Genomic DNA, 42,032 nt, shown 5'->3' with positions numbered 1-42,032 from the left:
CCGCCTTGGCGGTGCGGAACACGTCGGCGTTCTCCAGGTACGCCGAGACGATCTTGGCGCCCTTCGGCTGCGTCTGCCGGGTCGGCGTGGTCCGCCGCGACCGGTGGGCGGAAAGGCGGGGCGCGGCGGCGAGGACGGCCTGGGCGCAGCGGTTCGCGGCGTCCCGGTGGCGGTAGGCCGCCTGTGCCACCGCCCGGCAGGCCATCTGCCGTTCGAACTCACACATGCCCGCCTCGCGGCCGAGCGCCACGGCCCACTGCCGTTCGGGCTCCCGGAGGCCCTGGCTCAGGTGCGCCGCCGATGCCCCGTCGAGCCCGCGCCAGATGTCGTCACCCTGGAAGGACACGGGCACCACCTGACAGAACCGCTGCAACAGCGCTTGGTAGCGCTCGTGCGCCTGGGTGCCCTGCCGCAGGGCGAGCCGGGACGCCGTCTGGACCTGATCCAACTCCTGGGCGTAGCCGGACAGGGCGGCCGCGCAGGCGTCGTAGGCCGTGGTCAGTGTGGCGGCGTCGTCGGGAAGGTCGGCGAGCATGACGTCGAGGACGTCGGCGTAGTCACCCCACAGCCGGAGGCGGGCCCGGTCGGCGGCCACCCCACGCAGCCGCTGGCCGGCCTTGCGGGACTGGTCGGCCTGCTGCCGCAGTCGGTCGGCCAGCGCACGGACCTGTTCCGGTGACCCGGGCGTCGGATCGGTCCGCTGGTCGACGACCAGCCAGTTCTCCATCCGCGGCGATCAGCCGAGCCCGCCGGCGAGGCGGTTGTCCAGGTCCTGGTATTCCCGGACCACCTCGTTGAGGAACGTCGACATGCCCTCCAGGCCGTCGATCATGTTCTGCGCGCCGGTGGACCACTGCTGGTACGAGTCCTGGAACCGCCCGGAGGCGAGCTGCGTCCGGAATTCGCTGCCCACGAGTTGGTCGATCATGGACTTGAGCGCCTGGAGCCGTTGGGTCATCTCCACCTGCCCGGACCTGAGCTGCGACGCCGCCCGCTGCAGCCCGTCGTAGCCGACATTCACATCCGTCATGTGTCGCTCCTTCTGCTGGTGTGGCCGGGTGTCGCGTGGCGGTTCAGCACCTCGTCGAGCGAGAACTGCCCGTCGGCGACCCGGTCGAGCCACCGCGCCAGTTGCCGTAGCGACTCGTCCAGGTCGCGGTGGGACCGTGCCGTGGCATCGGCGAAGCGCTGCAACGAATCCGCCAGCGCGTCGGATCCGGCGAACCCCGGGGCGTCGGGTCGTTGCCAGGTGGCCGCCGCCTCGGACCGGACGGCGTCCAGGCCCCTGGACAGCTGACGCATCCCCTCCGGATCCAGGCTGAAGCGTTCCGCCATCGGTCCTGCCGCCTCCTGACATCCGTCGCCGACCGGCTGTCACCCGGCACCGCCCGATGGCGCCGGATCGGCTGGTGACGCCGGTGCTCCGGCCGTGCTCGGGGCATTGCCGCCAGGGCCGTCCCGGTACTGTCCACAGTGACTCTACGGGCTGCCGGCAAGGAGTGGGTGTGCAGGATTCCCGGTCGTCTCAGCGGCTGGTGGCGGGGCGGTACCGGCTCGCCGAGGTGCTCGGCCGCGGGGGGATGGGAGTGGTCTGGCGCGCGACCGACGAGCTGATCGGCCGGGCGGTCGCGGTCAAGGAGATACGTGCCGACCCGGCCCTGCCGGCCGAGGAGCGCGCGCTGTTCGGGCAGCGGGCACTGCGCGAGGCGCGGACGGCGGGGCGGATCAGTCACCCGGCCGTGGCCGCCGTCCACGACGTGGTGCCCGCCAACACCGACGACGAGGCGGTCTACATCGTGTCGGAGCTGGTGGAGGCGCCGAGTCTCGCCGACGTCCTGGAGCATGCCGGGGCGCTGCCGCCGGCCCGGGTGACCACGATGGCCGTGCGGATCCTCGACGCGCTGGCGGCGGCGCACTCGTCCGGTGTGATCCACCGGGACATCAAGCCCGGCAACATCATGGTGCTGGACGGCGACGACGTGAAGCTCGTCGACTTCGGCATCGCCCAGGCCGACGAGGACAGTCGGCTGACCCGCAACGGCGTGATGGGCTCCACCGGCTACCTCGCGCCGGAGCTGTTCCACGGTGCCGAGCCGACCCCCGCGACGGACCTGTGGTCGGTCGGCGTGACTGTGGTGCAGGCGGTCAACGGCGAGGCTCCGTTCGACCGCGCCTCCACCGCGGCGACGATCCGCGCGGTCCTCCACGACGACCTGCCGGCCGTACGCTGTGACCCGCCGCTGGCCACCGTGATCGTCGGGCTGCTCGCCCGAGACCCGGATCGACGGATGACGCTGGAGCAGGCCCGCGCGCTGCTCGCCGGCGCCGATGCCGGCGCTGACGCCGCGTCCGGCCCGCCGGCCGGCAGCGGAACCAGCGGGCCCATGGCCGGGGCCGCCGACTGGGAGCAGCAGCCCACCACCCTGCACGGGAAGACCGCCCCCGGGGCAGAGCCACGCGGGCCGGTCCGGCTCGCGCCGCCCGACCCGGACGCCGCCTTCCAGGTGTCGCCGCCGCAGTCGATCCGCCGCGCCAACCTGCTGGCTCTCGTGGTCCTGCTGGCGCTTTCCGGATGGGCAAGCTGGATCCTGCTGCACGAAACGCTGGGCCTGCCACTGATCACCGTCATCGTGGCGGTGGCGGCCGTGTGGGCCGTCGGAGCGAGCAGTGTGCACTTCCCGTGGCAGGGCCGGCTGAAGATCACCGAGGAGGCGCTGGTACTCCAGGGCACAGCGGCCCCGACGGCGCAGGGGCGATCCGATGTCGTTTTGGGCTGGGGTGACGTGAGCGAGCTGATCGTGGCTCCCGCCACGGCAGGGTCCGTGGATCGAACGAGGATCACCGTCGGCTTCGCCACCAAAGCCGCGGCCGCCCCGCTCTCCGTGCCGCCGTTCAAGGGCTACCTGCGGCAGCGGGTCAACGACGGTCCGATCTGGGTCGTGGGTGACGTCGTCGCCGACCCCGAGGAGATGGCGGAGACGGTCGAGGCCGCCGTCCCGGACCACGTCACCGTCGCGGACGAGACGGGCGGCGCCGCAGGCGGGGCCGCGGCGACCAACGGTCACGTCGGCCCGCGCCGGGGTGGCCTGGTCCTGTGGATCCTGCTCGTCCTGGGCCTGATCGGCGGGACCTACTACTACCGTGACCAGACCGCGGACCTGGTCACTCTCACCGAGGACGCGACGTCGGTGGTGGCGTACGGGCCGGACGGCACTCTGCTCGGCAGCGCCGCCGAGGACACGATCACCGTGTGGAACGTGGCCACCGGGCATGCCGTCGCCATCCTGTCCGGCCACACCAACGAGGTCACCTCCTTGACCTTCAGCCCGAACGGGAAGTTGCTGCTCAGCGGCGACGACGGTGGGGCCGTCAAGCTGTGGGACGTCAGCACCCAGCGCAACACGGCCACCCTCGCCGTCGACGACAGCGAGTTCCGGATCGTCTCGGCGCGTTTCAGCCCCGACGGCACCGCGTTCGCCGTCGCCGACTACGCCGGGAACGTCGCGCTGTGGCGGCAGGCCAACCTGGGCAGGCCCGTTCCGGTCGATGCCGAGGGCATCGACGTCGGCGTCATCCGGTTCAGCGCTGACAGCCGGATCCTGCTCGGCGTCGACGAGGAGAGAGGCGTCCGGCGTTTCTGGCAGACGACCAACGGGGCCAGCGTCCGCCCTGCCGGCACCTTCGGTCTCATGGCGACCGTCCGGCCCGACAACTCCGTCCTCATCCGGGATGCGGGCTCCGACCGGATCCTGACCACCCTGCGCGGCAACACCTACAGCGTCACCGCCACCGCCTTCGGCCCCGGGGACCTGTTCGCCACGGGCACCTGGGACGACATCCGGGTGTGGCGGACGACGACCGGCCGCCCGGTACGGGTCCTGGGGACCAACCTCTTCCAGTTCAGCGGTCCCGACTGCGATTCGCTGGCGCTGAGCCCGGACGGCAAGACCCTAGCGTGCGGCAGCGACGACGGGCTCCGGCTGTGGATGTTCGGGGCGGAGCGGTGACGATGATCCTCCGGGTGACGGTCCGGGATGCCGGAACGGGGCTCTGCCGGGACGTCGAGGTGATCGCGGAGCCGGGCACGAACGTGGGTTCCCTGCTGTCGGCGCTGCCGGTGCCCGTCGACGGCCGGCCGTGCTTCGTCGGGGCGGTCCGGCTGGACGCCCGCTCGACGGTGGCCGACAGTCCACTGGTGCCGGGTGCGGTCATCAGCGTGGGCGGGCCCGGTCCTGCCGGTCGCCCCGTCGGCTCCGGTGCCGGCGGCGTGCTGGAGGTGGTGGGCGGCCCGGACGCCGGCCTCGCCGTGGCGCTGCCCCCGGGCCGGCACTCGCTCGCCCGGAGTTCCCGGGCCTCCGTGTCGCTGCGCGATTCCGACGTGTCCCGGCGCGGCCACGCTGAGGTGGTCGTCCACGCCGACGGCAGCGCCGAGGTCGCCGACAGCGGTTCCAGCAACGGCACCTTCGTCGACGGCGTGCGGATCACCGGGCGGACGAGGCTGACCCCGCGCGCCGTGCTGCGGGTCGGAGCCGACGAGCTGCGATGGAGCCCCGCCAGGGCTGGCGCCCTGCGGGTGGTGCGCGCCCCGGACGGGCGACTGGACTTCGACCGGGCCTTCGACCCGGCCCCGGTCGTGCCGAGCGTCGAGGTGACCCTGCCGGTCCACCAGCCCGCGGTGCGGGGTTCCGCCACGATGGCCCTGCTCGGCGCGGGGGTGGCCGTGGTGGCGGCGCTCGTCACGCAGCAACCGATGCTGTGGCTGGGCGCCGCCGCGGCCGTCATCGGGTACCTGGTGATGAGCTCGTCGGAGGAGAAGCAGGGCCAGGAGCGGGAGAAGGCCTTCACCGACGCGAAGCAGGCCGTCCAGGACAAGATCACGTCCCAGGTGCGGGAGGAGCAGAAGATCCGTCACCTGCTCGCCCCCGGGCCGACCCGGATCGTCGAGACGGCCACGGGGGAGCGTTCCGACCTGTGGACGCGGCGATCGGATTCGCCGCACGGCCTGACCCTGCGCGTCGGCACCGCCGACCAGCCGGCCTCCGTGACGGTACGCGGGGAGCCCTGGCCCGGCTTCGAGCCCCCGACGGTGCGGGCCGTGCCGGTGACCGTCGACCTGCGGGCCACCGGTGTGCTCGGCGTCGTCGGAGCCGACCAGCCCGTGGCCGACATGCTGCGGTGGCTGCTGATCCAACTGGCCACCCTGCGCGGTCCCGACGACCTGCGCCTGGTCGTGGTCACCGCACGGGACTCCGACGGGCTGGGCTGGACGCGGTGGTTGCCGCACGTCGACGCCGGCGCGGGGGAGGCCGTGCCGTGCTGGATCGGCAACACCGCGCAGACGCGTGCCGCCCGGGTGCGGGAGCTGGGCCGCCTCGTCGCCGCCCGACGCGGTGACCGGGTCGCCGCGCCCCGCGGTCAGCTCGGCACGGAGGTGGTCGTGGTCCTGGACGGCGCTCTCGCCCTGCGCGAGCTGCCCGGCATGGACGTGGTCCTGCGCGACGGGCCGGCGGTCGGCGTGTACGTGATCTGCGCCGACCGGCACAGCATGAACGAGTGCCGGGGCCTGTGCGAGGTGGGCGAACGCTCGGTCAAACTCACCCGCAGTCCGGACGACGCGCCCGTCACCGGCCGCCCGGACGCCCTCGACGACGCGACAGCCGAACGGCTGGCCCGCTCGTTGGCGCCGATGCGTGACCGCGCCACCCTCGCCGCCGCGCAGCACGCCGTCCCGGGCCGGGTCCGCCTGCTCGACCTGCTGGGCCTGGGCGTGCCGACGGGCGACGACGTGCTCGCGCTCTGGGGTGACGGTCGAGGGCCACGCACCCGGGTGGTGCTCGGCGCGGACGCCGGCGGGCCGGTGCACGTCGACCTGGCTGAGCAGGGCCCGCACACGATCCTCGGTGGCGCTACCGGCGCCGGCAAGAGTGTCCTGCTGCAGACCCTGGTCACGGCCCTGCTGCTGGCCAACCGGCCGGACGAACTCAACATGGTGCTGGTGGACTTCAAGGGCGGCAGCGCCTTCCTGCCCTTCGAGCGCTGTCCCCACGTGGTCGCGCTCATCCGTTCCACCGGGGAGACCGTCGCCGACGTCTTCGACGACGCGGCCGCGGCGCGGGTGCTGGCGTCGATACGCGCGGAGGTGAGCCGGCGCGAGTCCCTGCTGGCCTGCTACGAGGGGGAGATCGACCGGTACTGGGAGAAACGTCGCGCGCAGGCGCAACTGCCGCCGTTGCCCCGGCTCGTCATGATCTTCGACGAGTTCGCGCGGGTGCTCGACGCCGCTCCGGACTTCGTCCGGGAACTGGTGAACGTCGCCGCCAAGGGACGGTCCCTGGGCATGCATCTCGTGCTGGCCACCCAATCGTTGCAGGGCAAACTGTCGCCGGAACTGAAGAACAACGTCTCGCTGCGGATCAGCCTGCGCCAGAACGAGGCCGCCGACAGCACGGAGGTGCTCGGCGTGCCGGACGCCGCCGCGATCCCCGGTGCACTCCGTGGACGCGCGATGATCTTCTGCACCACGGCCGAGACCCGGGTGCCGCAGGAGTTCCAGTCCGGCTACCTCGGCGACCCACCGCGCTCCGGCGTCGTCGCGGCCTCCGTCCGTGCCCTCGAACGGGCCGACCTGGGCATGCCGCGCGCCGTCGAGAGCACCCGCCCCGGGGACGCCGCGACCGACCAGGACCTGGCGATCGCCGCCGTCGAGGAGGCCACCCGCACAGCGGGGCTGTCCGCTCCGTTCCGGCCGCTGCTGCCCCCGCTGCCCGCGACCATGACCCTCGACGACCTGCCCCGCCGGCAGACCGCCGCCCCGCCGGCCACCGCCGTACCGCTCGGCCTGGCGGACGAACCCGGGCTGCAGGCGCAGCCGGCGGAGTTCCTCGACCTCGCCGCCGCCGACCGGCTGATGGTCGCCGGTGGTCCGCAGTCGGGCCGCACGACGTTCGCCCGGACCCTGGTAACGAGCCTCGTCACCCGATTCGCACCCGACCGGGCGCACCTCTACCTCATCGAGCGCCGACCTGGCGGGCTCGCCGACTACGCCGACCTGCCGCACTGCGGCGGGGTGTTCACCCCGGCGGATGCCGACCGGATCCGCCGCCTGATCACCTGGCTTGACCAGGAGACCAGGCGGCGCGCGGCCCACCGGCCGGGCCCGGGCGACAGCCCACGCCCCCACGTCGTGGTCGTCGTCGACGGCTGGGAGCACTTCGAGGACCACGGCGACCCCGACTTCGTGGAGACCCCGCTGCTCGCCACGCTCCGCGGCGTCGTCACCGCGGGCGCCCCCCTCGGTGTGCACGTCATCCCCCTCGGCGGCCAGGACATGCTCAACCACAAGCTGCCGAGCCTGTACAACCGGCGGCTGCTCCTGCCGTTCCCGAAGGAGGACACCCGGCGCGCGCAGCTGAGCTCCGCGATGGCCAGTCCACCCCCGCTGCCCGGGCGCGCCGTCGACGCCGGCAGCGGCCGACACGTCCAGGTCTGTCAGCCCACGCCGTCCGCCGCGCAACTCGTGGCCGAAGCCGGCGCTGCCGCCCGGGACGTCGACCCGGCCCGGCTGCCCCGACGGTTCCCCGCGCTGCCCACCCGGATCACCGTCGACGAGTTGGCCCCGCCCGACGCACCCCCGAGCGCCACCTGGATTCCCCTCGGCGTCGGCGGGGCCGACAACATCACCGTCGGCGTCGACCTCTTCGAGGCCGGGCCCCACCTGCTCATGGTCTCGGGGCCGCCGGGGGCCGGTCGCACCACCGCCGCCGCCACCGTGGCCCACGGCCTTCGCCGACGGGGTGTGGGCGTGCTCGCGGTCGCGTCGTCCCGGTCGCCGCTATCGCGACTGGTTCCGGACGATCCGCGGGTACGAGTGCTCACCGGAACGGCCATCGCGGACACCGACCTGCGGGCCGCCGCCGCGGCCTTCGCCGACACCCCCTTCGCCGTGATCGTCGACGACGCCGACCAGGTCTCGGTGCTCCCGACCGAGCAGGGGTTCGCCAGCGCGCCCACCCTGCTGGAGGAGATCGCCCAGCCGGCTGCCCGCGGCGGTCGCGCACTCGTCCTGACCGGCGACGCCGCACCCGTGCTCACCGGCTTTCCCAGCCCCCTCGCCCGGCTGATCAACACGGTCATGAACATGGGCACCCGCCTGCTGCTCACCCCCGAGAACCGTGCGACGGCGCTCGCGCACAACGTGGCTCTCGAACCGGACCAGTACTTCACCGATCCACCCGGGCGGGGCTACCTGTCGACCGGTCGGTCGCCGGCTCTGCTGCACCTTGCCGTGCCCGAGGCGGACCAGGCCCGGTAGCGGCAGCCGGCAGCGCCACGACCTCGGTCGCCCGGTCCGCGCCACCCGGCCCGTGACGAACAGGGCGGGGGTGGACGGGCTGCCGCCCGCCACCCCCGCCCTGTTCAGCGGGTCACGCCGCGCGGCACGAGGCGAGCACGCCGACCACGCCGACGCCCGGTTCGCGCAGCGGCAGCCGGGTCGACGCCGCCGGGCACCGCGGCACGGTGAGGTCGTGGACACCCCGCCCGAACGTCGCCGCGGTGAGCTGCCGGGTCGGCTCGTGGTAGCGCAGGTACATCACGGCCGCCGCCGGCAGTTCCCCGCCGAGGGAGGCCCACTCGCCGCCGTTCCACGCCGACACGAACACCCCGACGTCGGTACCGACCAGCAGCAGGCCGTCGGCGGTCGGCACCACGGAGTTGACCGGCGCGTCGGGCAGCCCCCTGCCGATGTCCGTCCAGGTGCGGCCGCCGTCGCGCGTCATCATGACGTGCGCGCGGTCGCTGCCGGAGCGGAACGCGGAGAACGTGGCGTAGGCGATGTTGGCGTCCGTGGGGTGCGCCGCCACCCGGGTCACCCACGTGCCGGGCAGTTGCGCGGGGTCGACCTGGGTCCAGGTGCCCCCGAGGTCGTCGGTCCACCACAGCCTGCCGTCGTCCGTGCCGACGTAGAGCTTGTTGCCGTCGGTGGGGGCCGCCGCGATCGTGGTGATCGTGCCCCACGGGTAGCCCGACGGGTCGTTCGGCCCGCCGCCGGTGAGGTCCGGGCTGATCGCCGTCCAGGTGCGGCCGTTGTCCGTCGACCGGTTGACGACGTTGCCCGCGTAGTACATGACGTCCGGGTCGCTCGGGTCGAACTGCAGCGGGGTGAGCCAGTTGCGGCGGTCCGAGGTCGTCTGGCCGGGGCCGATGGACTGGCGCGGCGCGGCGCCGGCGTTCTCCGAGCGGTAGCAGGAGCCGTACTGGCTGCAGCCGAAGACGATGTTCGGGTTCTCCGGGTGGATGATCACCTGGAGGCCGTCGCCGCAGCCGATAGCGTTCCACGGGCCGCCCACGCCGTTGTAGCCACGGTTGCAGCCGTTGTCCTGGGCGCCGCCGACCTTCAGCGCCGGGTCGGTCTGCGCGACGTCCACGGTGTAGAACTGGGTGTACGGCTCGTACGTGGACTTGACCCAGCCGCTCACCCCGTTGTTGTCGGAGCGGTAGAAGCCGCCGTCGTTGCCGAGGTAGGCCCGGCCCGGCACCTTGGGATCCCAGCGCAGCACGTGCTGGTCGGCGTGCATGCCGCCGACGTTGCCGAAGCTCTGCCCGCCGTCGGTGGAGCGGCGCAGGTTGACCCCGGTGAGGAACACGTGGTCGGAGTCGGCCGGGTCGACGAACAGCTTGCCGAACCACCAGCTGAAGGTGGACTGGGACGCCTGGTTGGCGTTGACCGGGGTCTGCGTCCAGGTGTCGCCGCCGTCGTCGGAGCGGTAGAAGGCGCGGAACGGGCCGAGGGCGGTGCCGACGTACGCGTACAGCCGGTCCGGGTCGCTCGGGGCGAGGGCGAGACCCCAGCGGCCCTGGTCGGCGTCGGTCGGCAGCCCGGTGGTCATCCGCTCCCACGTCCGTCCGCCGTCGTCCGAGCGCCACAGGCTGGAGCCGGGCCCACCGTAGGTGCGCTGGTGCGGCTCGCGCAGGTGGTCCCACATCGCCGCGTACACCCGGTTCGGGTTCTCGGGGTCGACGACGACCTCGGTGGCGCCGGTGGTGGCATTCGGTGGGGCGAGGGCCTGCCGCCAGGTGTCGCCGCCGTCCTCGGAGAGGTAGACGCCCCGCTCGCCGCCCGGCACGAACAGGTTGCCGGCGGCCGCGGCGAAGATCCGGTCCTGGTTTTCGGGGTCGATGGCGAACCGGGCGATGGCGTGGCTGTTCTCCAGGCCGACGCGCTGCCACGTCCGGCCCCGGTCCCGCGACCGGTAGATGCCGTCGCCGCCGAAGGTGATCGAGCCGCCGCCCGGCTGCGCCTCGCCCGTGCCGGCGAAGAGCACACCGTCGGTGGTCATCGCGACCGCGCCCATGCTCTGCGTCCCGCCGTCGGGCCAGGCCGGCTCGAAGGTGGCGCCCGCGTCGGCGGAGCGCCAGATGCCGCCGGAGGCGGCGGCGATGAAGATCTGGTCGGCGACCTGCGGATCGACGGCGATGTCGACCACCCGGCCGCCGATGTTGCTCGGGCCGAAGAAGCGCCACTGCTCCCCGGCGAGGTCGCGGTAGGCGCTGCGGGTGCGGGCGGCGAGCTGGTTCGCCTCGCCGCGGGCCTTCGCGTACTTGGCGGCGGACAGGTCTGTGCTGCCGTCGCTGAGCCGCTGGGCGGTCATCCACTCGGCGGGCAGCTCCATCGGCCCGGTGGGGCTGCTGGTGGCCAGCGACTCCTCGCCGCGGGCCGACGGTATCGAGGTCGTCAACGCGGCCGCCGTCAGCAGCGCCAGGGCTGCTGCCACCGGCAGGACGCGTCTACCTCGGACGAGGGTGGGACTCATGCGGATCTCCCGTCCGTGTGCGGGTGCGACCGAGATCCGGTCGTGCGTCGCACGGTAGACAGCACGGTGACCGGCGTCACCCGGCAACTGTTGGGATTCCGGTCGTCGGGTTAGGACACCTGTCGAGCGCCGTCACTAGCCGCGCTGGAACTCCGGCAGTCCCGCGTCCTCCGAGTCCGGTCCCACCACCGCGGTCAGCGTGGTGCCGTCGGCGCAGAGCGCGCCGGCCCGCAGGTACATCCGCCGCTGCTGCGCCCGGGTCAGCACCTCGGCCTCGAAGACCTCGTCCTCGACGCGCAGCAGCTCGACGTCGGTGCGGCCCTCGTAGTGGGCGCGTACGTCCAGCGGGGTCATCCGGACGGTGGCCTCGACCGTCGTCAGGGCCCCCTGCTCCACCACCGAGGTGACGCGCGCGCCGTCGGGCAGCACCAGGCCGGTGACCCGGGCGTCGACCTCCGGCTCGGTGTCCAGCGGCACCCGGTCGCAACTGGGCAGGTTCGCCAGCATCCCGGGGCCCCGCCCCGTCGCCTGCGGGGCGTCCGTCCCGCCGCAGGCGACGAGCAGCGGGACCGTGGCGGCGACCGCGAACACCCGGAGTCTCACCGCAGCAGGATGCCACCTCATCGCAGCACCCGCCAGCGGCGCACCATCAGCAGCAGGGCGGTGATGATGACCGCCGTGAGCGCCATCAGCGCCGTCGAGATGAGCGCGCCGTAGGCGAAGCCGGAGAACTCGAAGGCCTGGTCGAAGATGTAGACGGGCAGGTAGAGCGTGGCGTTGGCGGGCCGGCCGTCGGTGAGCACGTACGCCGGGACGAAGTTCACCTGGAGGGTCAGGATCGTGTCCCGGACCGCCAGCAGCACCAGCACGGGAGCCAGCAGCGGCAGCGTGAGCCGGCGTAGCTGGCCGAACGGGCCGCAGCCCTCCAGCGCCGCCGCCTCGTAGAGCCGGCCGTCGAGCATCCGGCGGGCGGCGAGGACGACGACGAAGCCCTCGCCGATCGGGAACGCCAGCATCAGCACGACCGCCACCCGGGCGGTGGTCGGGTCCGACAGCCAGGTGAAGCCGGGATGGCCGAACAGCCCGAGCAGCTGGTTGAGCGGGCCGTAGAGCGGGTTGAGCACCCACAGGAACAGGACGGCCAGCGCGACGTCGGGGACGACCGTCGGCAGGTAGACCGCGACCCGGAACCACCGCCCGCCCGGCCGGGGCGCGGCGAGCAGCAGCCCGAGCCCCACCGCGGCGAGCATTCGGACCGGCACGGCCAGCGCCACGTGCGTCAGGGAGGCCCGCACGCTGTCGAGCAGGAAACCGTCGGCCAGCATCCGGCGTACGTTGGCCAGGCCCACGAACTGCGGGTCCCGGGTCAGCCCGGTGTGGTCGGTGAACGCGTACCCGACGTTGAGCAGCGCGGGCAGGGCGACCAGCAGCGCGACCGCCACGGCGTACGGGGCGAGGAACGCCCAGGCGGTGAGCTGCCGGCCGGCCCGGACCGCCTTCACCGGCGCCGCCCGGTGGCGGTGTCGAAGCGGTGGACACGCTCCGGGTCGGGGCGCAGCCGCACCGGGTCGCCCGACCGTACGCCCGGCCGCGGGCCGGTCCGCACGACGAGGCGGGTGCCGTCGGGGCACCGGGTCAGCAGGACGGCCTCGCTGCCGAGCGCCTCCACCGCCTCGACGGTCGCCTCGACCGGGCCCTCGGCGTCGAGTGCCAGGTCCTCCGGCCGTACGCCGAGGGTCACGCCGGGCTGGCCGCCCAGCGTGCCGCCGCCGGGCACCAGGTTCATCGGCGGGCTGCCGAGGAAGCCGGCCACGAAGGTGTCGGCGGGCTCGTCGTAGACCTGCTGCGGCGGCCCGACCTGCCGGATCCGGCCGCCGTCGAGGACGACCACCCGGTCGCCGAGGGTCATCGCCTCGGCCTGGTCGTGCGTGACGTGGACGGTCGTGGTGCCGAGTTCACGGTGCAGGGCGAGCAGGTCGGCGCGGGTGGCGAAGCGCAGCGGCGCGTCCAGGCTGGCCAGCGGCTCGTCGAGCAGGTAGACGCTGGGCTCGCGCAGCAGGGCGCGGGCCAGGGCGACGCGCTGGCGCTGCCCGCCGGACATCTCGTCGGGGTGCCGGTCGAGCAGGTCGGCGATCCCCAGCCGCTCGGCGGCGGCGTGGGCCCGCCGGTCGGCCTCGGCGCGGGGGACCCGGCGCACCCGCAGGCCGAACGTCAGGTTGCCCAGCGTGGTGAGGTGTGGGTAGAGGGCGTAGTCCTGGAAGACCATCGCCACGGCCCGCCGGTGCGGCGGCACCCGGGCCACGTCCTGGCCGTCCACGAGGACCCGGCCGCGGTCGGGGGCGTCCAGTCCGGCGATCAGCCGCAGGACGGTGGACTTCCCGGAGCCCGACGGCCCGACCAGGGTGATCATCTCGCCGGCCCGCACGTCCAGGTCGATCCCGTCGACGGCGGTCGTCCGCCCGTACGCCTTGGTCAGCGACTCCAGCCGGATCGCCCCGCGTCCGGTCACCCGCCCGCTCCCGTCGGCAGGGCGAACAACGGCCGGCTCTGCTCCTCCAGCCGGCGCAGCCCCTCCTCGCGCCCGACCCGGCCGTAGAACACCTCCGCCAGCAGCGTGCCCGCCTCGCGTTCCACCCGGGACCAGGTTGCGGTGCGTGGGGTGGCGCGCAGGTGGGGCGCGGCGTCGAGGTAGACCCGCGACGACTTCGGCGGCGCGGCCGGGTCGAGGAACGCCGGGGAGTTGGCGACGTCGAGCCGGGACGGCACGGTGCGGCCGGACTCGGCGAGGATCCGCTGGCCACCCGGGCCCATCGCGAACTCGATGAACCGCCAGGCGTCGCCGTGGTCGGGCAGGCCGGCGCCCATGCAGTAGGCGTCGCTGTGCAGGATCGACGCGGGCACGCCGCCCGGCGCGACCGGCAGCGGCGCCACGTCCCAGGTGAAGCCGTCGATGGTGCGCAGCGTGGGCACGGCCACCCGGCTGTTGAGGTACATGCCCAGGGTGCCGCGCAGGAACCGGGCCTCGCTCGACTCGCTCTGCTCCTCGGCGTCCGGCGGCACGACGTGGTGCGTGAGTTGCAGGTCGAGGAACCAGTCGACGGCCCTGCGGGTGGCCGGGTCCCGGGTGAGGGTCAGGGTGGTGGGGCGGGCCGGGTCGTCGACGAGTTCACCGCGGTTGGACCAGACGAACGGCGCGAGCCGGGGCACGGACGGCTCCACGCCCACCCCGTAGCGGCCGTCGCGGGTCAGCGCGCGGGCGGCGGCCAGGAAGTCGTCCCAGGTCCAGCCGGCCTTCGGCAGCGGCACGCCGGCGGCGGCGAACAGGTCGGCGTTGTAGTAGACGACCAGCGAGGAGAGGTTCTGCGGCAGGCAGGTCAGGGCCTTGCCGTCGAAGCGGAAGGCGTCCAGCGCCTGGGGGCTGAAGTCGCTCTCCTTGAGCACGGTGCTGCGCTCCAGGTAGGACTGCGCCGGCTCGATCGCTCCCTGCGCGGCGAACTGTCCGTAGCGGCGGTAGTTGAGCAGGAACACGTCCGGCGGCTTGCCCCCGGCGAACGAGGTGGTCAGCCGGGCCATCAGCTCGTCCTGGCTGGCGACGGGGGAGAGGTTGACGTCGACGTCTCGGTTGGCCTCCTCGAACGCGGCCACCATCGTGCGGTAGCCGGCGACCTCCTCGGCGTCGCCGAACAGCACGACGGTGATGCCCGACGCGTCGTCGGCGCGGTCCCCGCCGCCGCAGCCCGCGGCGTAGCCAGCCAGCAGGGCGGCCATGACCAGGCCGATCCACCGTCGTGCCCGGGTGTTCGTCACCGGCGTCCTCCAGATCTCAGTGCGGCCAGGGGGTCGTCGTGCAGCAGGATCCGCTGGGCCAGCAGGAACACCAGCACGCACGGGACGGTCGCGACCACGCAGCCGGCCATCAGCAGCGGCCAGTCCGTGGGGTTCAACAGCCGCAGGAACTGCAGGCCGAGCGGATAGGTGTACCGGTCGCCGCTGTGCAGGTACAACAGCGGGTCGATGAAGTTGGCCCAGTGGAACGTGAAGGCCAGCACGGCCACCGCGAGGGTCGCCGGGCGTACCTGGGGCATCGCGACGCGGCGCCAGACCGTCAGCCACCCGGCGCCCTCCAGGCGGGCCGCCTGGAGTTGGGTCTCCGGCACCCCGCCGAAGCTCCAGGCGTAGAGCAGCACCAGGAACGGGCTGCCGGCCAGCACCGCCGGGGCCAGCAGCGGGACGTACGTGTCGACCACGCCGGCCAGGCGGAACAGCTCGAAGCGGGTCGCCCACACGGCCGTCGCCGGGACGAGCAGCACCGCCAGCAGGCCGAGGACCACCCGCCGACGGGCCGTCGGCGCGAGCAGCCGCAGCCCGAAACCGGTCAGCGACGCCACGGCGACGGTCAACGGCACGGCGAGCGCGACGACCAGCGCCGAGTTCGCCAGGTAGCGGAACAGCGGGATCAGCTCGGGCAGCCGGGCGTAGGCGGCCACCGTCGGCTCGGGCGGGAGGAGTTCGAGGGTACGCGGCGGGGGCAGGCCGGCGGGGCGCAGCGAGCCGACCACCATGAACCACAGCGGGGCGGCGAACAGCGCCGCGAACAGGGCCGGTACCACGAAACGCCCGATGATCCGCGGGATCGTGGCGCGACCCGACAACCGCACGTCGCCGAACCTATGGCCGGCGCGCCGTCCGGTCATCGGGCACCTGTTGGAATCGCGTGCCGCCGCCTCCTACGCCTGTCGTACGCCGATGGCGGGCGGCGGGGACGGGGTGCCTGCGACAGACGTAGGAGCCGGGGGCGCGCGCCTGCCACACGTGTCCGATGACCCGCCGCGTGTCCATTCGTACGCTTCGATCAAGCTGATGGCCCGCCGACCTCCTGGTCCTCCCGCCGGAGCGCGGCGGACCGACGGCGGATGCCGGAACGGGAGGAGCGCGATGCGAACCACGAGAACCTGGTGGCGGGCGGCGGTGGTGGTCGTGGCGACCGTGGCCGTCGGCCTGCCGGCGGCCACCGCGACGGCGCGGCCCGCCGCGGAGAGCCTCGGGCCGGTCGTCGAGGGCGGGGTCACCCAGCCGGTGTTCGGCTACGGCGACGCGATCCGCGAGCGGGTCTTCGTCACCTCCGACGTCGACACCGACGCCGACGGCGCGCGCGACGTCGTCGCGATGGACATCATCCGGCCCCGGGCCGGCGACGGGCTGCGCGTGCCGGTGGTGATGGACGCCAGCCCCTACTACTCGACGGTGTGCCGGGGCAACGAGGGGGAGTGCAAGGCCGACCTCGACGGCGACGGCCTCAACGACCGCTGGCCGCTGTACTACGACAACTACTTCGTCCCGCGCGGGTACGCGGTGGTGCTGCTGGACATGATCGGCACCAACAACTCGACCGGCTGCCCGGTCACCGGCGGCCGCGCCGACAACGTCAGCGCGCCGACGGCGATCGACTGGCTCAACGGCCGCCGCCCCGGCCGGGACGCCGCCGGCCGCGCCGTCGTCGCCGACTGGCACAACGGCCGGACCGGCATGATCGGCAAGTCGTACGACGGCACGCTGGCCAACGCGGCCGCGGCCAGCGGGGTGGACGGACTGGCCACCATCGTGCCGATCTCGGCCATCTCCAGCTGGTACGACTACTCGCGCAGCAACGGCCTGGTCACCCGGGCCAACAACTACTCGGGCAGCCTCGCCAACACCGTCACCGACCCCGACCGCAGGGCGCACTGCGCGCCGGTGCGGGACCGGCTCGGCGACGGTGTCGACGACGTCACGGGCGACTACAACGACTTCTGGGCCGAGCGGGACTACGTGCCGCACGCCGGCCAGCTGCGCGCCAGCGTCTTCGTCGTGCACGGCCTCAACGACAACAACGTCCGGCCGGACCACTTCAGCACCTGGTGGAACGCCCTGGCGGCGCACGACGTCCCCCGCAAGCTCTGGCTGACCGGCACCGGCCACGTCGACCCGTTCGACTTCCGCCGCGCCAGGTGGGTGGACACGCTGCACCGGTGGTTCGACTACTGGCTGTACGGCATCGACAACGGCATCATGGCCGAGCCCGCGGTCGACGTCGAACGCGCACCGGACGTCTGGGAGTCCCACCCCACCTGGCCGCTGCCGGGCGCCCAGCCGACCCAGGTGTTCCTGCGGCCCGGCGTCGACGGGGCGGCCGGGGGCCTGTCGGTGAATCCGCACCCCGGCAACGCCTCGGCGACGTTCCAGGACACCCCCTCGATGAGCCAGACCAACGCCATCCGGCACCCGTCGGATCCGCTGGCGAACACGGAGAACCGGCTGGTGTTCCTGTCCGCGCCGCTGCGGGCGCCGCTGCACGTCTCCGGCTCGCCCGTGGTGAAGATCAACGCGTCGGTCGACGGCACGGACACCAGCTTCGCCGGCCTGCTCGTCGACTACGGGACGCGGCCGAGGTTCAGCACCTCCGGCGACGGCATCCGTACGCTGGCCGGGCAGGACTGCTGGGGTGGCGAGGCCACCTGGGGCGGGCACGCCGAGGATGCCTGTTACCGGCAGACGGAGAAGACCGTGGCCAGCAACCCGCAGGAACTGGTCACCAAGGGCATCCTCGACGGCCTCAACCTGACCTCGCTGACCGCGTCGACACCGTTGGTGCCCGGCGTCAAGACGGCGGTCGACGTGCGGCTGCTCCCCGAGGACTACGTCTTCGACGCCGGTCACCAGATCGGCGTGGTCCTGCTCGGCTCGTACTCGGGCTACAGCAGCCGGGCGAAGCAGAACCGGGCCGACATCACCGTGCACTTCGACCGCAGCCGGATCGAGTTGCCGGTCGTCGGCGGCCGGCCGGCGGCGGTGCGGGCCGGCCTGTAGGAGGCCCGGGGACGGGACGCGCGGTGCGCCGGGCGTCCCGTCCCGCCCGTCGCCACCGGTCCGCGTCCCAACGGGCCGCTCGCCACCCGGCCGCAGCCCTCCGCCCGGCCTTGGCGCGGCCTCGGCCTTCCGGCCGGTCTCAGCCCGGCCTCAGCCCTCCGGCCGGTAGTGGCCGGTGAGTCGGCCCAGCTTCAACGCCAGGTGCAGGCAGAGTCGCTCGTTGCCGTCCTTCAGGTCGGTCTCGGCGAGTTCCTCGATCCGCTGCAGGCGGTAGTAGAGGGTGGTGCGGTGCAGCCGCAGCTGCTCGGCGGTGGCGTGGGCGTTGCCGGCCAGGTCCAGATAGCGTTCCAGGGTGTCCAACAACACCGGGTTCGCCTGCTCGCGGAGCAGCCGCTCCAGCCCCGGGTGCACGTCGGCGATGTCGAGGTGCCGGTCGTCCAGGCGCGACAGCACCCGGTAGATGCCCAGGCCGGACCAGGAGACCACGCGGCCCAGGGCGGGCAACCGGACGCCCACCCGGGCGGACTGCAGCGCCTCCGCGTACGACCCGACGGCGTCGGCCAGGCCCGAGCGCGCCTGCCCGACGCCGACGACGGTGCGCTCGACCGAGGCGAGCCCACGGATCGCCTGCTGGAGGTTGTCGTCCAGGAGTTTGGCGGCGACCTCGGGGGAGGGGCGGCCGGCCCCCCGGTCGCCGCAGAGCAGCAGCGCGCCGTGGTCGTCGCGCACCACGTGCAGGGCCTCCCGGGTGCCGATCCAGCGCCGGGTGCTGACCAGCGCCTGTTCCAGCGCGAAGCGGGCCGTCTCGTCGGGCGCCTGGCCGCCGGGCGTGACGAGCTGCGCGACGAGGGCGGTCGCCGGCCCGTCCCCGACGATGAGCCCGGCCTCCCGCAGCGCCCGTACCGACCGGTCACGGGTCGTCTCGCTGTCGGACAGCAGCGTGCGCGCCGCCTCCGTCTCGCGTCGGGAGGCCAGCTCCCCGAGCAGGTTCTCCCGGTAGAGCGCCAGCGACAGCTCGCTCACCAGCCCGGTGGCCTCGATGTCCGCGCCGGTCATGGTGCCGTCCGGGTCGATGAACCACACGAAGCCCAGGAGCAGGTCGTGGTGCCGGATGGGCACGCAGACCCGGGGCAGGAGGTCGAGTTCCTTCGACGGCGGCGTACGCACCGGCTCCCGGGCCTCCAGGATGCCGACGTCGCGGAACCAGGCCATCACCTCGGGCGTGGTCTGCCGGCGCAGGATCGACGCCTTGCGGACGTCGTCCATCAACCCGGTGTGTTCGCTGTAGACGACCAGGCGCTGACGCCGGTCCTCGATCAACGCCGGACGCCCGACGTGGGCGGCGAGGGCGTCGACGATGCGCTGCAGCTCACCTTGCATGTGACCCTCCGGTCGCCCGACCTGCGCCACCGCTGCCGCGCACGGCCGTGCGGCCTGTCCGTGATGTCTCCGTGCCGCCTCGAATCGTTTCCTCCCCGACCGGACTCGATCATGATCTGATCAGCTCGTCAATGGATGAGCGCGGTCGGTGGTCCTTCTCGTTACAACGGCCGCTGTGCGGCGTCGCGCCGGCGGCGTCCCGTGACGCGGCCGGAGGCCGCAGGATGCCGTGACGAGCGGATCGGCATCGGGAGTGCGTTGCCCGGCGGGGCCACCCCGGCCCGCTGTGGACGGAGATCCGGCGTCCCGCACCCCCGTCTCACCGAGGCGGCCGGACGCCCACGTCGATCACCGCGTGCAGGTGGTGCCCCCGGTTCGCGGACCGGGCCGCCGCGTCCGCCGCGTCCGGCCGGCCGCCGAGCAGGACCGCCCGTCGGGGGCCTGCGCCCCGCACGGCCGACCGGGCGCAGGTGCGGGGTGCCAGGAGTCGCGATATCCGCGTACGAACGCCAGCGCGTCGGCCACCGACGTGGTGACAGCCTCCACCCCCTGCCCCACCAGCGCGTGCAGCGGCGCGAACGGCGGACGCGGCCGGCCGGGCGGAGCGTCGGCGACGAAGACCGCGCGCAGTCGACCCCCGGTGCGGTTCCACGCCGACACCTGGACCACCTCCCGCTGCACGTCCCCCACCAGGAACGGCCCCTCGGACGACACGGTGCAGTCCCAGTCGGCCTCGTCGATCGCGCCGACCACTGCTCGGAACAGGCCGGGAAGTCGGGCGGCGGAGTCAGGGGGCGGGTCAGGCAACAACGGGATCACCCCATCCTCGGATAGCGCAGTGGTCGAGGGACGCCACGGAACCAGGGCGCATCCCCGTCTTGTTGTCGTCACGGCACCGCGATTCGAAACATCCTTTCGATATGACGAATCCCACAAAGAAAGGCGCGGCTGGCCCTTGCGCTCGGCGGATCCCCTTCATCATGCCCGCTCCGGAGGTCCAGCCCGTGCCGGCGGCGACGACGGGTCACCAGCGCGTCCGTCGTCCGGACCGTCTCCTGCACGACTGCCGCCGTCGATCGAGACCTCGGCGAGGGGCACGAGGCGGTGCGGGACGGCCTAGCTCAGGAGCCGGCCCTTGCGGAGGGGCAACTCGGGCAGGACTGGCACGCGCGTCGGCGGGACCGGTTCCGGGCGGAGCGAGGGCAGCCCCGGCAACTCGGGCAGCGGGACGGCAAGGCCGGGGGCGGGGGATGGGTCAGGCCCGGATCTCCCGGGCTGCGGCGGGGCGGGGCTGGCGGGCGTCGGCCCACCGTCGCCTGTGGGCGCCGGGGGCACGGGGTCCGTCGACGGCGCACCGGGTGTCGCCACCGGGTCGAGCAGCGCGTGTTGCAGGGAGTCGAGTTCCGCGCTGAGCCGGCGGACGGCGGCCGGGTCGTCGATCGCCGTGAGCTCCGTCCGCGCCTCCTCGACCAGGGCCCGGGCCTCGTCCACCCGCCCCGCGGTGGCGGCGGTACGGGCGCGCTGGATGGTGTGTTCGACGAGCCGCACGTCCGCCTGTTCCGGATAGAGCACCCTGGTCAGGGACCACAGGGGGCTGCTCGGCCCGGCGTGCCTGCTCCCCACCCCCAGTCCGGTGGAGAGGACGACGACGACCGCGATGACGGCGGCCGCTAGGCGCAGCACGCCCCGGCCGAGCACCGCCGACCGGGCCCTCCTCGCCGACGCGGCCTCGACGGCGGGCCGGAACGTGTGGCCTCCGCCGGCGATGGGCCGGAGGCCGTGGTCGTCATCGGCGTCAGGCCGGAGGGCGTCGCCGTCGGCGACCTCGTCTCGCCAGGCGGCCAGCATCGCGGCGAGGTCGTCACCCGCCGGCCCCGGCTCGCCGCGGCCGAGGGCGTCGAGCAGCTCGTCGTCCCGGGCGATCGTCGCCAGGTCCAGCTCCTCGCCGCCGTAGCGGGTCTGCTCGCTCATGCCGCCACCTCGTCGAGTGTGTCGCCTGCCAGGGTACGGAGGCGGGCCAAGGCCCGGGACTGGGTCACTCGGACGGCGGCGGCGGACATGCCGACGACGGTGCCGACCTCCTCGGCGGAGAGACCCACCGCCACTCGGAGGACGACGATCTCCCGCTGCACGTCGGGCAGGCGGTTGAGCAGCACAGACAGCCGGCGGGCGAGGTCGGTGGCGACGGCCTGCTGCTCCGGCCCGGGTTCCGCGGCCGGCCGGTCGAGGGGGGTGTCGGCGAGGGTGACGGAGGCGGCCCGTACGGCGGCGCGCTGCGCGTCGGCCACCTTGTGTCCGGCGATGGCGTAGACGAACGCCGCGAAGGGCGTGCCCTGCTCCCGGTAGCGGGGCAGCGCCCGCAGCACCGCGAGGCAGATCTCCTGGGCGACGTCGTCGGCGGTGACGTACGCGCCGCCGATCCGGCCCAGCCGCGCGCGGCAGTACCGCAGCAGCCCGGGACGGATGTCGCTGAGCAGGGTCGCGACGGCTGCCTGGTCGCCCTGGGCGGCCCGGCGGACGAGCTCGGGCTCGATCGTTGTGGTCATCGCGTCGCGGAACACCTTCGTTACCAGCGGATTACGGGCACGCTATCGAGCCCGGCCCGGTTTGCCTAGCGCACGTTCCGTGTCCACGAACCTCCGGAAAGTAGTTGTTGCGGTCGGGTCGGTCGCGTCGATGTCCAGTAGGGAGTCAGGGGAGGCAAGCGTGGGCGTCGAGGTGACCGTGCAGGGGCTGACGAAGTCCTTCGGCGGCCAGCCGGTCTGGTCCGACCTCAGCCTGACCCTGCCGGCCGGGGAGATCTCGGTGCTGCTCGGCCCGTCCGGCACCGGCAAGTCGGTGTTCCTCAAGACTCTCGTGGGGCTGCTGCGGCCGGACCGCGGGGACGTCTGGATCGAGGGCCGGAACCTTCCTCGGCTCTCCGAGCGGGACCTGTACGAGGTGCGCAAGCTGTTCGGGGTGCTGTTCCAGGACGGCGCGCTGTTCGGCTCGATGAACATCTACGACAACGTGGCGTTTCCGTTGCGCGAGCACACCCGCAAGTCCGAGTCCGAGATCCGGGCGGTGGTCGACGAGAAGCTCGACATGGTCGGTCTCGTCGGCGCGGAGAAGAAACTGCCCGGTGAGATATCGGGCGGGATGCGCAAGCGGGCCGGGCTGGCCCGGGCGCTCGTCCTCGACCCGCAGATCGTCCTGTTCGATGAGCCGGACTCCGGGCTCGACCCGGTCCGCACCGCCTACCTCAACCAGCTCATCATCGACCTCAACCAGCGCACCGAGGCGACGTTCCTGATCGTCACGCACGACATCAACACCGCCCGCACCGTGCCGGACAACATCGGCCTGATCTACCACGGGCACCTGGCCATGTTCGGGCCCCGGGAGATGCTGCTGTCCAGCACCGAACCGGTGGTGCGGCAGTTCCTCAACGCCCAACGGATCGGCCCGATCGGGATGGCCGAGGAGAAGGACGCCGAGGAACTCCAGGCGGAGGCCCTGTCCGGCGCCGAACTACCGCCGCTGCCACCGATTCCCGCCCAGCTGCAGCCCTCCGACGGCCGGCCGCGCCGCGCGGAACGGCCACCCGGCCAGTGGTGCCGGGAACACGGCGTCACCCCGCCGCCCGGGTCCTTCGAGGACCCGCGCGTCGGCGAGGCCACCCCGGCCGGGCCTCCGGTGCGGACGGGCGGGCACGGGGATGACCAGCAGGTGCCGCGATGAGGACCGTCGTACGCGAGTCCGGCCACTTCTTCGCGTTCTGCCTGGACACCCTGCGCAGCCTCGGTCGGCGGCCGGTGCAGGTCCGGGAGTTCGTCCAGCAGGCGTGGTTCATCAGTTCCGTGTCGATCCTGCCGGCGGCGCTCGTCTCGATCCCGTTCGGCGCCGTCATCGCCCTGCAGCTCGGCTCGCTCGTCCGCCAGCTCGGCGCGCAGTCGTTCACCGGGGCCGCGTCGGTGCTCGCCGTCGTCCGCGAGGCCGGGCCGATCGTGACCGCGCTGATCATCGCCGGCGCCGGCGGCTCGGCGATCTGCGCCGACCTGGGCTCCCGCAAGATCCGCGAGGAGCTGGACGCGATGCAGGTGCTCGGCATCGATCCGATCCAGCGGCTGGTGGTGCCCCGGGTGCTCGCCTCGATGCTGGTCGCCGTCCTGCTCAACGGGCTGGTCAGCGTCGTCGGCGTGAGCGGCGGCTACCTGTTCAACGTGGTCATGCAGGGCGGCACCCCCGGCGCCTACCTGGCCAGCTTCCAGGCCCTGGGCCAACTACCCGACCTGCTGGTGGGCGAGGTGAAGGCGCTGCTGTTCGGCGCCGCCGCCGCGCTGGTCGCCGCGTACAAGGGGATGACCGCCAAGGGCGGCCCGAAGGGGGTCGGCGACGCCGTCAACCAGAGCGTCGTCATCACGTTCATGCTGCTGTTCGCGCTGAACTTCGTCGTCACGGCCGTCTACTTCCAGGTCGTACCGCAGAAGGGGACGTGACGTGCCGGTGCTGCGACATCTCGACGACCTGGGCGGACAGCTCGCCTTCTACGCGCGGGCCGTGGCCTGGGCGCCGCGCGCCGTCCGGCGCTACAAGCGCGAGGTGGTGCGGCTGCTGGCCGAGGTCAGCTTCGGCACCGGCGCTCTCGCCGTGCTCGGTGGCACCGTCGGCGTCATCTGCTTCCTGACCTTCTTCACCGGCACCGAGGTCGGCCTGCAGGGCTACCAGGCGCTCAACCAGATCGGCAGCAGCGCGTTCACCGGCTTCATCTCCGCGTACTTCAACACCCGCGAGATCTCGCCGCTGGTGGCGGCGCTGGCGCTGTCCGCCACCGTGGGATGCGGGTTCACCGCCCAGCTCGGTGCGATGCGCATCTCCGAGGAGGTGGACGCCCTGGAGGTGATGGCCGTGCCGTCGCTGCCGTTCCTGGTCACCACCCGGATGATCGCCGGGTTCATCGCGGTCGTTCCGCTGTACGTGGTGGGTCTGCTCTCCAGCTACCTGGCCACCCGCACCATCGCCGTCTACTACTTCGGACAGTCGGCCGGCACCTACGACTACTACTTCCACCTGTTCCTGCCGCCCGAGGACGTCCTCTGGTCCTTCGGGAAGGTGCTGGTCTTCAGCGTGATCGTGGTGCTGGTGCACTGCTACTACGGCTACACCGCCAGCGGCGGACCGGCCGGCGTCGGCATCGCGGTCGGCCGGGCCGTCCGGCTGGCCATCGTCGCCGTCAACATCGTCGACTTCTTCCTGTCGCTGGCCATCTGGGGCGCCACGACCACCGTCCGGATCGCGGGGTGAGCATGAGACATCGCATCCTCGGCATCGTCTTCGTCGCCGTGCTGGCCGCGGCGCTGACCGCCTCCGTCCTCCACTACCACCGGGCCTTCACCCCGACCGCCTGGGTCACCCTGCACGCCGACCGCGCCGGGTTGCAGCTCGGCGACGGCGCCGACGTGAAGGTACGCGGGGTGCTCGTCGGCGACGTGCGCTCGGTGCGCAGCGACGGGGACGGCGCGACCATCCGGCTCGCGCTGGACCCAGCCCGGACCGCCCGGATCCCCGCCGACGTCAGCGCGCGCCTGCTGCCCAAGACGCTCTTCGGCGAACGCTACGTCGAACTCGTCCCGCCAGCGGCGAGCAGCGCCGGGCCGATCCGCGACGGCGCGGTCATCGGCCAGGACCGTAGCCACACGGCGTTGGAGCTGGAACGGGTCTTCGACGAGGCGCTGCCTCTGCTCCAGTCGATCCGCCCCGACCAGTTGGCGGCCACCCTCGGGGCCCTGGCCACCGCGCTGGAGGGGCGGGGCGAGCAACTCGGGGCGAACCTGACCCGACTGGACGCCTACTTGCGGCAGCTCAACCCGGCGATGCCAGCCATCGCGGAGGACGTCCGCGCCCTCGCCGTCGTGGTGGACAGCTACGACGCGGCACTGCCGGACCTGCTGGCGCTGCTGCGGGACGTGACGGTCACCGCCCGCACCGTCACCGACCAGCGCACCCAGCTGGCCGCGTTCCTGGCCCAGACCACGGACACCGCCGACGTCACCCGAGGCTTCCTCGACCGGCACGGCGACCAGCTCATCCGGCTCGGCGCGGTCAGCCGGCCGGTGCTCGAACTGCTCGCCACCTACGCCCCCGGGTACCCGTGCCTGATGAGCGGCCTGGTCGCCCTGCAACCCCGCGTCGAGGAGGTCTTCGCCGGCGGGCGGATGCACATCACCCTCGAGGTCACCCGCGACGGCGGCAAGTACGAGCGCGGCCGCGACGAGCCGGTCTACGGCGCCGACGACGGCCCGCACTGCCACGGGCTGCCCCGGCCCTCCACGCCGGCGCCGGAGGTGCCGGTCGACGACGGGTACGACTACTCCGGCGCCCGGAACCCCCTACCGCTGCCCGTCGGCGTGCCGGCCCAACCGCCGGCCTCGGCCCCCGAGGCTTCCGCCGCCATGGGGCGGGCCGCCACCGGCGAGGAACGCGCCCTCGTCAAGCCCCTCGTCGGCGCCGTCACCGGCACCCCGCCCGCCGAGGTCCCCGACATCGCGGTCCTGCTGTGGGGGCCGCTGCTGCGCGGAGCGGTGGTGAACGCACGATGACCGGGAAGACGACCCTGCCGCTGGTCAAGCTGGCCGTCTTCGCCGCCGTGACGCTGCTGCTGACCGGCCTGCTCGCGCAGACCCTCGGCGCGTTCCCGGCCGGCGGCGTCACCTACCGCGCCCGCTTCACCGACGCCACCGGCCTGCTGCCCGGCGACGACGTGCGCATCGCCGGGGTCCGCGTCGGCCGGGTCGGCGACATCCGGGTCGTCGACGACACGGTCGCCGAGGTGTCCTTCACCGTCCGCGACGAGGTGCCGCTGGCCACCAGCGTCCGGGCCAAGATCCGGTACCGCAACCTGGTCGGCCAGCGCTACCTGGCGCTCACCGAGGGGCCGGGGGACCGCCGCCCGCTGCGGCCGGACGGCCTCATCCCCGTCGACCAGACCACCCCGGCGCTGGACCTGACGGTGCTGTTCAACGGCTTCCGGCCGCTGTTCACCGCGCTCAACCCCGAGGACGTCAACAAGCTCGCGTACGAGATCATCCAGGTGCTCCAGGGCGAGGGCGGCACCGTGGCCAGCCTGCTGCGGCGCACCGCCTCGCTCACCAACACCCTCGCCGACCGCGACGCCGTCATCGGCCGGGTCATCACCAACCTCAACACCGTCCTGGCGACCCTCGCCACCCGGGACCGCGACCTCGACCGCGCGATCCGGCAGCTGCAGCAATTCGTCTCCGGGCTGGCAACCGACCGTACCGCCATCGGCGAGGCGCTGGTCAACCTCGGCGACCTCACCGGCGCGACGTCCTCACTGCTGCGGGAGGTGCGGCCGCCGCTCGCCGCGGACGTCCGCGCCCTCGACCAGCTCGCCGGCACCCTCAACCGCAACTCGGCCGTCATCGACAGCACCCTCGGCCGGCTCCCCGAGCGCTACGAGTCCCTGACCCGCGTCGCGTCGTACGGGTCCTGGTTCAACTTCTACCTCTGCGACTTCGACGGCCGGGTGGTGGCCGCGGGCCAGACGCTGGACCCCGTCACGTTCAGCGCGCCGGCCGCCCGGTGCGCCACCGGAGGCACCCGATGAAACCCTTCCACGAACGCAACCCGATGATCGCCGGCACCGTCGGGCTGACCCTGATCGCCGCGACGTTGCTCGGCGCCTTCCAACTCGACCGGCTGGCCGCGCTGACCGGCCGCGCCTACCAGGCGGCCTTCTCCGACGCCAGCGGCCTCTCCGTCAGCAACGAGGTGCGGGTAGCCGGCGTACGGGTGGGCAAGGTGACCGCCGTGGAACTCGCCCGCGACAGCCGGCCGTACGTGCGGGTCCGGTTCCGGGTCGACGACGACGGCGTACGCATCGGTGACCGCACTGGCGCGACGATCCGGATCAACACGGTCCTCGGACAGAAGTATCTGGCGCTGTCACCCGCCGGGGCGGGCCGGCTGCCCGAGGGCGGGCAGATTCCCCTGGACCGCACCGCCGCGCCGTTCGACGTCGTGCAGGCGGTCACCGGGCTCGCCGACACCCTCGACAAGGTCGACACCGACCAGCTCGCCGCCGCCTTCGCCACCCTGTCCGAGACGTTCGCCGACACCCCCGCCAGCGTCAGCTCCTCCCTGGTCGGACTGTCCCGGCTCTCCCGGACCGTCGCCGAGCGCGACGCCGAACTCCGGTCGCTGCTGACCCGGGCGCGGCAGGTCACCGGCGTGCTCGCCGCCCGCGACGAGGAGTTCCGCAAGCTGGTCACCGACGGCGGGGCGTTGCTGGCCGAGGTGAAGCGCCGCCGCGACGCCATCCACAAGCTGCTCGTCGGCACCGACCAGCTCGCCACCCAGCTGTCCGGTCTCGTCGCAGACAACCGCGCGAAGCTCAACCCCGCGCTGAACCAGCTGCGCAAGGCGGTCGCCATCCTGCAGCGCAACCGCGACGACCTGGAGCTGACCATCGAACGGATGGGCCCGTTCGTCACCGCGTTCGCCAACGTGGTCGGCAACGGCCGGTGGTTCGACTCCTACGTGCACGGGCTGGTGCAGCCCTACCAACCCGCGACGGGAGACCGATGATGCCGGGACCCGTACGGCGGTGGCGACGTCCGATCGCCGCCGCGACCGTCCTGCTGACCGCCGTCGCCGCCGCCGTGGTGACCGTGCGGTCCGACCCGCCGCAGCGCCGGCTGGTCGCCCACTTCACCCGCGCCGTCGGTGTGTACCCGGGCTCCGACGTGCGGGTGCTCGGCGTACGGGTGGGCGAGGTGGTCTCGGTGACCCCGCAGGGCCGCACGGTACGCGTGACGATGGCGTACGACCCGGAGGTGGACGTCCCCGCCGACGCGCAGGCGGTGATCGTCCCGCCCAGCGTCGTCAGCGACCGCTACGTGCAGCTCACCCCCGCCTACACCGGCGGGCCCGCCATCGCCGACGGCGCGGAGATCCCGCTGGCACGCACCGCCGCGCCCATGGAGATCGACGACATCTACCAGGCGCTGGACGAGTTCAACCGGGCCCTCGGACCGCAGGGGGCGAACGCCGACGGCGCACTGTCCGGCCTGGTCGCCACCGGCCGCGCCAACCTCGAAGGCAACGGCGCCCGCCTGAACGAGACCCTCACCGGGCTGTCGCGCGCCCTGTCGACACTCGCCGGCGGGCGGCAGGACCTGTTCGGCTCGGTGGTCAACCTGCAACGGTTCACCACCACCCTGGCCCGCAGCGACCAGCAGGTGCGCGCCTTCAACCAGCAACTGGCCGACGTGGCGCAACAGCTCGCCGGGGACCGCGACGAACTCACCGCCGCCCTGCGCAACCTCGCCGTCGCCCTGGCCGACGTCACCACGTTCGTCCGGCAGAACCGCACCGTGCTCACCGCAGACGTCGCCGCGCTGGCCGACATCACCCGCGTGCTCGTGCGGCAGCAGCAGGCGGTCATCCAGATCCTCGACGTCGCACCGCTCGCGCTGAACAACCTCGCGCTCGCGTACAACCCCCGCTCGGGCACGCTCGACACCCGCAACAACGCGACCGGCCCGTACGACCCCGCCGGCTTCGTCTGCTCGCTCCTGGTGGACCAGTTGCCGGCGGCGAAGGTGCCCGCGAAGTGCCACGCCCTCGCCCAGGCCCTGCACGCGCGCAAGCTGCCGATGACCGACCAGCTGCGCAAACTGCTCAAGCTGCCGCCCGGCGCCCCGGTGACCGGCCAGGTCCCACCGGGTAGCCCGCCCTCCCCGGCACCCGGCGCGCCGGTCATCCACCCGGCGCCGGGCGGCCCCGACCTCGCCCCCGACCTGACCCTCGGCGGGATCCTGCGGGGGCCAGCGTGAGCGCCCGGCTGCGCCGCGCCCTGGCCGCCGCTGTCGTCGCGGTGCTGCTGCCCGCCGGATGCGGCCTTCCCGAGGTCACCGACCTGCCGCTGCCCGGCGGGGCCCCCGACGGGACCGGCTACCGGGTGACGGCCGAGTTCACCGACGTGCTGGACCTGGTGCCGCAGGCCGCCGTCAAGGTCGACGACGTGACCGTCGGCAGCGTCGAGAGGATCTCGCTGGCCGGGTGGACCGCCCAGGTCACCCTCCGCATCGACCGCGAGGTCAGGCTGCCCGCCAACGCCACCGCCGCCGTTCGGCAGAGCAGCCTGCTGGGCGAGAAGTACGTGACCGTCGCGACGCCCTCCACCGAACCGGCCCGCGGCCGGCTCGCCGACGGCGACGTCATCCCGCTGGTCCGCACCGCGCGCGGCGCCGAGGTGGAAGAGGTGCTGGCCGCCCTAGGGCTGCTGCTCAACGGCGGCGGACTGGCCCAGCTGCGCACCATCAACCAGGAACTGGTGAAGGCCCTCGACGGCCGCGAACCGGCCGTCCGCGACTCGCTGCGCCAGCTCGACACCTTCATCGGCGGGCTGGAGCGGCAGAAGACCGACATCGTCCGGGCGGTCGAGGCGCTCGACCGGCTGGCCGGACGGCTGGCCCGGCAGCGGCAGGTGGTCGGCGACGCCGTCGACTCGCTCGCCCCCGGCCTGACCGTCCTCAACCGGCAACGCGCCCAGCTGACCAAGGCGCTGACCGCCCTCGGTGAACTCGGGCGGGTCGGCACCCGCGTCGTCGACCGCAGCCGCGACGACACGCTCGCCAGCGTACGGGCGCTGCAACCGATCCTGGAGCAGTTGGTCCGCGCCGGCGACGACCTGCCGAAGTCCCTGGACTTCATGCTGTCCTACCCGTTCCCGCCCAACGTCACCGGCGCGATCGTCGGGGACTTCGTCAACCTCTCCGTCACCGCCGACCTGGACGCGGCCAGCATCCTGGCCAACCTGGTCGCCGCCGCACCCGCGGCGAACCGACCGGCGGTCCCGCCGACCGGCCCGGCCGTGCCGCGGCCACCCGCCAACGGGGGACCGGCGAAGCCCGGGGCGCGGCCGGGCGCGAGTCCGCTGCCCGAACTCCCGCTGACCGGGTGCCTGCCCGACCCGGAGAACTTCCCGGCGACCTGGACGCCGCCGAAGGACTGCCTGCTGCCGGAGGGCTGCGTCCTGCTCAGGCCCGGCTCGCGGGTGCCTGTCGGCGGGCTGATCCTGCCGAAGGGACTGGTGCCGCCCGGCACCGCCTTCCCCGCCGGGACCGAACTGCCCGCCGGCACGGTCCTGACCGCGCAGTGCGTGCTGCCGGTGACCGGAGCGATCACCGGCCAGATCGGTGACCTGCCGGACGTGCTCGGAGGGGGACTGCTGCCGTGATCGGACGTGGCACGACACTCAAGGTCCTCGCGTTCGTGGTGGTCAGCCTGCTCGGCGTCGCCTACGTCGGCGTGCGCTACGTCGGTCTCGGCGACCGACTGCTCGGCAGCGGATACGTCGTCCACCTTGACCTCGCCCGCGCCGGTGGCATCTTCCCCAACGCCCCGGTCACCTACCGTGGGGTGCCCGTCGGCCGGGTCACCGCGGTCGCCCTGCACGGCGCCGGCGTCCGGGCGGACCTCCGCATCGAGCGGGGCGTGCGGGTGCCCGAGGACCTGCGGGCCGTCGTCGCCCAACGCTCCGCCGTCGGTGAGCAGTACGTCGACCTGCGCCCGGACCGCGACGCCGGACCGTACCTGCGCGACGGCTCGGTGATCCCCGCCCACCGCACCGGAGTCCCGCTGGCACCCGAGGTGCTGCTGACCAACCTGGACGCCCTCGTCCGGTCGGTCGGACCTGAGGACCTGACCGTCCTGATCACCGAACTGGGCGCCGCCTTCGAGGGCAACGAGCGCGCGCTGGCGCGCATCCTCGACGCCGGCGACGCGCTGCTCGACGACGCCACGGCCGCCCTGCCCCAGACACTGCGGCTGATCGAGGACGGCCGCACGGTCCTCGCCACGCAGGCCCAGTCGGCCGAGGCGCTGCGGCGGTGGGCGGCCGGGCTCGCCCAGCTCGCCGCCGCCGTCCGCTCCGCCGACCCCGACCTGCGCCGCCTCCTCGCCGACGGGCCGCCCGCCGGCGAGGAACTGGAGGCGCTGCTGCGCGGGCTGGAACCCGCCGTGGGCACCCTGCTCGGCAATCTCGTCACCGTCAACGGCATCGCCGTCCGGCGGCTCGCCGGTATCGAGCAGCTGCTGGTGGTCTATCCGATCGCCGTCGCGGGCGGCTTCACGGTCACACCCGGCGACGGCACCGCCCACCTCGGCCTGGCCGTCAACGTCAACGACCCGCCGTCCTGCGTGTACCGCGGCGGCGGACGGCAGTGCAGCCCGCAGGACCGGGCAGCCGGCGCGGGAGTCCGTGGGTCCGCCAACGCGCCGCGGCCCTCCGGCGCCGATCCCACCCCGGCGCCCGCCCCCCACTCCGCCGGCTACGACCCGGCGACCGGGCTGGTGCTCGGCGTCGACGGCCGGCCGCTGCAGTTCGGCGGCACCGGCGGCCAGTACCGGACGGCGGGAGACCAGTCGTGGAAGCAGTTGCTGCTCGCCGGGGTGACCCGGTGACCGGCGGACGGAGGAAGGTGACCGTGCAGACACGTAGGGACCGCACCCTGAGAGTGATCAAGGGTGCCAGGTCGGGCGCCCCCGACCGGCCCGCCCAGCGCCGGCTCGTCGTCCGGGCCGTACCGACGCCGATCGAGGAGGTGCTGGGGCGGCTCGACCAGGAGCCGGTCGAGGACCCGATGGCGACCGGTGACCTGACGGTGGTCGGCGATCCGGCGCAGGTGGAGGACCTGCCGGATCCCGACGACGCTGCCGGGGCGAGCGGCGACGACCCCACCGCCGACGACGCCCCCACCGCCGGAGAGGACCCGGCGGGCGAACGCCCCGCCACCGGACGGAAACGAACGGCCGACCGGCACGGGGACCAGGGCGGCTCGGCCGCGCCGCCGGCCCGCCGAGCCCTGACCGGTCTGCTCGTGGCGCTGCTCGCCGGCACGCTCGCCCTGGCCGGCGTCCACGCCCATCGCTGGTACGGCCACCAGGAGCTGGAGAAAGCCCGGCAGGGGGCGGTAGCCGCGGCCAAGCAGGCCAGCGTCGACTTCGTGTCGGTCAGCGCCGCCAGCGTCGACCGGGACCTGCAACGGATCTCCGCCGGGGCGACCGGCGACTTCAAGGAGGAGTTCACCCGTGGCCAGTCACAGGTGCGCGCCGCCGTCGTGGAGAACAAGGTCGAATCGCACGGGTCCGCGCTGCGGGCCGGGCTCGTCTCCGGGGACCGGCGCCGGGCCGTCGTCCTGGTGGCGGTGGACGCCACGGTGAAGAACGTGAAGGCACCCGAGGGGCGGCCCTCGCACTACCGGATCCAGATGGACATGGTGCGGGACGAGGACTCGGGCGCGTGGCTCGTGTCCCGACTGCAGTTCGTCGGTTGACCCCGGCCCGAGCCGACAGAAGGAGGACCCATGCGTACCCTCGACCGTCTTCGGTGGCGGCCCCGTCTCGCGCGCCCGCGCCGTCCCCGGCCCGTTCCGGCGCTGGTCGTGGCGATCCTGCTGGCGGCGGGCCTCGCCGGCCTCGCCTGGCACGGCGAACGCGGCGCCGCGCGGACCGACGCCGCGGTCCGGCAGGCGCTGGCCACCGCTCCGGCGGCGGCCAAGGCCATCTTCTCCTACGACCACCGCACCTTCGACGACAGCGTGGCGAACGGGCGGACCTTCGTCACCGGTCCCTTCGCCGACGAGTACGCGCAGACCACGGCCGCGCTGAAGCAGACAGCCGTGCAGCAGCAGGCGGTGGTGCTGGCGGAGGTCTCCTCGACGGGGGTGGTGACCGCCAGCGCGCACCGGGTAGAGCTGCTGGTCTACCTGAACCAATACCGGCGCAACGTCAACACCGCCGGGGAGAAGGTGGACCAGAACCGGGTGGTGCTGACCCTGGTCGAGGTCGACGACGAGTGGAAGGTCTCGGCGGCGGTCGCCGTCTGAGCGTCGCGCGGGCACCTCGCCGGCGACGAGCGCGACGAGACCCGCCGCGAGGCCGAGGATGGCCGCTCGCCCCTCAGCAGGATCCGGCTGAGCCGGGAGTCAGCGTTGGGGCTGGGCCGGGGCCACCGCACCGGAATTGGCCGGCGCGGCCCCCGGCCCCCGGCCCCCGGATGGCAGGGTGGGGCCCACCCGGGGTGCGTGGTCGCGCCGGCGGCCGACCAGCCCGGGGCGACGACCGGTGAGGAGGCCACCATCGTGACCGACCCCCTGCGCGACGCCGACGCCGACGCCGTGCTGCGCCAGGTGTACGAAGCCGCCGCCCCCTACCTGTCGTCCCTGACGGACCGGTTGGTGCACGACGCGGGCGCCGAGCCGCTGCTGCGCGAGCTGTGGCGGCCGGCCGGCGACGGGGGGCTGCCGGAGCGGGGCGAGGGCGCTGCCGCAGCGGTGCGCCGGCTGCTGCGGGTCGGTACGGATGCCGCCACGCACTCGGCCGGGCCGAGGTTCTTCCACTTCATCATCGGCGGGGTGACCCCGGCGGCGCTGGCCGGCGACTGGACCGCCGCGCTGCTGGACCAGAACGCCGCGTTCCGCGCCTCGTCCCCGTTCGCCGCCGAGACGGAGACGATCGCGCTGACCTGGCTGCGGGAGCTGTTCGGCCTGCCGGAACGGTTCGGCGGTGCGCTGGTCGCCAGCGCCACCTTCGCCAACGTCACCGGGCTCGCCGCCGCCACCCACTGGTGGGCCGAACGGCACGGGGTGGACGTGGCCGTGCGGGGGCTGGCCGGGCTGCCACGGATGCCGGTGCTCTCCGGCGGGTACGTGCACGCCAGCGACCGCAAGGCGCTGCAACTGCTCGGGCACGGGCGGGACTCGGTCGAGATCCTCGCCCGCGACGGTGTGGGCCGGGTCGACCTCGCCGCGCTGGAGCGCCGGCTCGCCGAGATCGGCGCCCCGGCGGTGCTGATCGCCAGCGCGGGTGAGGTGAACGCCGGTGACTTCGACCCGGTGGCGGAGTTGGCCGACGTCGCCGAGCGGCACGGCGCGTGGCTGCACGTCGACGGCGCGTTCGGCATCTTCGCCGCCCTGTCCCCGCGCACCCGTCACCTGGTGGAGGGGATCGAGCGGGCGGACTCGATCGCCGGCGACGGCCACAAGTGGCTCAACGTGCCCTACGAGAGCGGATTCGCGTTCCTGAAGGACCCGGCGCGGTTGCCGGCGGCGTTCGGCATGCCCGGCGCGGCGTACCTGCCGGGGGAGGGCAGCGCGTTGCCGTCAGCGTCCGGTGGGCCGGACTACGCGCTGCTCGGGCCGGAGTCGTCGCGCCGGGCCCGGTCGCTGCCGATCTGGGCGACCCTGGCCGCGTACGGCCGGGACGGGCACCGGGCGATGGTCGAGCGGCACCTCGACCTGGCGCAGCGGCTGGCCGGGCTGGTCGACGAGGCGCCGGAGCTTGAGCGGCTCGCCGACGTGCCGCTGAACATCGTCTGCTTCCGCGCCAACCCGCCCGGTATGCCCGGGGAGGCTCTCGACGACCTCAACCGGCGGCTGGGCGCCGCGCTGCTGGCGGACGGCCGGGTCTACGCCGGTACCACCGTCTACGACGGGCGGGTGGCGCTGCGGCCGGCGATCGTCAACTGGCGCACCACCGAGGGCGACATCGACCTGCTGGTCGACGTGGTCCGCGAGCTGACGGCCAAGCTGACGGGCTGACCGGAAGGGGCCACCGTCACGGCCCCGCCACGTTCACGCGCGGCGCGCTGACCGGTGCCGCCGTCCCAGAGGTCGGGCCGGTGCTGTGCGGCTACGGTCCGGTTGGGGGGGCGGACCTGCCCGGGCGTGTCAGCGGCCGGGGCGGACCTGTCCCGGCGCGTCAGCGGGCGCGATTGCCCCCGCGTGGCGGGCGAGGTCTGAACCCCACCGCCCGGTAGGCCGTCGCGCCCGTCTCGGCCGTGCGCCCCCCAGCCCCACAGCGTCACGGACCGAGATGTCCGGCGCGTTGCGCGCTCTTGACGGTGGGGTTCCCGGCTGGGCCGGACGTCGCGCGGGCACACCGGTCACACCGTCCCGCATACAAATCCGGGTCCTGGTCGCCGAAAAGAGGGCTATATGCGAGGGATGTCGTTAAACATTGCATACGATTCACTTGACAGTGTGGTCAAGCTCGCATTTCATGGAGGCCCGCGTACCTGTGGAGTCCCGTCGGGGCTCGGCGTGTGGAGCTAGGAGCTGTCGCGATGGTGAAGAAGGCGCTAGTCGGCCTGACAGCGGTTGCGCTGCTGGCCGGTTGTGGTAGCGGCGCGGCGAAGGGCGAGACCGCCGCCGACGGGGTCAAGCAGGGCAACGGGGTCACCGACAGCGAGATCAGGGTGGCGCTGCTCAACGACTTCTCCGGGCCGATCGCCGCGCTCGGCAACGCCGCCGCGGTCGGCGCCGAGGTCTACTTCGACACGGTGAACGCCGCGGGCGGCATCTGCGGACGCAAGGTCGTCGCCGTGCGGGAGGACACCAAGTACGACCCGAAGGTGACGGTTCAGGCCTACCGCGCGGTGTCCGACGACGTCGTCGCCATCACCCAGTTGCTCGGCGCCGCCTCGATCAACGCGATCAAGGCCGACATCGCCCGGGACAACGTCATGACCCTGCCCGCGACCCAGACCGGCTCGATGATGACGCTGGAGGACATCTTCCTGTTCCTCCCGCCGTACCAGATCGAGAACATCAACGGCATCGTCTGGGCCGCGCAGAACGTGCCGGCCTCCGGCGCGAAGCTCAAGCTCGGCGTGGTCAACCCGGCCGACGCCTACGGCGAGGAGTTCCACGCCGCGGCCAGGTACGCGGTGGCCAGCCTGCCCAACGTCGAACTGGTCGCCTCCGTCACGTACACCAACACCGACGAGGACTTCACCGCACAGGTGAACAAGCTCAGGAACGCCGGCGCCGAGGCCGTCTTCCTCAACACCACGCCCAAGCAGACCGCCGGCCTGGTCGGTCAGGCCGCCCAGTTCGGGTACGAGCCGACGTGGATCGGGCAGGGCGGCACCTGGGCCGCCTCGCTCGCCAAGCCGCTCGGCGGCCTCACCGAGCGCTACCGCGTGGTCAACAGCGTCGCCGCCCTCGGCGAGGACACCCCGGGCGTGAAGAAGCTCGAGGAGGCGCTGGCGAAGTACGCCGCCGACGAAACCCCCGACAACATGATGGTCACCGGCTGGGTCACCGGCGCGGTCACCGGCGCGGCCCTGGAGAAGGCCTGCGCGAACAAGGATCTCACCCCCGAGGGTGTCGTCGCCGCGATGGAGAACCTCGAGGTCGACCTCGAGGGCGTCGGGCCGAAGCTCAACATGGGCGACGGCCAGTCCCCGGTCTCCCGCGAGTCCCGGGTGAACCGGATCGACCCGAAGACGGGTGGCCTGACGCCGATCACCGACTGGGCCGCCAGCCAGCCGGCCACGACCTGGTCGCTCGGCAAGTAGGTCCCGTTCCCGGGCGGGCAGCCCGCGCCGACGGACACATCGGATGAGAGAGGCCCCATGAGCCTGTTGCTGCAACTGCTGTTCCAGGGCGTGGCCCTGGGACTGGTGTACGGACTCATCGCCCTGGGTTTCGTGATCGTGTTCAAGGGCTCCCGGTCGTTCAACTTCGCGCACGGCGAGTTCGTCATGGGCGGCGCCTACCTGGTGATCGCCGCGGCCGGCGTGGTGCCCTACGCGCTGGCCGTGGTGATCGCCGTGGGCGGGATGGTGCTGGTGGCGCTGCTGGTGGAGAGCCTGTTGCTGCGGCGCATGGTCGGCAGGTCACTGACCACGGTCGTGCTGGCCACGCTGGGTCTGTCGATCATGATGCGATCGGTCGTCGTCATGGTGTGGGGCGTCAACGAGCAGGGTTCGGCCGACCCGGTCGGGCGCGGCACCGTCCGGTGGGGCGACGTGGTGCTCCCCACCAGCGCCATCGCGACGATCGTCGTCTCGGGCGTCGTACTCGTCGGGTTGGCGTACTTCTATCAGCGCACCCGGTACGGCCTCGCGCTGCGCGCCACCGCCAGCCACCAGGAGGCGGCCCTGGCCCAGGGCATCGACGTCCGCCGAATGTTCGCGCTGTCGTGGGGGATCGCCGCGGTCCTCGCCGTCGTGGCCGGCATCTTCCTGGGCGCGTTCCCACGGCAGGTCTCCCCGGCCATGGGCATGGTCGCGCTCGCCGCGCTGCCGGCGATCGTGATCGGCGGGTTCGACTCGCTCCTCGGCGCCATCGTCGGTGGCCTGGTGGTGGGGCTCATCCAGGTGCTCGGCGCCGGCTACCTGGCCGACTTCGGCGGCGGGAAGCTGCACGAGGTGCTGCCGTACATCGTGATGTTCGCCGTCCTGGTCGTCCGCCCCTACGGGCTGTTCGGCAGCCGCGAAGTGGAGAGAGTCTAGATGTCGTCCCCCACCTCGGAGGCCCGCTACCGCCGCGAGCTCTCGCTGCGCCCCGGCACCTCCGCGAAGGTCGGCACCCTCGCCGTCACCGCCCTGCTGCTGGTGCTGCCGCTGCTGGTCGGCCCCCGCTGGCAGACGATCGGCGTGTACGCCTTCATCGCCGCCATCGCGGCGCTCGGCATGCACGTGCTGTCCGGCCTGGCCGGGCAGATCTCGCTCGGCCATGCCGCGTTCCTGGCGATCGGCGCCTACACCGCCTGCTGGCTGGGCGTCGACCAGGAGCTGCCGATCTGGGTCTGGCTGCCGGCCAGTGGGCTGGTCGCCGGCCTCGCCGGAGCCGTCCTCGGCCCGGTCGCGGCCCGCATCCGGGGTCTCTACCTCGCCGTCGCCACGCTGGCCCTGGTCTTCATCCTCCAGTACGTCTGGCAGGTCTGGGGTGACCTGACCGGGGGCGTGAACGGCCGACCCGCGCCCGCCGTCCTGTTCGACGGCGAGGACCTGCTGCGCGGCGTCGAGATCGGCGGGCTGCACCTCACCGGTGAGCAGGCCTGGTGGTACTTCGCCCTCGCGGCCCTGGGGGTCGCGCTGCTGGCCAGCCTGAACATCCAGCGCAGTCGAATGGGCCGGGCGTTCATGGCGGTGCGCGACCGTGACCTGGCCGCCGGGGTCGCCGGTGTGCCGGTGCGGCGCACCAAGGTCACCGCCTTCGTCGTCTCGGCGACGTTCACCGGCATCGCGGGCGCCCTGCTGGCCTCCTTCCAGTCCTACATCGTGCCGACCCAGTGGGGCCTGATGCTCTCCATCGAGTACATCGCGATGGTGGTCATCGGAGGACTGGGCACGACGTTCGGCGCCGTCGCCGGGGCGTTCTTCGTGACCTCGATGCCCCAGGTGGTGCACGCGCTGGCCGGCTTCCTGCCGTTCATCGCCGAGACCTCCAGCACCGACGGCGGGATCTCGGTGCCGCTGCTGTCGGAGTTCCTCTACGGCTTCGCGATCGTCCTGGTGCTGCTCTTCGAACCCGACGGCCTGCACGCCCTGTGGGTGCGCGCCAAGCGGTTCGTCGTACGCCCACCGGCAGCCCCGCCGCCGACCCCCGAGCCAGCCCTTCCGGAACTGAGCGGAGCCGGCCATGTCGCCTGAACCTGCCACCCCCGCCCTGGAGGTACGCGGCGTCACCGTCGGCTACGGCGGGGTCACCACGGTGTTGCACGACGTCAGCCTGCGGGTTCCCGCCGGGCAGATCGTCAGCCTGCTCGGCCCCAACGGCGCCGGCAAGTCGACGCTGATGCGGGCCGTCTCCGGGCTGCTCGGTATCCATCGTGGCGCTGTCACCCGTGGCTCGGTGTCGCTGTTCGGCAGGGACGTAACCCGGGCATCCGCCGCCCAGCGGGTCAGCGCCGGCCTGGCCCAGGCGCTGGAGGGCCGCCAGGTGTTCGTCGACCTCACCGTCGAGGAGAACCTGCGCATCGGCGGCTACCGGCGCCGGGGTTCCCGCAGACCGGGCGACGAGGTGTTCGAGTCGATCCTCGACCGGTTCCCGCGGCTGCGGGACCGGCTGGACCAGAAGGCCGGCTACCTGTCCGGGGGCGAGCAGCAGATGCTCGCCATGGGCCGGGCGCTGATGTCCGCGCCGAAGGTGCTGCTGCTCGACGAGCCCAGCCTGGGCCTGGCCCCGAAGGTCGTCGAGGACATCCGCGACGTCATCGTCGACATCAACCGGCAGGGCACGTCGATCCTGCTGGTGGAGCAGAACGCCATGATGGCCCTCTCCGTCGCCCACCACGGCTACGTCCTGGAGACGGGCCGGGTCGCCAAGGAGGGCTCCGCGGAGAGCCTGCGCGTCGACGACGAGGTCCGTGACGTCTACCTCGGACTCCACAGCGGTCGCCGCGTCGTGACGGTTGCCGCCGACCCCGTGACGGAGGCGTGAGATGAGCGACGTGCTGCTCTCCGTCGAGGGCCTGAGCCTGCGGTTCGCCGGAGTGCGCGCGCTGACCGACGTCTCCTTCGACGTCCGGCACGGCCAGTTGTTCTCCGTCATCGGGCCCAACGGCGCCGGCAAGTCCTCCCTGTTCAACTGCATCTCCGGCGTCTACCGCCCCACCTCGGGATCGATCAGGTTCGACGGCACCGAGTTGGTCGGCCGGGCGCCGCACCGGATCGCCAAGCTGGGCATTGCGCGTACCTTCCAGAACGTCGAGGTCTTCCCGACCATGACGGTGCTGGAGAATCTCCTGCTCGCCCGCCACCACCACATGCGCGGTGGCGTGCCCGCCGGGGTGCTCTGGTTCGGCCGGGCCCGGCGCGAGGAGGTCGCCGCCCGCCGGGCGGTGGACCGGACCATCGACTTCCTCGGGCTCGGCGACCTCCGGCACCGCCGGGTCGGGTCGCTCCCGCACGGCCTGCAGAAGCGGGTCGAGCTGGGCCGCACCCTGGCGATGGAGCCGAAGCTGCTGCTGCTCGACGAGCCGGTCGCCGGCATGAACCACGACGAGACGCAGGAGATGGTGCGTGCCATCGTCCGGGCCAGGCAGGAACTCGGCGTCGCCGTCGTCCTCGTCGAGCACGACATGGGCGTGGTCATGGAGATATCCCAGGAGATCTGCGTACTGGACTTCGGCGAGCGGATCGCCCTCGGCGCGCCGGCCGACGTCGCCCGCGACGAGGCCGTGCTGACGGCCTACCTCGGTGGTGCGCTGTGAGTGGGCGCGTACGCCTGCTCGGCATCTCCGGCAGCCTGCGCGCCCGCTCCTACAACACCGCGCTGCTGCATGCCGCGCGCGCGGTCGCGCCCGAGGGGGTGGCACTGGAGATCGCCGACATCGGCGAGGTGCCGCTGTTCAACGACGACCTGCTGCCCGACCCGCCGGGCGCGGTGGCGCGGCTGCGCGCGCAGGTGGTGGCTGCCGACGGCCTGCTGCTCGCCGCCCCTGAGTACAACGGCGGCGTCACCGGTGTGCTCAAGAACGCCCTGGACTGGCTGTCGGTCCCGCCGACCGCGTCCGCGCTGCGGCGCAAGCACGTCGCCCTGGTGGGCGCCTCCCCGGGGATGCTCGGCACGGCCCGCGCCCAGACCCAGCTGCGTGCGGTCCTCACCCTGTGCGGTGCCCGGGTGGTAGCCGCCCCCGAGGTCCTGGTCGCGCACGCGCACCGGCGCTTCGACGACGACCTGGCGTTGGCCGACGAGCAGGCCCGGCTGCTGCTTGGCAAGCTGGTGGGCAGGCTGGTCCGCGAGATCCGCGACTCCCACCCGCTGGTGCCCTCCTGAGCCCCGCCGCAACCCGACCGGCCCCGAGGCGACCGCCGGGTGCCGCCGGCCGCCCCTCAGTCCCGGGGCAGGCCGAGGGCCTGCACGGTCAGCAGGTTGAGGGTGTCCACCACGTTGTCGTTCGCGTCCGATTCGCCGAGGACGTACCGCAGGTAGAGCGTCCGGTCGACCATGGCCCCGAGCGCCTGCGCCGCGACGTACGCGTCGAGGTCGACGCTCACGAGGCCCTCGGCCTGCCAGCGGCGGATGGACCGGGCGGTGCGCTCGGTCGTGGTCCTGCGGTGGGACTGGCGCAGCGAGCGGAAACCCTCGTCGATGGTCGCCACCTGCTCCACGATCGCCATCAGGGCGGCGTTCTCCCGGTAACGGGCGCAGTAGTTGCGGTTGGCCTGCTCCAGGCGTTCCCGTGGGCTCGCGGGCCGGGACGTGGACGGGTCGGTCGCGAACATCTCGTCGAACAGCCGCGAGGCGACCTCGTAGAAGATCGCCTCCTTGGACGGGAAGTGCGTGTAGAAGCTGCCGTAGGCGACGCCGGCCGTCGACGCGATGTGCGCGATCCGGGTGTCGACGAAGCCCCGCTCCTCGAACACCTTCCGGGCGGCGGTGAGCAGGCGCTCGCGCGTGGCGCGACCGCGGCTGCTCAGGGGCAGGGACGGCGTCGGCACGGGCGGAAGCGTAGCAGTCCCGCAGACCGTTGACCCCTCAACTTGACCTGACTATCATGTCAAGTCTGGGCCGGCCGGACGGCCAGCACCGGACGCGCCGCCAGAGAGGAACCGGGACGATGACGAACACCGGGTTCGAGATCAGGGGCATCAACCACCTCGCCCTGGTCTGCTCCGACATGGAGCGCACCGTGGACTTCTACCGCAACGTGCTGGGCCTGCCGCTGATCAAGACCATCGCGCTGCCCGACGGCGGTGGCCAGCACTTCTTCTTCGACCTGGGCGGCGGCAACCACCTCGCGTTCTTCTGGTTCCCCGACGCCCCACCGGCCGCTCCCGGCATCGCCGCCGCGGCCACCATCCCCGGCAAGGGCGAGTTCACCACCGCCGTCGGCTCGATGAACCACGTGGCCTTCACCATTCCCGCGGACAAGTTCGACGAGTACCGCGCGAAGCTCAAGGAGAAGGGTGTGCGGGTCGGCTACATCGTCAACCACGACGACAGCCCGTCCGGGGTCGCGCGTGAGATGCACGACGGGGTCTTCGTCCGCTCGCTCTACTTCCAGGACCCCGACGGGATCCTCCTCGAGTTCGCCGCGTACCTCCGGGAGTTCACCCCCTCCGACGTCCGTCACGCGCCGGCCCGGGCCGTCGTTCCCGCCACCGCCTGACCGCGATCCGCACCGAGGAAAGGAAGGACACCCGTGCCACGTCTCCGGCAGGTATCTCGCGACGAGGCCGAGGCCGACATCGTC

At 73.2% G+C, this 42,032-nt stretch carries 37 protein-coding genes (1 of these 37 cut by a window edge); 23 read left to right on the top strand and 14 right to left on the bottom strand.

What is annotated here, in order from left to right; translation table 11 throughout:
- From ABZ793_RS23365 to ABZ793_RS23355, 3 genes are all read right to left on the bottom strand, one after another.
- A partial coding sequence (locus ABZ793_RS23365) for a hypothetical protein (RefSeq protein WP_357460744.1) occupies nucleotides 1-727 on the bottom strand: 727 nt, incomplete at its 3' end.
- A 9-nt stretch (nucleotides 728-736) separates the two neighbouring features.
- Nucleotides 737-1,030: a WXG100 family type VII secretion target gene (locus ABZ793_RS23360; protein ID WP_350711723.1), complete on the bottom strand. Its 294-nt coding sequence runs from the start codon at nucleotides 1,028-1,030 to the stop codon at nucleotides 737-739.
- Nucleotides 1,027-1,335: a hypothetical protein gene (locus ABZ793_RS23355; RefSeq protein ID WP_357460740.1), complete on the bottom strand. Its 309-nt coding sequence runs from the start codon at nucleotides 1,333-1,335 to the stop codon at nucleotides 1,027-1,029. The genes ABZ793_RS23360 and ABZ793_RS23355 overlap by 4 nt, the downstream gene beginning before the upstream one ends.
- A 170-nt stretch (nucleotides 1,336-1,505) precedes the next feature.
- Here ABZ793_RS23355 and ABZ793_RS23350 point away from each other — a divergent pair, with 170 nt between their 5' ends.
- Both ABZ793_RS23350 and ABZ793_RS23345 read left to right on the top strand, forming a co-directional pair.
- Nucleotides 1,506-4,007, top strand: a complete 2,502-nt coding sequence (locus tag ABZ793_RS23350; RefSeq protein WP_357460737.1) for a serine/threonine-protein kinase — start codon at nucleotides 1,506-1,508, stop codon at nucleotides 4,005-4,007.
- 2 nt (nucleotides 4,008-4,009) lie between these two features.
- Nucleotides 4,010-8,311: an FtsK/SpoIIIE domain-containing protein gene (locus ABZ793_RS23345; protein ID WP_357460748.1), complete on the top strand. Its 4,302-nt coding sequence runs from the start codon at nucleotides 4,010-4,012 to the stop codon at nucleotides 8,309-8,311.
- Between the two features lie 112 nt (nucleotides 8,312-8,423).
- On the opposite strand, the gene ABZ793_RS23340 is transcribed toward ABZ793_RS23345, so the two are convergent.
- The 6 genes from ABZ793_RS23340 to ABZ793_RS23315 form a co-directional block, all read right to left on the bottom strand.
- Complete coding sequence (locus ABZ793_RS23340) at nucleotides 8,424-10,811, bottom strand: glycosyl hydrolase (protein ID WP_357460734.1); 2,388 nt, start codon at nucleotides 10,809-10,811, stop codon at nucleotides 8,424-8,426.
- 135 nt (nucleotides 10,812-10,946) lie between these two features.
- Nucleotides 10,947-11,414, bottom strand: coding sequence for a hypothetical protein (locus ABZ793_RS23335; protein WP_357460732.1), 468 nt, complete (start codon nucleotides 11,412-11,414; stop codon nucleotides 10,947-10,949).
- Nucleotides 11,415-11,431: 17 nt separating this feature from the next.
- Entirely contained in the window at nucleotides 11,432-12,313 is an 882-nt protein-coding gene (locus ABZ793_RS23330; protein ID WP_357460729.1) for a sugar ABC transporter permease, read from the bottom strand.
- Entirely contained in the window at nucleotides 12,310-13,320 is a 1,011-nt protein-coding gene (locus tag ABZ793_RS23325; RefSeq protein ID WP_357460726.1) for an ABC transporter ATP-binding protein, read from the bottom strand. The genes ABZ793_RS23330 and ABZ793_RS23325 overlap by 4 nt, the downstream gene beginning before the upstream one ends.
- A complete protein-coding gene (locus tag ABZ793_RS23320; protein WP_357460723.1) occupies nucleotides 13,317-14,618 on the bottom strand; it encodes a sugar ABC transporter substrate-binding protein in 1,302 nt (433 codons plus the stop codon). The genes ABZ793_RS23325 and ABZ793_RS23320 overlap by 4 nt, the downstream gene beginning before the upstream one ends.
- Nucleotides 14,615-15,505, bottom strand: a complete 891-nt coding sequence (locus ABZ793_RS23315) for a carbohydrate ABC transporter permease (RefSeq protein ID WP_357460721.1) — start codon at nucleotides 15,503-15,505, stop codon at nucleotides 14,615-14,617. The genes ABZ793_RS23320 and ABZ793_RS23315 overlap by 4 nt, the downstream gene beginning before the upstream one ends.
- A 241-nt stretch (nucleotides 15,506-15,746) precedes the next feature.
- Between ABZ793_RS23315 and ABZ793_RS23310 the strand changes: the two genes are divergently transcribed.
- Entirely contained in the window at nucleotides 15,747-17,657 is a 1,911-nt protein-coding gene (locus ABZ793_RS23310) for a Xaa-Pro dipeptidyl-peptidase (protein WP_357460719.1), read from the top strand.
- A gap of 150 nt (nucleotides 17,658-17,807) precedes the next feature.
- On the opposite strand, the gene ABZ793_RS23305 is transcribed toward ABZ793_RS23310, so the two are convergent.
- From ABZ793_RS23305 to shbA, 4 genes are all read right to left on the bottom strand, one after another.
- Nucleotides 17,808-19,037 carry a helix-turn-helix domain-containing protein gene (locus ABZ793_RS23305; protein ID WP_357460716.1) on the bottom strand — a complete coding sequence of 410 codons (1,230 nt, stop codon included), beginning with the start codon at nucleotides 19,035-19,037 and terminating at the stop codon, nucleotides 17,808-17,810.
- Nucleotides 19,038-19,385: 348 nt separating this feature from the next.
- Complete coding sequence (locus ABZ793_RS23300) at nucleotides 19,386-19,847, bottom strand: hypothetical protein (protein ID WP_357460714.1); 462 nt, start codon at nucleotides 19,845-19,847, stop codon at nucleotides 19,386-19,388.
- 306 nt (nucleotides 19,848-20,153) lie between these two features.
- Nucleotides 20,154-21,008, bottom strand: a complete 855-nt coding sequence (locus tag ABZ793_RS23295; RefSeq protein WP_357460710.1) for an anti-sigma-D factor RsdA — start codon at nucleotides 21,006-21,008, stop codon at nucleotides 20,154-20,156.
- The gene (gene shbA, locus ABZ793_RS23290; protein WP_357460707.1) at nucleotides 21,005-21,583 is read right to left on the bottom strand and encodes an RNA polymerase sigma factor ShbA; all 579 of its coding nucleotides are present in this window, start codon (nucleotides 21,581-21,583) and stop codon (nucleotides 21,005-21,007) included. Before shbA ends, ABZ793_RS23295 begins: the two co-directional genes overlap by 4 nt.
- A gap of 160 nt (nucleotides 21,584-21,743) precedes the next feature.
- Here shbA and ABZ793_RS23285 point away from each other — a divergent pair, with 160 nt between their 5' ends.
- The 18 genes from ABZ793_RS23285 (at nucleotide 21,744) to ABZ793_RS23200 (ending at nucleotide 40,612) form a co-directional block, all read left to right on the top strand.
- The gene (locus ABZ793_RS23285) at nucleotides 21,744-22,757 is read left to right on the top strand and encodes an ABC transporter ATP-binding protein (protein WP_357460704.1); all 1,014 of its coding nucleotides are present in this window, start codon (nucleotides 21,744-21,746) and stop codon (nucleotides 22,755-22,757) included.
- On the top strand, nucleotides 22,754-23,515 hold the full coding sequence (locus tag ABZ793_RS23280; protein WP_357460701.1) for an ABC transporter permease: 762 nt from the start codon (nucleotides 22,754-22,756) through the stop codon (nucleotides 23,513-23,515). The genes ABZ793_RS23285 and ABZ793_RS23280 overlap by 4 nt, the downstream gene beginning before the upstream one ends.
- A 1-nt stretch (nucleotide 23,516) precedes the next feature.
- Nucleotides 23,517-24,320 carry an ABC transporter permease gene (locus ABZ793_RS23275; RefSeq protein WP_357460699.1) on the top strand — a complete coding sequence of 268 codons (804 nt, stop codon included), beginning with the start codon at nucleotides 23,517-23,519 and terminating at the stop codon, nucleotides 24,318-24,320.
- Between the two features lie 2 nt (nucleotides 24,321-24,322).
- The gene (locus ABZ793_RS23270; RefSeq protein WP_357460696.1) at nucleotides 24,323-25,615 is read left to right on the top strand and encodes an MCE family protein; all 1,293 of its coding nucleotides are present in this window, start codon (nucleotides 24,323-24,325) and stop codon (nucleotides 25,613-25,615) included.
- A complete protein-coding gene (locus ABZ793_RS23265) occupies nucleotides 25,612-26,643 on the top strand; it encodes an MCE family protein (RefSeq protein ID WP_357460693.1) in 1,032 nt (343 codons plus the stop codon). The genes ABZ793_RS23270 and ABZ793_RS23265 overlap by 4 nt, the downstream gene beginning before the upstream one ends.
- The gene (locus ABZ793_RS23260; RefSeq protein WP_357460690.1) at nucleotides 26,640-27,623 is read left to right on the top strand and encodes an MCE family protein; all 984 of its coding nucleotides are present in this window, start codon (nucleotides 26,640-26,642) and stop codon (nucleotides 27,621-27,623) included. The genes ABZ793_RS23265 and ABZ793_RS23260 overlap by 4 nt, the downstream gene beginning before the upstream one ends.
- The gene (locus tag ABZ793_RS23255) at nucleotides 27,623-28,873 is read left to right on the top strand and encodes an MCE family protein (RefSeq protein ID WP_357460686.1); all 1,251 of its coding nucleotides are present in this window, start codon (nucleotides 27,623-27,625) and stop codon (nucleotides 28,871-28,873) included. The genes ABZ793_RS23260 and ABZ793_RS23255 overlap by 1 nt, the downstream gene beginning before the upstream one ends.
- Nucleotides 28,870-30,279 (top strand): MCE family protein, encoded by a 1,410-nt coding sequence (locus ABZ793_RS23250; protein WP_357460683.1) that lies wholly within the window; start codon nucleotides 28,870-28,872, stop codon nucleotides 30,277-30,279. The genes ABZ793_RS23255 and ABZ793_RS23250 overlap by 4 nt, the downstream gene beginning before the upstream one ends.
- Nucleotides 30,276-31,505 carry an MCE family protein gene (locus ABZ793_RS23245; protein WP_357460680.1) on the top strand — a complete coding sequence of 410 codons (1,230 nt, stop codon included), beginning with the start codon at nucleotides 30,276-30,278 and terminating at the stop codon, nucleotides 31,503-31,505. Before ABZ793_RS23250 ends, ABZ793_RS23245 begins: the two co-directional genes overlap by 4 nt.
- 23 nt (nucleotides 31,506-31,528) lie before the next feature.
- Nucleotides 31,529-32,377 (top strand): hypothetical protein, encoded by an 849-nt coding sequence (locus ABZ793_RS23240; RefSeq protein ID WP_357460677.1) that lies wholly within the window; start codon nucleotides 31,529-31,531, stop codon nucleotides 32,375-32,377.
- Between the two features lie 30 nt (nucleotides 32,378-32,407).
- On the top strand, nucleotides 32,408-32,929 hold the full coding sequence (locus tag ABZ793_RS23235) for a hypothetical protein (protein ID WP_357460674.1): 522 nt from the start codon (nucleotides 32,408-32,410) through the stop codon (nucleotides 32,927-32,929).
- 198 nt (nucleotides 32,930-33,127) lie between these two features.
- Complete coding sequence (locus ABZ793_RS23230) at nucleotides 33,128-34,642, top strand: pyridoxal-dependent decarboxylase (protein ID WP_357460671.1); 1,515 nt, start codon at nucleotides 33,128-33,130, stop codon at nucleotides 34,640-34,642.
- A gap of 527 nt (nucleotides 34,643-35,169) precedes the next feature.
- Nucleotides 35,170-36,402 (top strand): ABC transporter substrate-binding protein, encoded by a 1,233-nt coding sequence (locus ABZ793_RS23225; RefSeq protein ID WP_357460667.1) that lies wholly within the window; start codon nucleotides 35,170-35,172, stop codon nucleotides 36,400-36,402.
- Between the two features lie 57 nt (nucleotides 36,403-36,459).
- Complete coding sequence (locus tag ABZ793_RS23220) at nucleotides 36,460-37,341, top strand: branched-chain amino acid ABC transporter permease (RefSeq protein WP_357460664.1); 882 nt, start codon at nucleotides 36,460-36,462, stop codon at nucleotides 37,339-37,341.
- Nucleotides 37,342-38,484: a branched-chain amino acid ABC transporter permease gene (locus ABZ793_RS23215; RefSeq protein ID WP_357460662.1), complete on the top strand. Its 1,143-nt coding sequence runs from the start codon at nucleotides 37,342-37,344 to the stop codon at nucleotides 38,482-38,484.
- Nucleotides 38,474-39,274: an ABC transporter ATP-binding protein gene (locus ABZ793_RS23210; RefSeq protein ID WP_357460659.1), complete on the top strand. Its 801-nt coding sequence runs from the start codon at nucleotides 38,474-38,476 to the stop codon at nucleotides 39,272-39,274. The genes ABZ793_RS23215 and ABZ793_RS23210 overlap by 11 nt, the downstream gene beginning before the upstream one ends.
- Before the next feature lies 1 nt (nucleotide 39,275).
- Nucleotides 39,276-40,046, top strand: coding sequence for an ABC transporter ATP-binding protein (locus ABZ793_RS23205; protein ID WP_357460657.1), 771 nt, complete (start codon nucleotides 39,276-39,278; stop codon nucleotides 40,044-40,046).
- The gene (locus ABZ793_RS23200; protein WP_357460654.1) at nucleotides 40,043-40,612 is read left to right on the top strand and encodes an NAD(P)H-dependent oxidoreductase; all 570 of its coding nucleotides are present in this window, start codon (nucleotides 40,043-40,045) and stop codon (nucleotides 40,610-40,612) included. The genes ABZ793_RS23205 and ABZ793_RS23200 overlap by 4 nt, the downstream gene beginning before the upstream one ends.
- Before the next feature lie 56 nt (nucleotides 40,613-40,668).
- Here ABZ793_RS23200 and ABZ793_RS23195 read toward each other — a convergent pair whose 3' ends face one another.
- On the bottom strand, nucleotides 40,669-41,277 hold the full coding sequence (locus ABZ793_RS23195; protein ID WP_357460652.1) for a TetR/AcrR family transcriptional regulator: 609 nt from the start codon (nucleotides 41,275-41,277) through the stop codon (nucleotides 40,669-40,671).
- 119 nt (nucleotides 41,278-41,396) lie between these two features.
- Here ABZ793_RS23195 and ABZ793_RS23190 point away from each other — a divergent pair, with 119 nt between their 5' ends.
- Together ABZ793_RS23190 and ABZ793_RS23185 are read left to right on the top strand one after the other, a co-directional pair.
- Complete coding sequence (locus ABZ793_RS23190; protein ID WP_357460649.1) at nucleotides 41,397-41,948, top strand: VOC family protein; 552 nt, start codon at nucleotides 41,397-41,399, stop codon at nucleotides 41,946-41,948.
- 33 nt (nucleotides 41,949-41,981) lie between these two features.
- Nucleotides 41,982-42,032: the 5' end (the start) of a carboxymuconolactone decarboxylase family protein gene (locus ABZ793_RS23185; protein WP_357460647.1), read on the top strand. It continues 606 nt past the right edge of the window; only the first 51 of its 657 coding nucleotides appear in the window; the start codon lies at nucleotides 41,982-41,984; its stop codon lies off the right edge, out of view.

Origin of the sequence: Micromonospora sp. NPDC047465, assembly GCF_040643125.1 — a bacterium.
GTDB lineage: Bacteria > Actinomycetota > Actinomycetes > Mycobacteriales > Micromonosporaceae > Micromonospora.
This window is presented reverse-complemented; position numbering and strand designations above follow the sequence as displayed.

Bases quoted from the DNA above. Each gene is read 5' to 3' on its own strand.
- ABZ793_RS23360 (WP_350711723.1), bottom strand. From the start codon at position 1,030: ATGACGGATGTGAATGTCGGCTACGACGGGCTGCAGCGGGCGGCGTCG.
- ABZ793_RS23355 (WP_357460740.1), bottom strand. From the start codon at position 1,335: ATGGCGGAACGCTTCAGCCTGGATCCGGAGGGGATGCGTCAGCTGTCC.
- ABZ793_RS23345 (WP_357460748.1), top strand. From the start codon at position 4,010: ATGATCCTCCGGGTGACGGTCCGGGATGCCGGAACGGGGCTCTGCCGG.
- ABZ793_RS23340 (WP_357460734.1), bottom strand. From the start codon at position 10,811: ATGAGTCCCACCCTCGTCCGAGGTAGACGCGTCCTGCCGGTGGCAGCA.
- ABZ793_RS23315 (WP_357460721.1), bottom strand. From the start codon at position 15,505: ATGACCGGACGGCGCGCCGGCCATAGGTTCGGCGACGTGCGGTTGTCG.
- ABZ793_RS23310 (WP_357460719.1), top strand. From the start codon at position 15,747: ATGCGAACCACGAGAACCTGGTGGCGGGCGGCGGTGGTGGTCGTGGCG.
- ABZ793_RS23305 (WP_357460716.1), bottom strand. From the start codon at position 19,037: ATGCAAGGTGAGCTGCAGCGCATCGTCGACGCCCTCGCCGCCCACGTC.
- ABZ793_RS23295 (WP_357460710.1), bottom strand. From the start codon at position 21,008: ATGAGCGAGCAGACCCGCTACGGCGGCGAGGAGCTGGACCTGGCGACG.
- shbA (WP_357460707.1), bottom strand. From the start codon at position 21,583: ATGACCACAACGATCGAGCCCGAGCTCGTCCGCCGGGCCGCCCAGGGC.
- ABZ793_RS23280 (WP_357460701.1), top strand. From the start codon at position 22,754: ATGAGGACCGTCGTACGCGAGTCCGGCCACTTCTTCGCGTTCTGCCTG.
- ABZ793_RS23270 (WP_357460696.1), top strand. From the start codon at position 24,323: ATGAGACATCGCATCCTCGGCATCGTCTTCGTCGCCGTGCTGGCCGCG.
- ABZ793_RS23265 (WP_357460693.1), top strand. From the start codon at position 25,612: ATGACCGGGAAGACGACCCTGCCGCTGGTCAAGCTGGCCGTCTTCGCC.
- ABZ793_RS23260 (WP_357460690.1), top strand. From the start codon at position 26,640: ATGAAACCCTTCCACGAACGCAACCCGATGATCGCCGGCACCGTCGGG.
- ABZ793_RS23255 (WP_357460686.1), top strand. From the start codon at position 27,623: ATGCCGGGACCCGTACGGCGGTGGCGACGTCCGATCGCCGCCGCGACC.
- ABZ793_RS23235 (WP_357460674.1), top strand. From the start codon at position 32,408: ATGCGTACCCTCGACCGTCTTCGGTGGCGGCCCCGTCTCGCGCGCCCG.
- ABZ793_RS23220 (WP_357460664.1), top strand. From the start codon at position 36,460: ATGAGCCTGTTGCTGCAACTGCTGTTCCAGGGCGTGGCCCTGGGACTG.
- ABZ793_RS23215 (WP_357460662.1), top strand. From the start codon at position 37,342: ATGTCGTCCCCCACCTCGGAGGCCCGCTACCGCCGCGAGCTCTCGCTG.
- ABZ793_RS23210 (WP_357460659.1), top strand. From the start codon at position 38,474: ATGTCGCCTGAACCTGCCACCCCCGCCCTGGAGGTACGCGGCGTCACC.
- ABZ793_RS23205 (WP_357460657.1), top strand. From the start codon at position 39,276: ATGAGCGACGTGCTGCTCTCCGTCGAGGGCCTGAGCCTGCGGTTCGCC.
- ABZ793_RS23190 (WP_357460649.1), top strand. From the start codon at position 41,397: ATGACGAACACCGGGTTCGAGATCAGGGGCATCAACCACCTCGCCCTG.